This window comes from Bacillus timonensis (assembly GCF_004799755.1).
Lineage (GTDB): Bacteria > Bacillota > Bacilli > Bacillales > Bacillaceae_L > Ferdinandcohnia > Ferdinandcohnia timonensis_A.
The window spans coordinates 1-56,188 of record NZ_SLUB01000020.1; the positions used below are offsets into that span (position 1 = coordinate 1).

74 protein-coding genes, 1 rRNA gene and 1 other annotated feature (1 of these 76 cut by a window edge) are annotated in these 56,188 nt (G+C 39.3%); of the genes, 8 read left to right on the top strand and 67 right to left on the bottom strand.

Translation table 11 applies throughout. The features are described from left to right. A 16S ribosomal RNA gene (locus E1I69_RS12095) occupies window positions 1-171 on the bottom strand; the annotation flags it as partial. 280 nt (window positions 172-451) lie between these two features. Next, the gene (locus E1I69_RS12100) at window positions 452-682 is read right to left on the bottom strand and encodes a hypothetical protein (RefSeq protein WP_136379876.1); all 231 of its coding nucleotides are present in this window, start codon (window positions 680-682) and stop codon (window positions 452-454) included. A gap of 144 nt (window positions 683-826) precedes the next feature. Here E1I69_RS12100 and pdaB point away from each other — a divergent pair, with 144 nt between their 5' ends. Further along, complete coding sequence (gene pdaB / locus E1I69_RS12105; RefSeq protein WP_136379877.1) at window positions 827-1,591, top strand: polysaccharide deacetylase family sporulation protein PdaB; 765 nt, start codon at window positions 827-829, stop codon at window positions 1,589-1,591. A gap of 25 nt (window positions 1,592-1,616) precedes the next feature. Here pdaB and E1I69_RS12110 read toward each other — a convergent pair whose 3' ends face one another. Next, a complete protein-coding gene (locus E1I69_RS12110) occupies window positions 1,617-2,213 on the bottom strand; it encodes a KinB-signaling pathway activation protein (protein WP_136379878.1) in 597 nt (198 codons plus the stop codon). Window positions 2,214-2,361: 148 nt separating this feature from the next. Between E1I69_RS12110 and gerD the strand changes: the two genes are divergently transcribed. Then, on the top strand, window positions 2,362-2,958 hold the full coding sequence (gerD, locus tag E1I69_RS12115; RefSeq protein WP_136379879.1) for a spore germination lipoprotein GerD: 597 nt from the start codon (window positions 2,362-2,364) through the stop codon (window positions 2,956-2,958). Between the two features lie 48 nt (window positions 2,959-3,006). On the opposite strand, the gene E1I69_RS12120 is transcribed toward gerD, so the two are convergent. From E1I69_RS12120 to E1I69_RS12135, 4 genes are all read right to left on the bottom strand, one after another. Beyond that, complete coding sequence (locus E1I69_RS12120) at window positions 3,007-4,056, bottom strand: Mrp/NBP35 family ATP-binding protein (protein WP_136379880.1); 1,050 nt, start codon at window positions 4,054-4,056, stop codon at window positions 3,007-3,009. A 120-nt stretch (window positions 4,057-4,176) separates the two neighbouring features. Next, the gene (gene cwlD / locus E1I69_RS12125; protein WP_136379881.1) at window positions 4,177-4,890 is read right to left on the bottom strand and encodes an N-acetylmuramoyl-L-alanine amidase CwlD; all 714 of its coding nucleotides are present in this window, start codon (window positions 4,888-4,890) and stop codon (window positions 4,177-4,179) included. A 66-nt stretch (window positions 4,891-4,956) separates the two neighbouring features. Beyond that, window positions 4,957-5,400, bottom strand: a complete 444-nt coding sequence (locus E1I69_RS12130; protein WP_136379882.1) for a YbaK family protein — start codon at window positions 5,398-5,400, stop codon at window positions 4,957-4,959. 170 nt (window positions 5,401-5,570) lie between these two features. Next, window positions 5,571-5,801 carry a hypothetical protein gene (locus E1I69_RS12135; protein WP_136379883.1) on the bottom strand — a complete coding sequence of 77 codons (231 nt, stop codon included), beginning with the start codon at window positions 5,799-5,801 and terminating at the stop codon, window positions 5,571-5,573. A 242-nt stretch (window positions 5,802-6,043) separates the two neighbouring features. Between E1I69_RS12135 and E1I69_RS12140 the strand changes: the two genes are divergently transcribed. Genes E1I69_RS12140 through E1I69_RS12160 form a run of 5 tightly spaced genes read left to right on the top strand, consistent with a single transcriptional unit; the run spans window position 6,044 to window position 9,973 of the window. Further along, entirely contained in the window at window positions 6,044-6,763 is a 720-nt protein-coding gene (locus E1I69_RS12140) for an SDR family NAD(P)-dependent oxidoreductase (RefSeq protein WP_136379884.1), read from the top strand. A 2-nt stretch (window positions 6,764-6,765) separates the two neighbouring features. After that, window positions 6,766-7,794: an S-adenosylmethionine:tRNA ribosyltransferase-isomerase gene (locus tag E1I69_RS12145; RefSeq protein WP_136379885.1), complete on the top strand. Its 1,029-nt coding sequence runs from the start codon at window positions 6,766-6,768 to the stop codon at window positions 7,792-7,794. A 15-nt stretch (window positions 7,795-7,809) separates the two neighbouring features. Further along, window positions 7,810-8,169 (top strand): VOC family protein, encoded by a 360-nt coding sequence (locus E1I69_RS12150; RefSeq protein WP_136379886.1) that lies wholly within the window; start codon window positions 7,810-7,812, stop codon window positions 8,167-8,169. A 37-nt stretch (window positions 8,170-8,206) separates the two neighbouring features. Beyond that, on the top strand, window positions 8,207-9,325 hold the full coding sequence (locus E1I69_RS12155) for a GAF domain-containing sensor histidine kinase (RefSeq protein WP_136379887.1): 1,119 nt from the start codon (window positions 8,207-8,209) through the stop codon (window positions 9,323-9,325). Window positions 9,326-9,337: 12 nt separating this feature from the next. Further along, window positions 9,338-9,973: a response regulator gene (locus E1I69_RS12160; RefSeq protein ID WP_136379888.1), complete on the top strand. Its 636-nt coding sequence runs from the start codon at window positions 9,338-9,340 to the stop codon at window positions 9,971-9,973. Window positions 9,974-10,060: 87 nt separating this feature from the next. Here E1I69_RS12160 and fni read toward each other — a convergent pair whose 3' ends face one another. The 4 genes from fni to E1I69_RS12175 all read right to left on the bottom strand — a co-directional run bounded on the left by fni (window position 10,061) and on the right by E1I69_RS12175 (window position 13,846). Further along, window positions 10,061-11,089 carry a type 2 isopentenyl-diphosphate Delta-isomerase gene (gene fni, locus E1I69_RS12165; protein ID WP_136379889.1) on the bottom strand — a complete coding sequence of 343 codons (1,029 nt, stop codon included), beginning with the start codon at window positions 11,087-11,089 and terminating at the stop codon, window positions 10,061-10,063. A gap of 77 nt (window positions 11,090-11,166) precedes the next feature. Next, window positions 11,167-11,979 (bottom strand): squalene/phytoene synthase family protein, encoded by an 813-nt coding sequence (locus E1I69_RS12170; RefSeq protein ID WP_136379890.1) that lies wholly within the window; start codon window positions 11,977-11,979, stop codon window positions 11,167-11,169. A gap of 153 nt (window positions 11,980-12,132) precedes the next feature. Further along, window positions 12,133-12,288: a hypothetical protein gene (locus E1I69_RS24410; RefSeq protein ID WP_161974885.1), complete on the bottom strand. Its 156-nt coding sequence runs from the start codon at window positions 12,286-12,288 to the stop codon at window positions 12,133-12,135. A gap of 127 nt (window positions 12,289-12,415) precedes the next feature. Then, entirely contained in the window at window positions 12,416-13,846 is a 1,431-nt protein-coding gene (locus E1I69_RS12175; RefSeq protein WP_136379891.1) for a PTS transporter subunit EIIC, read from the bottom strand. A gap of 113 nt (window positions 13,847-13,959) precedes the next feature. Between E1I69_RS12175 and E1I69_RS12180 the strand changes: the two genes are divergently transcribed. Further along, the gene (locus E1I69_RS12180) at window positions 13,960-15,687 is read left to right on the top strand and encodes an amylo-alpha-1,6-glucosidase (protein ID WP_136379892.1); all 1,728 of its coding nucleotides are present in this window, start codon (window positions 13,960-13,962) and stop codon (window positions 15,685-15,687) included. Between the two features lie 39 nt (window positions 15,688-15,726). On the opposite strand, the gene E1I69_RS12185 is transcribed toward E1I69_RS12180, so the two are convergent. The 56 genes from E1I69_RS12185 to E1I69_RS12460 form a co-directional block, all read right to left on the bottom strand. Then, window positions 15,727-16,446, bottom strand: coding sequence for a UTRA domain-containing protein (locus tag E1I69_RS12185; protein ID WP_136379893.1), 720 nt, complete (start codon window positions 16,444-16,446; stop codon window positions 15,727-15,729). 296 nt (window positions 16,447-16,742) lie between these two features. Then, a complete protein-coding gene (rpsI, locus tag E1I69_RS12190) occupies window positions 16,743-17,135 on the bottom strand; it encodes a 30S ribosomal protein S9 (protein WP_136379894.1) in 393 nt (130 codons plus the stop codon). A 20-nt stretch (window positions 17,136-17,155) separates the two neighbouring features. Continuing rightward, a complete protein-coding gene (gene rplM, locus E1I69_RS12195) occupies window positions 17,156-17,593 on the bottom strand; it encodes a 50S ribosomal protein L13 (protein ID WP_136379895.1) in 438 nt (145 codons plus the stop codon). A 172-nt stretch (window positions 17,594-17,765) separates the two neighbouring features. Continuing rightward, complete coding sequence (gene truA / locus E1I69_RS12200; protein WP_136379896.1) at window positions 17,766-18,518, bottom strand: tRNA pseudouridine(38-40) synthase TruA; 753 nt, start codon at window positions 18,516-18,518, stop codon at window positions 17,766-17,768. Window positions 18,519-18,529: 11 nt separating this feature from the next. Beyond that, window positions 18,530-19,321 carry an energy-coupling factor transporter transmembrane component T family protein gene (locus E1I69_RS12205; protein WP_136379897.1) on the bottom strand — a complete coding sequence of 264 codons (792 nt, stop codon included), beginning with the start codon at window positions 19,319-19,321 and terminating at the stop codon, window positions 18,530-18,532. Beyond that, window positions 19,318-20,193: an energy-coupling factor ABC transporter ATP-binding protein gene (locus E1I69_RS12210; RefSeq protein ID WP_136379898.1), complete on the bottom strand. Its 876-nt coding sequence runs from the start codon at window positions 20,191-20,193 to the stop codon at window positions 19,318-19,320. Before E1I69_RS12210 ends, E1I69_RS12205 begins: the two co-directional genes overlap by 4 nt. Then, on the bottom strand, window positions 20,169-21,008 hold the full coding sequence (locus E1I69_RS12215; RefSeq protein ID WP_136379899.1) for an energy-coupling factor ABC transporter ATP-binding protein: 840 nt from the start codon (window positions 21,006-21,008) through the stop codon (window positions 20,169-20,171). The genes E1I69_RS12210 and E1I69_RS12215 overlap by 25 nt, the downstream gene beginning before the upstream one ends. A gap of 309 nt (window positions 21,009-21,317) precedes the next feature. Then, the gene (rplQ, locus tag E1I69_RS12220) at window positions 21,318-21,680 is read right to left on the bottom strand and encodes a 50S ribosomal protein L17 (RefSeq protein ID WP_116354123.1); all 363 of its coding nucleotides are present in this window, start codon (window positions 21,678-21,680) and stop codon (window positions 21,318-21,320) included. A 114-nt stretch (window positions 21,681-21,794) separates the two neighbouring features. Next, on the bottom strand, window positions 21,795-22,739 hold the full coding sequence (locus E1I69_RS12225) for a DNA-directed RNA polymerase subunit alpha (RefSeq protein WP_136379900.1): 945 nt from the start codon (window positions 22,737-22,739) through the stop codon (window positions 21,795-21,797). Between the two features lie 289 nt (window positions 22,740-23,028). Then, window positions 23,029-23,418 (bottom strand): 30S ribosomal protein S11, encoded by a 390-nt coding sequence (gene rpsK / locus E1I69_RS12230; RefSeq protein ID WP_099352759.1) that lies wholly within the window; start codon window positions 23,416-23,418, stop codon window positions 23,029-23,031. A gap of 19 nt (window positions 23,419-23,437) precedes the next feature. Next, entirely contained in the window at window positions 23,438-23,803 is a 366-nt protein-coding gene (rpsM, locus tag E1I69_RS12235; protein ID WP_010285107.1) for a 30S ribosomal protein S13, read from the bottom strand. Between the two features lie 23 nt (window positions 23,804-23,826). Beyond that, on the bottom strand, window positions 23,827-23,940 hold the full coding sequence (rpmJ, locus tag E1I69_RS12240) for a 50S ribosomal protein L36 (protein WP_003156543.1): 114 nt from the start codon (window positions 23,938-23,940) through the stop codon (window positions 23,827-23,829). A gap of 32 nt (window positions 23,941-23,972) precedes the next feature. Beyond that, on the bottom strand, window positions 23,973-24,191 hold the full coding sequence (gene infA / locus E1I69_RS12245) for a translation initiation factor IF-1 (protein WP_010285101.1): 219 nt from the start codon (window positions 24,189-24,191) through the stop codon (window positions 23,973-23,975). Between the two features lie 172 nt (window positions 24,192-24,363). Further along, entirely contained in the window at window positions 24,364-25,110 is a 747-nt protein-coding gene (gene map, locus E1I69_RS12250) for a type I methionyl aminopeptidase (RefSeq protein ID WP_136379901.1), read from the bottom strand. Next, window positions 25,111-25,761, bottom strand: a complete 651-nt coding sequence (locus E1I69_RS12255; RefSeq protein WP_136379902.1) for an adenylate kinase — start codon at window positions 25,759-25,761, stop codon at window positions 25,111-25,113. A gap of 58 nt (window positions 25,762-25,819) precedes the next feature. Beyond that, window positions 25,820-27,112 (bottom strand): preprotein translocase subunit SecY, encoded by a 1,293-nt coding sequence (secY, locus tag E1I69_RS12260; protein WP_136379903.1) that lies wholly within the window; start codon window positions 27,110-27,112, stop codon window positions 25,820-25,822. Then, complete coding sequence (rplO, locus tag E1I69_RS12265) at window positions 27,112-27,552, bottom strand: 50S ribosomal protein L15 (RefSeq protein WP_136379904.1); 441 nt, start codon at window positions 27,550-27,552, stop codon at window positions 27,112-27,114. The genes secY and rplO overlap by 1 nt, the downstream gene beginning before the upstream one ends. 32 nt (window positions 27,553-27,584) lie before the next feature. Then, window positions 27,585-27,767, bottom strand: a complete 183-nt coding sequence (gene rpmD, locus E1I69_RS12270; protein WP_010285086.1) for a 50S ribosomal protein L30 — start codon at window positions 27,765-27,767, stop codon at window positions 27,585-27,587. Window positions 27,768-27,780: 13 nt separating this feature from the next. Beyond that, the gene (gene rpsE, locus E1I69_RS12275) at window positions 27,781-28,281 is read right to left on the bottom strand and encodes a 30S ribosomal protein S5 (protein WP_116354129.1); all 501 of its coding nucleotides are present in this window, start codon (window positions 28,279-28,281) and stop codon (window positions 27,781-27,783) included. Window positions 28,282-28,303: 22 nt separating this feature from the next. Further along, the gene (rplR, locus tag E1I69_RS12280; RefSeq protein WP_010285081.1) at window positions 28,304-28,666 is read right to left on the bottom strand and encodes a 50S ribosomal protein L18; all 363 of its coding nucleotides are present in this window, start codon (window positions 28,664-28,666) and stop codon (window positions 28,304-28,306) included. A 32-nt stretch (window positions 28,667-28,698) separates the two neighbouring features. Next, window positions 28,699-29,235: a 50S ribosomal protein L6 gene (gene rplF / locus E1I69_RS12285; RefSeq protein ID WP_136379905.1), complete on the bottom strand. Its 537-nt coding sequence runs from the start codon at window positions 29,233-29,235 to the stop codon at window positions 28,699-28,701. A gap of 28 nt (window positions 29,236-29,263) precedes the next feature. Beyond that, the gene (rpsH, locus tag E1I69_RS12290) at window positions 29,264-29,662 is read right to left on the bottom strand and encodes a 30S ribosomal protein S8 (protein ID WP_099352750.1); all 399 of its coding nucleotides are present in this window, start codon (window positions 29,660-29,662) and stop codon (window positions 29,264-29,266) included. Between the two features lie 30 nt (window positions 29,663-29,692). Next, the gene (gene rpsN, locus E1I69_RS12295) at window positions 29,693-29,878 is read right to left on the bottom strand and encodes a 30S ribosomal protein S14 (RefSeq protein WP_010285078.1); all 186 of its coding nucleotides are present in this window, start codon (window positions 29,876-29,878) and stop codon (window positions 29,693-29,695) included. 13 nt (window positions 29,879-29,891) lie between these two features. Then, complete coding sequence (rplE, locus tag E1I69_RS12300) at window positions 29,892-30,431, bottom strand: 50S ribosomal protein L5 (protein ID WP_116354131.1); 540 nt, start codon at window positions 30,429-30,431, stop codon at window positions 29,892-29,894. 24 nt (window positions 30,432-30,455) lie between these two features. Next, window positions 30,456-30,767, bottom strand: coding sequence for a 50S ribosomal protein L24 (rplX, locus tag E1I69_RS12305; RefSeq protein ID WP_136379906.1), 312 nt, complete (start codon window positions 30,765-30,767; stop codon window positions 30,456-30,458). Window positions 30,768-30,804: 37 nt separating this feature from the next. Beyond that, window positions 30,805-31,173, bottom strand: a complete 369-nt coding sequence (rplN, locus tag E1I69_RS12310) for a 50S ribosomal protein L14 (RefSeq protein ID WP_136379907.1) — start codon at window positions 31,171-31,173, stop codon at window positions 30,805-30,807. 46 nt (window positions 31,174-31,219) lie between these two features. Then, a complete protein-coding gene (gene rpsQ, locus E1I69_RS12315; protein WP_116354134.1) occupies window positions 31,220-31,483 on the bottom strand; it encodes a 30S ribosomal protein S17 in 264 nt (87 codons plus the stop codon). Between the two features lie 28 nt (window positions 31,484-31,511). Next, window positions 31,512-31,709: a 50S ribosomal protein L29 gene (gene rpmC, locus E1I69_RS12320; RefSeq protein WP_010285065.1), complete on the bottom strand. Its 198-nt coding sequence runs from the start codon at window positions 31,707-31,709 to the stop codon at window positions 31,512-31,514. Then, a complete protein-coding gene (gene rplP / locus E1I69_RS12325; protein WP_136379908.1) occupies window positions 31,699-32,133 on the bottom strand; it encodes a 50S ribosomal protein L16 in 435 nt (144 codons plus the stop codon). The genes rpmC and rplP overlap by 11 nt, the downstream gene beginning before the upstream one ends. 1 nt (window position 32,134) lies before the next feature. After that, complete coding sequence (rpsC, locus tag E1I69_RS12330) at window positions 32,135-32,791, bottom strand: 30S ribosomal protein S3 (RefSeq protein ID WP_136379909.1); 657 nt, start codon at window positions 32,789-32,791, stop codon at window positions 32,135-32,137. 3 nt (window positions 32,792-32,794) lie between these two features. Then, window positions 32,795-33,136, bottom strand: a complete 342-nt coding sequence (gene rplV, locus E1I69_RS12335; RefSeq protein ID WP_116354137.1) for a 50S ribosomal protein L22 — start codon at window positions 33,134-33,136, stop codon at window positions 32,795-32,797. Between the two features lie 17 nt (window positions 33,137-33,153). Then, the gene (gene rpsS / locus E1I69_RS12340; protein WP_136379910.1) at window positions 33,154-33,432 is read right to left on the bottom strand and encodes a 30S ribosomal protein S19; all 279 of its coding nucleotides are present in this window, start codon (window positions 33,430-33,432) and stop codon (window positions 33,154-33,156) included. Between the two features lie 57 nt (window positions 33,433-33,489). Further along, window positions 33,490-34,320, bottom strand: coding sequence for a 50S ribosomal protein L2 (rplB, locus tag E1I69_RS12345; protein WP_136379911.1), 831 nt, complete (start codon window positions 34,318-34,320; stop codon window positions 33,490-33,492). Window positions 34,321-34,346: 26 nt separating this feature from the next. After that, the gene (rplW, locus tag E1I69_RS12350; RefSeq protein ID WP_136379912.1) at window positions 34,347-34,634 is read right to left on the bottom strand and encodes a 50S ribosomal protein L23; all 288 of its coding nucleotides are present in this window, start codon (window positions 34,632-34,634) and stop codon (window positions 34,347-34,349) included. Next, window positions 34,634-35,257: a 50S ribosomal protein L4 gene (gene rplD / locus E1I69_RS12355; RefSeq protein WP_136379913.1), complete on the bottom strand. Its 624-nt coding sequence runs from the start codon at window positions 35,255-35,257 to the stop codon at window positions 34,634-34,636. The genes rplW and rplD overlap by 1 nt, the downstream gene beginning before the upstream one ends. A gap of 24 nt (window positions 35,258-35,281) precedes the next feature. Next, window positions 35,282-35,911, bottom strand: coding sequence for a 50S ribosomal protein L3 (gene rplC / locus E1I69_RS12360; protein WP_136379914.1), 630 nt, complete (start codon window positions 35,909-35,911; stop codon window positions 35,282-35,284). 44 nt (window positions 35,912-35,955) lie between these two features. Beyond that, a complete protein-coding gene (gene rpsJ / locus E1I69_RS12365; protein WP_003348621.1) occupies window positions 35,956-36,264 on the bottom strand; it encodes a 30S ribosomal protein S10 in 309 nt (102 codons plus the stop codon). A gap of 371 nt (window positions 36,265-36,635) precedes the next feature. Beyond that, window positions 36,636-37,826: an elongation factor Tu gene (tuf, locus tag E1I69_RS12370; protein WP_136379915.1), complete on the bottom strand. Its 1,191-nt coding sequence runs from the start codon at window positions 37,824-37,826 to the stop codon at window positions 36,636-36,638. 120 nt (window positions 37,827-37,946) lie between these two features. Next, window positions 37,947-40,025, bottom strand: a complete 2,079-nt coding sequence (gene fusA / locus E1I69_RS12375) for an elongation factor G (RefSeq protein ID WP_136379916.1) — start codon at window positions 40,023-40,025, stop codon at window positions 37,947-37,949. An 82-nt stretch (window positions 40,026-40,107) separates the two neighbouring features. Next, complete coding sequence (rpsG, locus tag E1I69_RS12380; RefSeq protein ID WP_010285031.1) at window positions 40,108-40,578, bottom strand: 30S ribosomal protein S7; 471 nt, start codon at window positions 40,576-40,578, stop codon at window positions 40,108-40,110. Between the two features lie 38 nt (window positions 40,579-40,616). Continuing rightward, entirely contained in the window at window positions 40,617-41,039 is a 423-nt protein-coding gene (gene rpsL, locus E1I69_RS12385; RefSeq protein ID WP_136379917.1) for a 30S ribosomal protein S12, read from the bottom strand. Between the two features lie 103 nt (window positions 41,040-41,142). Further along, window positions 41,143-41,391, bottom strand: a complete 249-nt coding sequence (locus E1I69_RS12390; protein WP_136379918.1) for a 50S ribosomal protein L7ae-like protein — start codon at window positions 41,389-41,391, stop codon at window positions 41,143-41,145. 141 nt (window positions 41,392-41,532) lie between these two features. Beyond that, window positions 41,533-45,126: a DNA-directed RNA polymerase subunit beta' gene (gene rpoC / locus E1I69_RS12395; RefSeq protein ID WP_136379919.1), complete on the bottom strand. Its 3,594-nt coding sequence runs from the start codon at window positions 45,124-45,126 to the stop codon at window positions 41,533-41,535. A gap of 58 nt (window positions 45,127-45,184) precedes the next feature. Next, window positions 45,185-48,754 (bottom strand): DNA-directed RNA polymerase subunit beta, encoded by a 3,570-nt coding sequence (gene rpoB / locus E1I69_RS12400; RefSeq protein ID WP_136379920.1) that lies wholly within the window; start codon window positions 48,752-48,754, stop codon window positions 45,185-45,187. A 445-nt stretch (window positions 48,755-49,199) separates the two neighbouring features. After that, entirely contained in the window at window positions 49,200-49,805 is a 606-nt protein-coding gene (locus E1I69_RS12405; RefSeq protein WP_136379921.1) for a class I SAM-dependent methyltransferase, read from the bottom strand. A 117-nt stretch (window positions 49,806-49,922) separates the two neighbouring features. After that, window positions 49,923-50,285: a 50S ribosomal protein L7/L12 gene (gene rplL / locus E1I69_RS12410; RefSeq protein WP_136379922.1), complete on the bottom strand. Its 363-nt coding sequence runs from the start codon at window positions 50,283-50,285 to the stop codon at window positions 49,923-49,925. A 64-nt stretch (window positions 50,286-50,349) separates the two neighbouring features. Further along, on the bottom strand, window positions 50,350-50,850 hold the full coding sequence (gene rplJ / locus E1I69_RS12415) for a 50S ribosomal protein L10 (RefSeq protein WP_136379923.1): 501 nt from the start codon (window positions 50,848-50,850) through the stop codon (window positions 50,350-50,352). Between the two features lie 76 nt (window positions 50,851-50,926). Continuing rightward, window positions 50,927-51,053: a sequence feature (ribosomal protein L10 leader region), on the bottom strand. A gap of 62 nt (window positions 51,054-51,115) precedes the next feature. Then, on the bottom strand, window positions 51,116-51,805 hold the full coding sequence (gene rplA, locus E1I69_RS12420) for a 50S ribosomal protein L1 (RefSeq protein ID WP_136379924.1): 690 nt from the start codon (window positions 51,803-51,805) through the stop codon (window positions 51,116-51,118). A gap of 158 nt (window positions 51,806-51,963) precedes the next feature. Beyond that, window positions 51,964-52,389, bottom strand: a complete 426-nt coding sequence (gene rplK / locus E1I69_RS12425; protein WP_010285014.1) for a 50S ribosomal protein L11 — start codon at window positions 52,387-52,389, stop codon at window positions 51,964-51,966. 296 nt (window positions 52,390-52,685) lie between these two features. Further along, window positions 52,686-53,219, bottom strand: coding sequence for a transcription termination/antitermination protein NusG (nusG, locus tag E1I69_RS12430; RefSeq protein ID WP_136379925.1), 534 nt, complete (start codon window positions 53,217-53,219; stop codon window positions 52,686-52,688). Window positions 53,220-53,466: 247 nt separating this feature from the next. Continuing rightward, window positions 53,467-53,649 (bottom strand): preprotein translocase subunit SecE, encoded by a 183-nt coding sequence (gene secE, locus E1I69_RS12435; protein WP_116354154.1) that lies wholly within the window; start codon window positions 53,647-53,649, stop codon window positions 53,467-53,469. Window positions 53,650-53,686: 37 nt separating this feature from the next. Further along, window positions 53,687-53,833, bottom strand: a complete 147-nt coding sequence (gene rpmG, locus E1I69_RS12440) for a 50S ribosomal protein L33 (RefSeq protein ID WP_010284985.1) — start codon at window positions 53,831-53,833, stop codon at window positions 53,687-53,689. Window positions 53,834-53,966: 133 nt separating this feature from the next. Beyond that, window positions 53,967-54,620 (bottom strand): RNA polymerase sporulation sigma factor SigH, encoded by a 654-nt coding sequence (gene sigH / locus E1I69_RS12445; protein ID WP_058000110.1) that lies wholly within the window; start codon window positions 54,618-54,620, stop codon window positions 53,967-53,969. Between the two features lie 118 nt (window positions 54,621-54,738). Beyond that, window positions 54,739-55,248: an NYN domain-containing protein gene (locus E1I69_RS12450; RefSeq protein ID WP_136379926.1), complete on the bottom strand. Its 510-nt coding sequence runs from the start codon at window positions 55,246-55,248 to the stop codon at window positions 54,739-54,741. A gap of 3 nt (window positions 55,249-55,251) precedes the next feature. Further along, complete coding sequence (gene rlmB / locus E1I69_RS12455; protein WP_136379927.1) at window positions 55,252-55,995, bottom strand: 23S rRNA (guanosine(2251)-2'-O)-methyltransferase RlmB; 744 nt, start codon at window positions 55,993-55,995, stop codon at window positions 55,252-55,254. Between the two features lie 17 nt (window positions 55,996-56,012). Beyond that, window positions 56,013-56,188, bottom strand: the final stretch of a protein-coding gene (locus E1I69_RS12460; RefSeq protein WP_165439161.1) for a Mini-ribonuclease 3. The gene runs 229 nt beyond the window's last position; 176 of the gene's 405 nt are visible here — the last part of the coding sequence; its start codon lies beyond the right edge, outside the window — the gene reads right to left on this strand; the stop codon is at window positions 56,013-56,015.

Consider the following 56,188-nt stretch of genomic DNA (forward strand, 5'->3'; position numbering starts at 1 on the left):
TATTAGCTCCGGTTTCCCGAAGTTATCCCAGTCTTACAGGCAGGTTGCCCACGTGTTACTCACCCGTCCGCCGCTAACCTTTGGGAGCAAGCTCCCTCAGGTTCGCTCGACTTGCATGTATTAGGCACGCCGCCAGCGTTCATCCTGAGCCAGGATCAAACTCTCCAATAAGAGTATTGATTGCTCAATATTTTTAAAAAATAGAATTAACGTTGACGCTTGTATTGTGTTCAGTTTTCAAAGAACTTTTTTGGATAATCGCTCAGAGGCGACTTTATTAATATAACATGCTGACAAATTGAAGTCAACATTTTTTTAAAACATTTTTTAAAAATCAATCATCGTCATCGACGACGTTTATTAATATATCATCATCTAAAACGAGTGTCAATAATCTATTTTATATTATTTAAAGAGGATCATATCGCCTTAATATAATCCTCCACTTCATTCATCCTTTTTTACTATTTACCTTCTTTGAACGAATATACCTGCTACAATCCGATGGATCGGCAATTCTTTTAAATAAACGAAATAAGATCTGATATCTTTCTTCCATTGCTCTTTTTACGATATGGTCAATCCTTGCATCGCCCACATCAAATAGGATTTCGTCCATTTCTCTTTTTAGTAGGTACTCTAATTCTTTAACTTCCTTCTGATCAACTAATAATCCAATCATAGTTTCACCTCAAGTATAATGTAATTCTAATTATTACCAGAATTAGTTATTTTATGAATCATTTTCCCTTAGAGTTTTACACATACAAATGCAGTGACAAGCATATTATTTTTACAGAAGATGTATTGGACAAGGAGGATAAAAATGAATTTTTTCTACATCCTGAGTAGCAAAAGGATTAAACAAGCCTTAATTATTCTTTTCGCTTCCTTATTTACAGCCAGTATTTTTTATATAGAAAAGGGCAATATTTCTCCTGTTTTTTCAACAGAAAATGGTCCACGGGTGATCTACACAGGAGAAAAGAGCGAAAAGACAGTTGCACTTACTTTTAATATTAGTTGGGGAGATACAAAGGCACTCCCGATTATCGACACCTTAAAAAAGGAAGGGGTCAAGAATGCAACATTCTTTCTTTCCGCTTCTTGGGCTGAGCGTCACCCACAGATCGTAGAACGAATTGTGAAGGATGGACATCAAATTGGCGTCAAGGGATATGATTATAAAAACTATACAGAATTAGAGGATGCACAGATTAAAAAGGATATTTATAAGGCTCAGGATGCATTTAAAAAAATGGGGGTCAAAACCGTTTCATTCGCTCGAACACCTGACGGAAATTTCGATTCTAGAGTTGTTAAGGTATTAGACTCTCTTGGATATACCCTTATTCATTGGAGCATAGATTCAAATGATTGGAATAATCCTGGTGTCGCAATAATAACTAGCAATGTTTTAGATAAGGTAAAAGGCGGAGATATCATTTTATTCCACGCTTCAGACTCAGCCAAACAAACAGCTGACGCTCTTCCAGGTGTCTTAAAAGGAATCAAATCAAAAGGTCTCTCATTTGTGACGGTAAGTGATATGCTAAATAACGCTGATGTAAAAAGTGAAGTAGTTGAATAAGAAGTAAAAAAGCTGATCCATTGGATCAGCTTTTTTGGTTTGTTATTTTTGGCAGGATTAAAAGTTGATAGGCGTTGCAAATTAATAGTGGATAAATCATTAAATACAACCAACTTGTATCATTCACCCGAATTGCAGGCATCCATTCAATCACAGACACAACAAACATAAAGAAAACTGCTGGAATAAACGCCTTGTTATTTGTTTGTTTACTTTTAAAATATGCAATGATTAATGCAAATACTAACATCAAAATCGGAATCCATACATATGACGAAATGGTTTCGCTCTCTGTTGCAAACACTTTAAAACGGAAATAAATTAAATCAAAGAAAACAAAAGCAATTAACACAATCTGCGCTGGTGCCCATGCCCCTTTGAATAATCCACGTCCAAAACGGTGTACAGTCAGATAAGCAAAGAAGCCCATTTGGCTAATAATACTAAAAATAAATCCAGCACCAATAAACCAAAATATGACTAGAAGGATTTCAATGACATCAGCTGCTAAGAATAATTCTTTATATTCACTCCATTTAACGGCAAATCCAAAAAAGATTGTGCTAATCGCACCTACTAGTAAGGTAGAAAGAAATAACCTTACCCAATTTCGACTTTTCACGACAAAATCCCCCACTCTGTATATTCAAATATGATTGTACCAAAACAGAGGGGATGAATGCCAGTTTCTCACCATGTAATACGTGAATATTTTCTTACAAAAAAAGCATATTAACAAGTAAGGATCCCTTATGAAAGGAGCTTTAAGAATGAAAAAAAGGATGTCGCTCCTCCTCATTTTTAGTTTGTTATTGGCTATTGTGGGGTGCGCCCCAGCAAATGTTGAACAAAATCGAATGGATTATGAAGAAACGAAGAAGATGGTTGTCGATATATTAAAAACAGATGATGGTAAAAAAGCGATAGAGGAACTCATGCGGGATGAAAAGTTGAAGCAGCACCTCGTCATGGATCAAGTTGTCGTAAAAGATGCCATCCAGGAAACCCTTACCTCTGACAATGGGGTTGAATTTTGGAAAAAGACATTCGAGGATACAAAGTTTGTAGAAGAATACGCAAAAAGTATGAAAACGGAGCACGAAAAGCTCATTAAAGACTTAATGAAGGATCCGGATTATCAAAAAATGGTGATGGATATCTTAAAAAATCCTGAAATGGAACAACAATTCACAGATGTTGTTAAAAGTCAGGAATTTAGAAAGCATCTTCAAACAGTTATCAGTGAAACACTTGAGAGTCCGTTATACAAAGCGAAGATTGAAGATATTCTTATAAAAGCTGCAGAAGATATGGAAAAACAGGAAAAAGCAAAAAAGGATGAAGGCCAAGGAAGCGGTAATAGCTAATTCATCAATAGATTAAAGACCCTCCAAATATTTTGGAGGGTCTTTTGATTAGATTGCGTCAATGACTCGTTTCGCAATTTCATTATAGATTTTTCCGGTTGGATGATCTTCGTCATAAACAGATGGGGCAAAGTCATCGTCATTCCAATCGGGTTGTCCTAATGGAATTTTACCTAATAAAGATGTTTGAAGCTCTTCTGTAAGCTTCTCTCCACCACCCTTACCAAATACATATTCCTTTTCACCAGTTACCTTGCTTTCAAAATAAGACATATTCTCAATTACACCTAGAATTTCGTGCTCTGTACGAAGTGCCATTGCACCCGCTCTGGCTGCTACAAAAGCAGCAGTTGGATGTGGTGTTGTGACAATAATTTCTTTACAATGTGGAAGCATCGTATGAACATCTAATGCTACATCGCCTGTACCTGGTGGTAAGTCAAGAACTAAGTAATCAAGGTCTCCCCATTCAACTTCATTAAAGAAATTATTCAACATTTTTCCAAGCATAGGACCACGCCAGATAACCGGTGAATTGTCTTCTACAAAGAAGCCCATTGATATCACTTTTACGCCTTTTCTTTCGACAGGAATAATTTTTTCACCTCGAACGACAGGGCGCTTTGTAATTCCCATCATGTCTGGAACACTGAATCCATAGATATCTGCATCAATGATTCCAACCTTTTTTCCCAGTCTAGCTAATGATATGGCTAAGTTTACAGAAACAGTTGATTTACCAACTCCTCCCTTACCACTTGCAACTGCGATAAAGGTCGTTTGATTTACCGGGGATAATAAAGGAGCTGATTCCCCTGCAGTTTCAGTCTTGAATTTCGCTAGTTCCTCTGGTGATAGGTCAGTAAAGCGAAGACCTACAGACTCTGCTCCCGCTTGTTTTAATGCATTTACAATTGTGGTTTGAAGCTGAAGTTGCTCACCTGTACCAGTTTTAGATAGGGCAATTTTTACACTTACATGTTTCTTTTCTTCTTTTATTTTAATCTCTTGGACTGCATTCGTCTCTTCAAATGTTCTATGTAAGAATGGATCTTGCAATTGATGTAATACTTCTCTTACTTGTTGTTCAGTTAACATTAAAACACCACCTAAATTCTGTATTCGGTTTCACTCCTTTCTCATTATACCATACCTGTCCGAATTTACAGTGTGAGGAGTGTCATAGCATATCAAAAAATACACGAAAATACCCACCTCTTATTCAGGTGGGTTTGATTCATTGGAGAAATATCGGTTGATTCCGGTATAGATGGAGGCTGCGACCTTATCTTGGTAGTCATCTTTTATTAATAGGTTTTTTTCCTCTGGATTTGAAAGGAACCCTACTTCTACTAGTGCACCAGGTTTCTTTGCACTTTTTAATAAGTATACACCATTGATCGCTTTTGCTTGTCGTGTTGTATTTCCGAGATTGTTTCGAAGCTCATCTTGAATAAATTTAGCTACCTCTTCGTTTTCCTTGAAGGTACTAAAGTAAAAGGTTTGCGCCCCTCTCCACCTTGGTGCAGGGATGGCATTTAAGTGAATACTTATAAATAAATCCGCATCTGATTCATTAATGATTTGAACGCGTTTCTTCAAATCCTCTGTTTTTCGTCGGCTAAGCCCTTTTGTACCGTCCTCCGCTAAATCTGTATCTTCTTCCCGTAGCATTTGGACAAGCGCACCTTGCTGCTGTAGGTAATCGCGAAGTTTATAGGATATTTCTAGAGCAATGTCCTTTTCTTGGATGTCACCGCTTTGTGCTCCCCCATCAGGTCCACCATGACCAGGATCTATAATGATAAATTTGCCCGATAAGGGTAAACTCCATGGGTCCCACACATCTTTATCCATATATCGATATTGTATAAATATAAATAAAACAACAGTTCCTAAAAGGATACCCGTAATTTTTAATTTCTTATTCATCATTTCCCTCCTGCATGTCCCTACATTAACTATATGGGACAAGGAGAGTATATATGATTAAAAAATCTAATGCAATTTTAGCCGGTATCTTTTTTCACCCTTTTGAAATCCTTCTGTCCACCAATACGTCACATAGTACTCACATGAATAGTAAAGAGACTCATTCACAAAACCTTGGTCGCCAATATGGCCCCAGTAGCAGATGAACTCATATAACGCATCAATCAGGTTCTTTTCAAATCTATAGCATCGCATTCTCACTTCTTCTACAGATTCACCGTAGTAACCAAATTTGCTATATTTCGCACCTAACAGGTATGCTTCGATGGCAACATCAATGCATCCTTCTTCAATCGCACTACCCAGTATGGAGCTCATTCTAAAAAAACTGCTAAAGTTATCCGTGACGCTCTTTTTAAGTTCCTCTAACGAAAGCTCACGAAGCATTTTTCGTTCATACTTGATTTGCTTCTCTTTCCGCTTTTCCTTGAAGGTTGTAATAACGTTCATACAATAAGAACCCCCTTTGTCGATAGTTTCCTACTGCATCTTCGTAAACATGCGCCGAACACAAACTACCTCCATTGCCAAATAAAAGTATGTATACATGAAGGCATGATTTTGCCATTCATCAAAATTACGAAAAAGGCTCTCAATCCGCTGATTGAGAGCCAACTTCTCTATATATCCGATGTCTTTAGGTTTTCTGACGTTTTAGGTAATGAATTTTCTTTATGTTTCCCAACTAACCTTGCTACCTGCCAGCCAATGACCATGTTTACGACACCCATAATCAAAAATAATAAGTAATCACCAATCGGTTCAGGAAGTAAGAGATCTACGATTAACCACATTCCTGCCGACGAAGCCCCAATGAAAGCACCGAGCACTGATTTTTGGATACGACTCATTTTCCACCCACCCCTTTAAGTTTGTTACAACACCTACATTCATCATATGTGGGTGAATTGCTCGAAATAACTTGAATTTTGGCGGAAGGTTGTCCAATATTCACAGCTATCTTGTAAATTCATTTCCTTTAGTTTTTTGATTCTCATCCAAAAGTTGTAGATAAAATTCAAGCTTAGTCCCGAAGAGGAATCTCCTAGTTGCCGGTATGCTTAATTCATAAAGAAGATAAGGAGAGATTACGATGATGAAGAACAAAGTTGTCATGATTACTGGGGCATCTAAAGGATTAGGAAAAGCATTGACACTCGCTTTTGCCAAAAAAGGGGCAAAATTGGCAATCTGTGCAAGGAATGAAGAAAACTTATTAAATATAAAACAGGAAGCTGAAAAATTAGGGGCAACGGTTCTTGCGGTAACCGCTGATGTTGCAAAGACGAGAGATGTGGAACGGTTTGTGGCTCTAGCTGAAGAGAAATATGGGAAAATTGATATTTTGATTAATAACGCCTCCATGTTAGGACCTAGTCCAATGCCTTTATTACTCGATTACCCCGAAGAAGAATTTATGGAGGTCTTAAGGGTAAATGCATTATCTCCGTTTTTAGTGACAAGAAGAGTTGTTGTTGGGATGCTTCAACGTAATCAAGGCTCCATTATCAATGTTACTTCAGAGGCCGGTCATATTGGTTATGCCGGCTGGGGGGCATACGGCATATCAAAGTTTGCAGTTGAAGGTCTTACCGAAACATGGGCAGACGAATTAAGTGAGACTGGTGTTCGGATCAATATGGTTGATCCCGGAGAAATGGATACAGAAATGCACCAATTGGCTGTTCCAGATTGTGAGTACCCTTTAGCCAAACCAGAAGATGTGGTCTATATTTTTTTATACCTTGCTTCTGATCAAGCTAAAGGGATTAACGGAAAACGATTTTCAGCTCAAGCGCATGAGGAGGTATAAGAATGGTAGCAAAAGCCTTAGATTTTTACCTTCCAAGTCAACTGAATGCTTCACACCCTCCTGAAAAGCGAGGGATTAGAAGAGACCATGTCCGAATGATGGTGCTTAATCGAAGTTCCGGTAACATCGAACATGACCAGTTTTTTCATTTACCACATTATCTCGAGCCAGGAGATTTAGTCATTTTAAATAACAGCCGCACCATCCCTGCTGTTTTACATGCCAAATGGTATAGAAACAAGGTTCAATTGACCACAAAGACTGAAATCAGACTGGCCAGACGGCGTGAGGATGATATATGGGAGACACTCATTGTTGAAAGTCGTGTAAAGATTGGTGATCAATTCATTTTTTCGCCTGAACTAACAGCGACAGTCATTGGTGTTAAAAAGAACTCCCCTTTAAAATTGTTGAAATTTACTAAAAAGGGATCTGACCTCTTAAATATCATATATGCACTTGGAGAGCCGGTTCGATATGAATATATTGATCACCCTTGGTCGTTAGACTATTACCAAACGGTTTTTGCTAGTCAGCCCGGTTCAGTAGAAATGCCCTCAGCAGGGAGGGCATTCAGCTGGGAACTTCTTTTCACGTTAATGAGGAAGGGAATTCAGGTCGATTTTATTCAACTCCATACAGGTCTAAGTTACTTGCTTGATGATCAGTGGCATCAGTCACCGGAAGAGAACGAAGAAGAATACCACATTTCTGAAAAGACCATGCAACGAACACTTGAAACAAAAGCAGCTGGAAAGAAAGTTATTGCGGTTGGAACGACTGTGGTGAGAGCTCTTGAGAGCGCAGAAAAACTTGGTCACCTTTCAGGGGTAACTAATTTATACATTCATCGCGAGTTTCCTATGAAAATAGCCGATGGAATCATTACCGGATTCCATGAGCCACAGGCGAGTCATCTTGATATGTTGTCAGCGTTTATTGCTGAACATCATCTTCTTCGGGCATACGACCAAGCAATTGACGCCAAATATTTATGGCATGAATTCGGAGACATGAATCTGATTATCTGATTGGGAGGCAATGCAATGAGAATTCATCATTACGGTCTAGAAGTAAGGAATCTTGAGGATTCTGTCACTTTTTATAAAGATGATTTAGGTTTTACGGAAGAGACACGTTTTGTGTTTATGGAAGAAGAAATCGTTTTTTTAACCCTTGGTGAGATTAGATTAGAGTTAATCGCTAGTCATACGCTAAATACTCATATCTGTTTTGAAGTGAGTAATCTTGATAGCATCATGCCTTCACTTACGAGTCTTCGAAAAGTCGAAGGCCCCTATCAATTCGATAATGGTTGGCAGACAGTCTTTTTTGAAGGACCTAGTAAAGAAATACTTGAGTTTTTACAGATTATAAAAAATCAAAAGTCGGAAAATTTGAAATAGGCTATAATAGAAGCAGAAAATATAGTGGAGGGAAGTCATGTCTGCCCAAGATAGTTTTGAAGAAATTAGCATTTTAAAGGAAATAGCTGAACTGTTAAATGAAGGAACAGACACAAATACCGTTCTATCATGCGTTTTGAATCAGTTACTCCAAGTAACGGGACTACAAACTGGTTGGATATTTTTAATAGATGAGCATGGTAAGCACCGTCTTGTGGCTGACGAGGCACTCCCACCTGCACTCGCAAGTAACCAAAAGCGACGGATGTGCAATGGCACCTGCTGGTGTATAAATAAATACAATAACCAACAACTGAATAAGGCCACCAATATTATTGAGTGTAAAAGAATTGAAGATGCCCTAAATGAAAAAGCTGGTGAAACATGTGGCTTAACGCATCACGCCACTGTCCCGCTCCGTGCTGGACAGGAACGATTTGGGATCTTGAATGTGGGAGCCCCTCATAAAACTCATTTTGAAAAAAATGAGCTTGCCTTACTTGAAGCCGTGGCCTATCAAATCGGAACTGCGTTGAAACGGATCAAACTGACTCAACGCGAGCAAGACACCGCACTTGTGGCTGAACGAAATCGGTTAGCTCGGGATCTTCATGACTCAGTTAATCAACTCCTTTTTTCCCTAAGCCTTACTGCTAGGGCTGGTGTAGAAATGACTAATAGCGCCGATGTTATACAGACGTTCACTTATATACAAGATATGGCTCAAGAGGCTCTTGGAGAAATGAGAGCCTTGATCTGGCAACTGCGGCCTGCCGGTCTAGAAAATGGACTTGTTAGTGCCTTACGAAGCTATGCTGAAATGCTTGGTCTATCTATTCATACAACGGTGACAGGTGCTGCAACTATTCCTGGAAAGGTAGAAGAAGCGCTTTGGCGCATCGGGCAGGAAGCGTTGGCGAATTGTAAAAAACATTCACAAACCACTGAAGTCACTTTGCATTTTCAGGCTTCTGAAGCTGAAGTGAAAATGACGATAAAGGATACAGGCTGCGGATTCCATTATGAAGAAGACCGTGAAATCCCGTCACTAGGATTAAGAAACATGAAAACACGGACTGATAGCTTGAATGGGACCTTTCTTTTAAAAAGTAAACCTGGAAGTGGGACAGAAATAGAAATACACATTCCGTTTTAGGGGGATTATGTAGTGAGTATAAAAATAGTAGTCGTTGATGACCATCACGTTGTCAGACGGGGCCTTGTCTTTTTTCTTCGAACACAAAAAGGCTTTGAAATTGTTGGAGAAGCAGCGAACGGAATTGAAGCGGTTGAATTGGTAAAGTCTTTAAAACCAGATCTCGTCTTAATGGACTTAGTGATGCCAGAAATGGACGGCATCGAAGCAACAAGAATCATCAAAAAGGAAATACCTAAAATAAGAATTATGATGCTTACCAGCTTTTCGGATCAAGACCATGTCATCCCCGCTCTAGAAGCAGGTGCTTCCGGCTATCAATTAAAAGACATTGAACCTGATGATCTTGTCACATCCATCAAAAAGATAATGAGCGGTGAAAACCAGCTCCATCCAAAAGCAACTTCACACCTGCTGGCCAATTTAAATAAAAGTCAGGTAAAAAACGCATTAGAAGAATTAACAAATCGAGAGTTAGATGTGTTAAAAGAAATTGCCAAAGGAAAAAGCAACAAGGAAATCGCTAGTTCCCTATACATCACTGAAAAAACAGTTAAAACACATGTTTCAAATCTTTTGGGCAAGCTTGATTTGACTGACCGTACACAAGCCGCTCTTTATGCCGTAAAAAATAAATTAGTAGACTAGAAGCGGATGTGGAAGGTGCTGCATCCGCCTTTACCTATAAAAAAAGACCCCACCCAATCGGTTAAGAGTCTCTCGATCATCAAATTATTATAGTTTCTTCAAGCGCGGGGTGTTCTTCAGCTCATGGATGGTCAACGCCCCGATTCCGAACAGCGTCATACGAAGTTCCATTTCTCGGATTTCCATCACTTCAAGGACATCTTCTGCACTCTGTGTTGCCTCTTTTAGGATGGACCGTCCAAATCCAACGAGGTCGGCGCCCAGTCCAATAGCCTTGGCTGCGTCTAACCCGGTCATGATTCCTCCACTAGCAATCAGCGGACATTCTCCATTTCGTTCGCGAACCAACCTAATCGATTCTGACGTTGGAATCCCCCATTCACTGAATGCCTCAGCAGCAATCCGCTTGATTCGGTCTTTAGCACGGAACTTTTCCACCTGACTCCAAGAAGTGCCTCCCGCACCAGCGACATCAATAAACGAAACTCCTGCATTCATTAATCGATTCGCTGTCTGGCCATCAATACCCCATCCAACTTCCTTGACTCCGATAGGAACCTCAAATGTACTGCAAAGTTGTTCAATTTTCTTAAGTAATCCTTTAAAATTTGTATCTCCCTTTTCCTGAATCACTTCCTGAATACTGTTCAAATGAAGAACGAGCATGTCCGCTTCGGTCAATTCGATAATCTTTCTACATTCGTCAACACCAAATCCGTAATTGAACTGCACAGCACCTAAGTTCGCAATGATCGGAACATTTGGTGCATATTTTCTCACCAAGAAAGAGGAAGAATGCCCGTCGTTGTCGAGCAGTGCACGAGTGGAACCTAACGCAAGCGCCCAACCCCGTTCCTGTGCAGCTACAGCTAAATTTCGGTTAATTGTCTCAGCAAAAGCTGTCCCACCCGTCATGGAGCTGATGAGAAACGGTGTTTTACATTCATAGCCGAGGAATCCTGTATCAATGGAGATTTCGTCAAAATCAATTTCGGGGAGCGCATTGTGGACAAACGTAAATGTCTCTAATCCAGTTGTAATCGATTCCCCGGTTACCTTTTCATTCAACGTGATTTTTATATGTTGTGACTTTCTTTGCTCAATTGAGTTGGACATCACCAACACCTGCCCTTTTATCAAAATTCGTAAAGGACGGCAGATTCCTGCATCTTGAACCCCTGTTTTTACAAGAATTAGTTTGTTTGCACTTCTTCCACCGTTTCTTCTACTTCCGTGCGCGACATTTTTTCACGCCCCTCTTTTAATGCTTTTAACGTTTTATGGGCTAAGGCAAGAGGTAGACGACAGAATAAGATAATGCTTCTCTTATTAAGAGATTTCATATATTCATCTGCCTTAGTTAGATTTTCTTCAGCATATTTAAATAGTTCCGCCCGATTCCATCCATCAGGAACAAAGCTGACTCCACGTTCATCCAAATCTTCCTTCTGATTGCGCAAAATATTTACAGCCTGAAGTCCGCGTCCATAACCAATAGCAAGATCTCGATCTGTTTTTTCTTCTCCATAGAGCTCCCATAGATCTGACAGCATAACCCCAACAAGACCTGCAACGTAATATGTATAGTCATCCAAATCTTCACGTGTACGAATATTCCAATTAGCCTTTGCCCATTTAGCCATACCAGATGCCATTTCATATGCAGCGTTCATGAGGATTGGCAAGGCATCCTTAGGACAAGCTTGTAGCCATTCTTCCAAGCGAAGCGACACTTCGGGTAGTTGTTCTTTAGTCGTTCCTAGTATTCTTAAATATTCTTCGTTATCAAATGGACGTTTACATAATTCGCCTACTTGCATTAAAATTGTATATTTTATTTCATTGTCTATTTCTTCATGATCCTCAATTTCATCAATTGCTCGAAATACTAAATAAGCAGATGCAACCGAGTATTTTAACTCCTTCTGCAAAAAGGTAATCGGAATATAAAAAGTACGACTTGTCTCTTTTAACATTCGCATTGCATCTTTAGGAAACCCACTCATTGTTCCTTACCTCCCATATCAAACCATCCATACTCAACATCGTAACTCATTGAGGCATTATAAAACAAACAAAACATCGGATGTACACCTTAGAAATCACTCGTCTGTTATGTTTCAAAAACATTCAGATAAAACAACTTCGAAAAAACCTTATTATGCTAACAGGATTTCTCTTTTAACATTCATTATACCTAACATTAGACCCATTGCGCGAATGAAAGAACTTCCAACTGAAACCATGATTTGAGCTGCACCCCAATATTGGACCCGCGTAAGGACTTTTATTCCATTGCTCACTATCTTTAGCAATCATAAAAAAACCCCCAACCAAAAGGTTGAGAGTCTTCAATAATCCTCAAATTAACGTTTTGAGAACTAAGGTGCACGACGAGCGCCTTTATAACTAATTTTTCTATTTCTCGTAAAAAGGCCTTATCTATTTATTTTCAACAGCTTTCCCAGCCTTAAAAATATTACTTTTAAATAACCCAAATGTTAATGTAACGGTAATGATAAAAGTGATTGCCATTCCAATAAAATAGAAGCTCCAATGTTCCGGATAAACAGAAAGGAAAGATAGAACTCCTCCCACTCCAACTGAGGTAGCTTTCACCCCTTGAGCCGCTAGATAGGCACTTCCAATTGCACTTCCTATCATAACCGCTATGAAAGGATATCTAAATCGGAGATTGATTCCGTAAATCGCTGGTTCAGTAACCCCAAGCCATGCGGATAAGGTTGCAGTGAGTGACACACCTTTTAATTTTTTGTTTTGTTTCAGAATGAAGAACATAGTCAGCGCAGCAGCACCTTGAGCCAGTGTAACTGTTTCCCCGATTGGCCATAAAGTAACATAGCCAAGTGTACCGGCCATTTGCAGATTTACCCCTAAGAAAATGTGGTGCATGCCCGTAATAACAAGCGGACCTGAAATAAATCCATATACGCCTCCAGCAAACGCAGGTGATACTTCAAACAGATAAAGAATACCGTTAGTAATCCAATTCGAACCGGTCATCGTAATTGGCCCGATAAAACCGAATGTTAAAAGACCAGCGAAAACAAGTGCTAGCGGTGCCACAAATATCATTTGTAAATTATCTGGAATAACACGTTTCAAATGCTTCTCTGACCAAACTAAAATCCATGTAGCAAAAATAACAGGAAGGACTTGCCCTTGATAACCTATTTTGGCAATGTCCCAGCCAAATAGACTCCAGTATTCAACTTCACCTGGATTCTCCGCATATGCATAAGCTGACATTAATGAGGGATGTACTAATAATAGCCCCAACACAATCCCTAATAGCGGACTTCCACCAAATTTCCTAGCAGCAGACCATGCGATAAGCACAGGCAGGAAAGTAAATGCTGTATTAGCAATGACATTAATGAATTCCGCAAACCCCGTCCAACCGGTATAAACATCTAACAGGGATTTTTCGTCGTAGAAAATACCAGGGTTTGCAAGCATATTATTTAATCCCAATAGAAGACCTGCGGCAACAATTGCTGGAAGAATCGGAATAAAGATGTCTGCCAAGACCCGGACACCTCTTTGAAAGATGTTTCCCTTTTTCGCTGTAATCTGCTTCATTTCATCCTTACTTACCTCTACTGCACCTGTCTGTTTTACAAACTCATTGTAAACTTTCTCTACAAGTCCAGGACCAATGATGATTTGGAACTGTCCATTCACCGAGAACGTCCCTTTCACCAGTTCATTTTCCTCTAATGCCTCTTTATTGACTTGACTTTCATCTTCTAATACTAAACGCAGTCTTGTCACGCAGTGCGTTGCATTACTGACGTTTTCAGACCCACCGATATTTTTTATAATATTGGATACTTGATCTTTAGTAGCCATGCGTTAACCTCCATTTATCTAATCGCTTACACAAATTTCTAACTTGTTTAAACAAGTTAATTATAGTACAGTATATTTTGTTGTCAATATAAATTTAAAGAGGAGTGTTCACTTTGGATATACGGGTCACGCCTATGAGTCATTACGGTTCTTATATGGCAGTCACATACCAAGAGAGCCAAAGCCCTGAGAAAAATGGACTTTATATAAATTCAGTAAAAGGAAAATCTAAGCATCATCAAAATGCTCTTAAAATCATCCCAACAATAAATGGGGCTCCTGTTGGGTACACCTATGAAGCCGATGAATTTAAGATTGCCCTGACATTTGATGGTGGTAAAATCTTTTTATGCTTTGAAGATGCTGAAAGAATTTTTGTACAAGGCCAAGGAGAAAATGTTGGTCTAACTTTGGATACTCAACCAATCTTCAACTTCGAATATAACTATCTTTTAGGAAACACCGGCGAAGAATATTGCATTGTTAACAGCTACAAGAATCTAACTAAATACATGGTCTTTGCACCACAGGGATCAGTTATTCTTCAACAAAACGTATTTATGGATACGACAGGTAGCACAAACAAAGCTGATAATCTTTCAAGTATCCAAATCACTTCAACTGGAGAGTCCAACGAATTCCTATGTGTCATTGAAGACATTCCTACGAACGGAGCCGTTCCGGAAAAAAGAGAATATAAGTTTGAAGATGCATTAAATAAGAGCACGAATCATTTTCTAAATTTCTTATCTAAGCACCCTATTGTTCCAAAAAGATTTCAACAAACTCTAAGAGAAGCTGCTTATCTAAATTGGACGTGTATAGTAAATGAACAAGGGTTGTTAAAAAGAAAAGCCATGTATATGTCAAATGCAAATTTCCCAGGTGTTTGGAGCTGGGATAATGCCTTTAATGCTTTAGCACTCGCAGGTGTTGATGATGACCTTGCATGGGATCAAATTCAATTATTATTCGACTATCAGGACGACAAAGGCCAAATCCCTGGTTCTATAAGTGATTCCACCATCCGCTGGAATTTCTCCAAGCCACCTGTACAAGGATTTTTTGTATTAAAGATGATGGAAAAAATGACATTGACTACTGAACAATTAGAAAAAATATATATTCAGATCCAGAGACATGTAGAATTTTATCTCCGATACAAAGATTTCAATGGTGACGGAATTTGCGAATACCATCACGGAAATGATTCTGGACAGGACAACAGCACGGTGTTCAAAAATGCAGACATCATCGATTCACCAGATTTAACGGCTTTCTTGATTAAATCGATGGATATGCTAGCTGTTGTAGCAGAAAAACTCGAGAGAGATCAAGATAAGAAATATTGGGAGGAACAATCCAAAAAATATACACAGAAATTTTGCGACTATTTTCTGGTTGAGGACCTCCCAGTCGCTCGATATACAAGAGACGGAAAAGTAATTAAAAGCGAAGGAATCCTGCCTTTAATATCAATTATCTTGGCAAATAAACTTCCTGAAGCGACTAAAAAGAAAATCATCAATGTTCTAAAAAGTGAAAAGTATTTAACGAAGTGGGGAATTGCATCAGAAGCCATTGACAGTCCTTATTATGAGGAGGATGCATACTGGAGAGGACCAATTTGGGCTCCTACCACTCTACTCTTTGTAGAGGCATTTGAAGAATGTGGAGAACAAGAATTAGCAAATGAAATAACGAAGAAGTTTCTTGAACTATGTAAGATTGGTGGATTTGCAGAAAACTTTCATGCTGAGACAGGAAAAGGATTAAGAGACCTTGCTCATACGTGGACGTCTAGCGTATTTATCCATCTAGCATCAAAACTAGCCAATTAACGAAAAAAGTGTGCGAGAGCTTTATCTCGTACACTTTTCTTATTTTCGTTGCGTTTGGTCGAAGAACACAAAGTTACTTGGAGTATGCCTGGAAATGGTATATTCAAACATCACACCATTCGCATTAAAAACATGACTGGTAACAACAACCACACTATTAAATCCATCTAGATTTAAATATTTGTCATCCATCTCGTTTGTTCTTTCAACCACCATTTTTCGTTTTGCAGTGACAGCTCGTTGGTCCAGCTCTCTATCTAAGAATTCATAAATTGAATCCTCTGCTATTTCCAACGTTAATCCTTTCGCAATATCTTTTCTAAAATAGTTGTAGTCCATGATAACCGGATTTCCTTCTAAATAACGGACACGCTTAAGGTGATACACTTCAACACCCATTGGAAACCTCGTATGCTCATGAAGGTTTTGATCTACTACCAATTCCTCAAAGACAATCACTTCCGTCCGATGCTTTTTATGGTTTCGGATAGCAAACTCCTTAAACGTTTCTGTCTCTCCAAACATATATTCATTTTTTCCAAAGTCCTGATAAATAACGCGGACACCTTTCCCCTGTTTGGTTTGAACATATCCATCGTCCACAAGATTTCCGATTGCTCTTCGTAAAGTGTTTCTTGAGCACCCATACTTTTTAACCAAAGTGTTCTCTGAAGGAAGGAATTGTTGATAATGGTATACATTTTGCTCAATTTTCATTTTTAAATCTTCATATATTTTTTCGTACTTAATACCTGACATAGCAGCCTCCTACACCCTACCAGCCTCTATAAAAAATAAAACATAGATAAGAAGTTACTCATCTCAAATCCACTTCTATACCTGGCTTTACTTGAAACATAACAACTACAAATATCGTAATATCTCTACATTAATCCTTGTTTCAAGTATATCATTAAACTTAATGCAATAATTTTCTCTCGTTAAATAATTTAAGTCAATTTATTTGAAAAATTTCACGGCAAATAAAACAGGCTACCTCATCAAAGATGAAATAGCCTGTAAACGTTGATATATCAAGTTTTCCAAGAAAAAAATTAACGTTTTGAGAACTGAGGTGCTCTACGTGCGCCTTTAAGACCGTATTTCTTACGTTCTTTCATACGAGCGTCACGAGTTAATAGTCCAGCTGATTTTAAAGATGGACGGAATTCAGGATCAGCTTGTAGTAACGCACGAGCGATACCGTGGCGGATAGCGCCAGCTTGACCTGTGTAACCACCACCGTTTACGTTAACAAGAACGTCATAACGTCCTACAGTTTCAGTAGCAGCAAGAGGTTGTTTTACAACTTCTCTTAAAGCTTCAAATGGAATATATTCTGCAATGTCACGACCGTTGATTACGATGCGTCCGTCGCCAGGAACTAGACGTACACGTGCAACAGAGCTCTTACGACGACCAGTGCCATAATATTGTACCTGTGCCAAATTAATACCCTCCTTAATAATTAACCGCGAAGTTCGTAAACTTCAGGTTGTTGAGCTTGATGTGGATGTTCGCTTCCAGCATAAACGTGCAATTTTTTAAACATTTGACGACCAAGTGAACCTTTTGGAAGCATTCCTTTAATCGCAAGTTCAAGCATTTTTGTTGGATAGTTTGTGCGCATTTCTAATGCAGTTCTTGATTTTAATCCGCCTGGGAATTGGCTGTGACGGTAGTAAATTTTATCGTTTAATTTATTACCAGTTAATTCGATTTTTTCAGCATTGATAATGATCACATTATCACCAGTGTCAACATGTGGTGTGAAAGTTGGTTTGTGTTTTCCACGAAGTAGTGTTGCAACTTCAGTTGATAAACGACCTAAAGTTTTACCTGCAGCATCTACAACATACCATTTACGCTCTATATTATTAGCATTAGCCATAAATGTTGTACGCATGAGTTTCCCTCCTAATTTTACTAACGTTTCATATTGTATTTAATCACGATTAAAGTTCCGGGGCTTTAACGTGGGGTTTAAATATCATACCTAAAATATAATATAACTTTCAGGGTGTAATGTCAAGGAAATGTTACACCAGGATTAGTTGTTATGGCATTTTTTTATTTTCCTATTCCTGCCATCCCTCATAATATACCTGATATAGGTATAATCCGTGACCTGGAGCAGTCTTTCCTGCTAGTGAACGGTCTTTTCCAGCCAAAATAGACGTCATCATCTTTGCCTCTTTTTGCCCACTTCCAACCTCTAGTAAAGTCCCAACAATGATTCTTACCATATTATACAAAAAACCATTTCCAATGAACGACAGAATGAGTTCATTGTCTTGCTTTTCCATTTTAATTAGGTAAATGGTTCGAACCTTATCCTGCACTTCTGTCTTTGACGCACAAAAACTCGTAAAATCATGTGTTCCCACCAGAAGTGCTGCAGCTTCTTTCATCGCGTTAAGATTAAGTGGATAGGGATAATGATGAGTATATTGACGTTTAAAAACGCAAGGCTCTTCACTCATCCACAATCGATATCGGTATTCCTTCGCCTTCACATCAAAACGTGCGTGAAACTCAGGGTCGACGATTTCCACCGAACGTACGCGAATGTCATCAGGGAGCAATGAATTCAAAGCCTTCTTCCACCCTTCGACAGGAATGGATAAAGGAGAATCAAAATGAACAACCTGTCCAAGAGCGTGAACAGTTGCATCCGTTCGACCTGATGCTACAATTTTAATATGTTCCCCTTTATGCATGTTCTGTAACGCATGTTCTAAATCCGATTGAACGGTTCGTTTATTCGGTTGTACTTGGTATCCTGAAAACTGGGTTCCATCATACGATATGATGCACTTGTACCGTCTCATCTTTTCCCTCGTTATCCACGTAATAAAAATAATACTGCTGCCGTTACGAATAGCAACACAAGCATTAAAGTATCAAGACCACGCCACTGTAATAGACGCAGCTTGGTCCGTCCTTCCCCTCCACGATAGCCTCTTGCTTCCATGGCGATTGCGAGTTCCTCTGCTCGTTTAAAGGAACTAATAAACAATGGTATCAATAAAGGAACAACTGCCTTCATGCGATCCTTAATTGGACCACTCGTAAATTCGACACCCCTTGCAGCCTGTGCCTTCATAATCTTCTCAGTTTCTTGCATCAATGTCGGAATAAATCGAAGTGAAATCGACATCATTAGCGCAAGTTCATGTGTGGGTAGACCCACTTTTTTAAAGGGTGCTAATAAACTTTCCATACCATCAGTAATCTCAATTGGCGTACTTGTTAATGTTAATATGGTGGTCATAATAATTAAAAATAATAGCCGTAATGAGATAAAAATCCCCTGTCTCACGCCACCCTCATACACTTCAAGCCAACCAAAATCAAATAAGAGGTCTCCTTCTTTTGTTAAAAAGATATGAAGAATAAATGTAAATAGGATCACCCATAAAATTGGTTTTAACCCTGACAGAATATAGCGTATCGGAACCTTTGTTAATAACACAATCGTCAATGTGTAAGTCCCTAATAGCGCGTAGGTAAGAACTGAATTAGCGATAAAAACAATACACACATAAAAGAATATTAATAATAGCTTTGCCCTAGGATCCATTCGATGAAGGGGGGAGTTACCTGGAATATAGCGACCTATTATGATATTCATTGACGGGTCCCCTCCCCTTTAATTGCTTCCCCGACATAACGGACAATTTCATCTACTGATAGACTAGCATCGCGCGGGATACTGATTCCTAATTTCTCTTCAAGTAACCCTTTGAGTCTGACTGCTTCAGGAACGTCCAATCCGAGATGCAGAACCTGTTCAGGGTTTGAGAAAATCTCAACAGGACTCCCTTGAAATTTAATCGTTCCTTTTTCCATCACAAGAATCTGATCAGCATAACGTGAAGCATCTTCCATACTATGGGTTACGAGAATGGTTGTAAGACCGCGTTCTTTATGGAGTTTATAAAACATCTCCATAATTTCAAGACGACCTCGTGGATCGAGTCCTGCAGTAGGTTCGTCCAAAACGAGTACCTGAGGGTTCATAGCCAGGATTCCAGCAATTGCAACACGTCTCATTTGACCGCCGCTTAGATCAAACGGAGATTTTGTTAGATATTCCTCAGAAAGACCTACCATCTTGATTGTCTGCTTTGCTCTTTCCTTTGCTTCTTCTTCTGGCACACCAAAATTTAAGGGCCCAAAACAAATGTCCTTTTCGACTGTTTCCTCAAACAACTGGTGTTCAGGGAATTGAAAGACGACTCCAACATTCTTTCGAAGAGGCTTAAGATTTTTTTCTTTTTGTTTTGCGGTGATTGTACGGTCACCAATCGTGATTGAGCCAGAAGTAGGTTGTAGGAGACCATTTAAATGCTGCAAAATAGTCGACTTCCCGGAACCTGTATGACCTATTACCGCCGTGTATGACCCAGATTTTATTTTCGCATTCACATCATATAACGCTAGTCTTTCAAAAGGTGAACGAATCTGATAGCGATGCTCTAGTTTTTCGATTGTAATGTCCATAACTCATTCACCAAGCCTTCTTCTGTTATATGATTCTTAGAAAGAGGAACACCGATAGCTCGTAGTTTTTTAGATACCTTTACGGAAAATGGCAAATCTAACCCAATTTCTACTAGCTTTTCATCTAAAGCAAAAATTTCCTCCGGCTTCCCTTCTGCAAATAATTGCCCCTGGTTCATGACGATGATTCGATCGGCCCTTGCGGCTTCCTCTAAATCGTGGGTAATTGACATAACCGTGATTTGGCTTTCACTTTTGATTTCCCTTATTGTTTCTAAAACCTCTGTTCGTCCGATAGGGTCCAACATCGAAGTTGCTTCATCTAAAATGATTAAATCGGGCTGAACAGCAAGAACACCCGCAATTGCTACCCTTTGCTTTTGTCCACCCGAGAGCTGATGTGGTTCATGCTCAAGAAACTCTCGCATTTTTACCAGATCAATCACTCTTTCTATTCTCGATACCATCGTTTCGCGAAGAATTCCGTTGTTTTCCATACCAAAGGCAATATCATCTTTTACAGTAGTACCAACAAATTGGTTGTCCGGGTTCTGAAACACCATGCCGATTTTTCTTCGAATATCCCAGATAGTCTCTTCGTTTAGCTGTACACCCTCTATCGTTACACTTCCCGATTGCGGTAACAATAATCCATTTAGGATTCGAGCTAATGTAGATTTCCCAGATCCATTATGACCTACAATCGCAAGCCATTCTCCTTTTCGAACAGAGAATGATAGATTTTCCAATGCGAGTTTTGTATTCTCTGCATATTTATAGCTTATCTGATCAACAACTAAAAGGTTTCCACTCATTCTCATCCCTCACTAAAATCAAATGCTCTTTGCATTTGCGCAAGTACTGAATAAAATTATTTCCATAGAAATAAAATCTTTTCTCATCTCAACTTACTACCTTCCAAATTATTCGTTTCTACCTTATCTGTCAAGGGAATAAGAAGCGTTATTCCAATATTCAGGAGAAGTTTGTTTATATTGTGTGTATTCATAAGGAGAGCAAAATGCTATTTGTAGATAATTCTATCTTTTTTGAAAAATAATGAACATAAAATAAAAAGGGCTTAGACCAGTTTAAAAAACTGTCCCGCCCTATAAAAATAAGAATTATACTAATTCAATGATAACCATTGGTGCACCGTCACCACGACGAGGTCCAAGTTTCATGATACGAGTGTATCCACCTTGGCGCTCTTCATAACGAGTTGCGATGTCACTGAATAATTTTTGAAGCGCATCTTGACCAGACTCTTCGTTTGCTACTTCGTTACGGATGTAAGATGCAGCTTGACGACGAGCGTGCAGGTCTCCACGCTTACCTAATGTAATCATTTTTTCTACAACTGATTTTAATTCCTTCGCACGAGCTTCAGTTGTTTCGATACGCTCGTTGATAATTAAGTCAGTAGTAAGGTCACGTAATAACGCCTTACGTTGCGCGCTTGTACGTCCTAATTTTTGGTATGACATGAGGTATTCCCTCCTTTGTTGAATTATTATGAAAGATAAAGCATTAGATAACTAGGCTCTTGTAACAAGTATGACAATACGTAATGAAAAAGATTGCCTCTAATTCAAAGCGATTCAATCATCTTTACGTAAGCCTAAACCAAGCTCTTCTAGTTTAGCCTTAACTTCTTCTAAAGATTTACGACCAAGGTTACGTACCTTCATCATATCTTCTTCAGTTTTATGAGCAAGCTCTTGAACCGTATTGATTCCTGCTCTCTTTAAGCAGTTATATGAACGAACTGAGAGATCCAATTCTTCAATTGTCATCTCGAGGACTTTCTCTTTCTGATCCTCTTCTTTTTCAACCATAATTTCTGCATTTTGAGCTTCATCCGTTAATCCTACAAAAATATTTAAATGTTCTGTTAGGATTTTCGCACCTAGTGCAATCGCTTCTTTCGGACCAGTACTGCCGTCTGTCCAAACATCAAAAGTCAGTTTGTCAAAGTTCGCGACCTGTCCAACACGTGTCTTTTCCACTTGGTAATTAACACGTGAAACTGGAGTATAGATTGAATCAATCGGAATTACACCGATTGGTCGATCTTCACGCTTGTTTGCATCAGCTGGAGTATATCCTCGTCCACGCTTCGCAGTAAATCTCACACGAAAATGTGCGTCCTTAGCAAGTGTTGCAATGTGTAGATCTGGATTTAAGATTTCAACATCACTGTCATGTGTGATATCAGAAGCTTTTACCGGACCTTCACCTTGAACATCTATCTCAAGAGTCTTCTCTTCATCAGAGTAGATTTTAAGAGCTAATTTCTTCACATTTAAGATAATAGATGTTACATCTTCGACGACGCCTTCAATTGTTGAAAATTCATGCAGTACCCCATCTATTTGGATAGACGTTACAGCGGCACCAGGAAGAGAAGATAATAGGATACGACGTAAGGAGTTACCCAAAGTAGTTCCATATCCACGCTCAAGTGGCTCGACGACGAATTTACCGTATTTGGCATCTTCGCTGATTTCAACCGTTTCGATTTTTGGTTTTTCAATTTCGATCATTTATAAACCCTCCTTCAAAACGTCGAAACCTCGGCTAGACCATGATCAATGACGTCTAACCGAAATTCCCAAAAGTTAAGTTCCCTATCTGTGCACAACAACAACTCAATTCATTCTGTAAAGAACTTATAAACAAAACATGGCGATTCGTAAAATTGATCTCACTCACGCCTTTGTTACACTTATAAGAATAAAAAAGTTTATCAAAACCCATTAATCCATTATAGCCTTGGATCATAAATCTTATACAGAAAAAGATGAAATACGTCTTGTCGTATTTGAATGAATGTTACACACGACGACGTTTTGGTGGGCGACATCCGTTATGTGGTACTGGAGTAACATCTTTAATAGCTGTAACTTCAAGACCAGCAGCCTGAAGAGCACGAATTGCAGCTTCACGTCCTGCGCCAGGGCCTTTTACAGTTACTTCAAGAGTTCTCATACCATGCTCCATTGAAGCTTTTGCAGCTGTTTCAGCAGCCATTTGGGCAGCAAATGGAGTAGATTTACGTGAACCTTTGAAACCAAGTGCACCAGCACTTGACCAAGAGATTGCATTTCCGTGTGCATCTGTAATTGTTACGATCGTATTGTTGAATGTTGAACGGATGTGTGCAACACCAGATTCAATATTCTTTTTTACACGACGTTTACGAGTATTCGTTTTACGTGCCATTTATCCATTACCTCCCTTACTATTTTTTCTTGTTTGCTACAGTACGACGAGGTCCCTTACGTGTACGAGCGTTATTTTTTGTATTTTGGCCTCTTACAGGTAATCCACGACGATGACGTAGACCACGGTAAGAACCGATTTCGATTAAACGTTTGATGTTAAGTGAAACTTCACGACGAAGGTCACCTTCTACTTTATAACGGTCAACGATATCACGAATCTTGTTTAATTCGTCTTCAGTTAGATCACGAACTCGTGTATCTTCAGAGACACCAGCTTCTGCTAGAATTTTTTGTGCAGTTGGACGTCCAATTCCGAAAATATATGTTAAAGATATAACCACACGTTTTTCACGTGGAATATCAACACCAGCAATACGTGCCATATAGACGTACACCTCCTTATTTATTAGCCTTGTTTTTGTTTATGTTTTGGGTTTTCACAAATTACCATTACTTTACCTTTTCTACGAATAACCTTACATTTTTCGCAGATAGGTTTAACTGATGGTCTCACTTTCATTTTTCAAACCTCCTTGATAGTTCGGAGCGCATTTATTTAAAACGGTACGTAATCCTACCGCGAGTCAAGTCATATGGTGATAATTCAACCGTAACCTTGTCTCCAGGTAAAATACGAATAAAGTGCATGCGAATTTTACCAGAAACATGAGCCAAAACAGTATGACCATTCTCTAATTCAACTTTAAACATTGCATTAGGTAATGTCTCTGCAACAGTACCTTCAACTTCAATTACATCATCTTTCGCCATTGGAATTGTTCTCCCTTCTTCAAATCAGTAACTTGCTCATTGACAAACATCGATACACACTAATCATCCTATACGTTTGCCATCGACCAGTTTTATTAATACTGCTCTGAACTTCCGGAGATACGTAATCAAAAATTAGATGAATGTTATTCTAATGAATAGGGTTTGTGCCTTACAATTTTGTTAAGATCTCATACCCTGTTTCTGTAATAGCAATCGTATGTTCAAAATGCGCACACGTTTTGCCATCGACTGTTACAACAGTCCAGTTATCTGCTAACGTATTCACGTATCGACTACCTGCATTTACCATCGGTTCAACGGCAAGTACCATTCCTGGTTTTAAAAGAGGTCCTTTATTTGGAGGACCATAATGTGGAATTTGTGGCTCCTCATGTAATTCTTTGCCTACACCGTGACCTACATATTCCCGAACAATCGAAAAGTCATGGGTCTCGACATAAACTTGGATTGCATGAGAAATATTTGAAAGACGCACACCAGGTTTTGCTTCTTCTAATCCTTGATAAAGAGCATTCTTCGTCACTTCAAGAAGTTTTTGATTTTCAAGTGAAATCGCACCTACCGGATAAGTCCAAGCTGAGTCACCATGATAACCATTGTGCTTTGCTCCGATATCGATACTAATAATATCTCCATCTTGTAAGACACGATCACCAGGTATACCATGTACCAGCTCTTCATTAACAGAAGTGCAGATACTACCGCGAAAACCATTATACCCTTTAAAAGAAGGAATTGCATCATATCCACGAATAAACTTTTCAGCAATTGTATCCAGTTCTTTCGTTGAAATCCCTGGAGTAATATATTTTTGTAATTCTTGGTGTGTCAATGCCACGATTTTACCAGCTTCGCGCATTATTTCAATCTCTCTTGGTGACTTGCAGATAATCATCTACTTTAATCCCCCAAGGAGCTCCTCTACATCACCAAAAACTTTGTTAATTTCTTGTTGTCCATCAATATTGCGAAGATAGCCTTTTTCTTGATAAAAGTCAAGAAGTGGCTTTGATTGCTCGATATTCACTTGCAAACGAGTTCCAACTGTTTCCGCATTGTCATCAGCACGTTGATAAAGCTCTCCACCACATTTATCGCATGTCCCTTCCTGGCTAGGCGGGTTGAATACTAGGTGGTAAGTAGCTCCACAGTCCTTACAAATTCGACGACCAGTTAATCTCTCAAGTAAAATAGCAGAATCGACTTCGATGTTAATAACAAAGTCAATCTTTTTCTCGAGATCAGTAAGGATTGCCTCAAGCGCTTCTGCTTGTGGAACTGTACGTGGGAATCCGTCAAGTAAAAATCCTTGGTTGCAATCGTCCTTGCTTAATCGTTCACGGACAATTCCGATCGTAACTTCATCAGGAACAAGCTCACCTTTATCCATAAAGGATTTTGCTTGAAGTCCTAGTTCTGTTCCATCTTTTATTGCAGCACGGAACATATCTCCTGTTGAGATATGAGGGATATTGTACTTTTCTACTATTTTTTCGGCTTGAGTACCTTTACCTGCACCCGGTAGCCCCATTAATACTAAGTTCAAGTGATTTGCCCCCTCTAACCTCTTTCTTAGAGGTGCTGGGAAAAAACCTTCCCAGACCTTATTTGATAAATCCTTTATAATGACGTTTTACAAGCTGACTTTCAAGCTGCTTCATTGTCTCAAGTGCAACACCAATAACGATGAGCAAGCTAGTTCCACCAATTTGTGCAGACTGCGGTAAATTCGCAAATTTTATAAAGAATACAGGAAGAACAGAAATAGCTGCTAAGAAAATAGAACCAACAAAAGTTAAACGATACAGAATTTTTGTTACATATTCTTGCGTGTTTCTTCCTGGGCGAATCCCTGGAATGTAGCCGCCTTGCTTTTTCAAATTATCTGCCATTTGCTCAGGATTAACTTGAACAAATGTGTAGAAATATGTGAACGCAATGATTAGCGCGATATATATAATCATCCCAACAGGCTGGGAATAATCAAAATATTTTTGTATCCATTCAGTTACCGCATTAGGACCAAAAAACGATGCAATCGTTGGTGGTGTGATAATGAAGGAAACTGCAAAGATTACAGGAATAACACCAGCCGCATTTACTTTTAACGGTAAATGAGTGGAGTGTCCTCCAACCGGGCTATTAGCAGCTAACCGCTTTGCATATTGAATTGGAATTTTTCGTAAAGCTTGTTGTACAAATATTACACCTACAACAACAGCTATAACAGCAATTAACAATAAAACAACAGTAATGATGCTTAGGAATAGCTGATCCCCTGCATCTTCAAATTGTTGAATATAAATTTGATTTACAGCTGTAGGAATACCGGCAACAATACCAGCGAAAATGATAATCGAAATTCCGTTTCCAACGCCCTTCGCTGTAATCTGTTCACCTAACCACATTAAAAATGCAGTACCAGCAGTTAACACAACAGCGATTAATAGGTACGTTCCAATACTTGGATTTTCGATTAACATACCATTTGACATATTGTTAAAGCCGTATGACATACCTAATGCTTGGATAAATCCGAGCACGATCGTTCCATAGCGAGTAAACTGTGCTAATTTACGACGTCCAACTTCACCTTGCTTGGACCATTCCGTAAACTTAGGAACAACGTCCATTTGCAACAACTGTATGATAATTGAAGCAGTGATGTATGGCATGATACCCATCGCAAGGATTGAGAAGTTAAACAATGCTCCACCACCAAATGTATTTAAAAGGCCAAACGCTGTATTGCTATCAGATGCTCTTAAAACGTCGGCATTGACATTTGGTACTGGAATAAAGGTGCCGATTCGAAATACTACTAACATAAGTAAGGTGAATATAATTTTGTTTCTTATATCACCAACGCGCATAAAATTGGAGATTGTTTGAAACATTAAATCACCTCAGTTTTTCCGCCAGCAGCTTCAATCGCTTGTTGAGCAGTAGAGGAGAATTTGTGAGCTCTAACTGTTAGCTTTTTATCAAGAGAACCTTTTCCAAGGATCTTAATTCCGGCATTCAGTTTACTTACAACACCAGATTCAATTAAAAGTTCAGGTGTTACTTCTGTTCCGTCTTCAAAACGATTTAATGTTTCTAAATTAACAATTGCAAAGTCTTTGCGATTGATGTTTGTGAAACCACGCTTTGGTAGACGTTGGAATAAAGGCATTTGACCACCTTCAAAACCAGGACGTACACCGCCACCTGAACGTGAGTTTTGACCTTTATGACCTCTACCAGCAGTTTTACCATTACCTGAACCAGTTCCGCGTCCAACACGATTACGTGTTTTACGAGAGCCTTCAGTTGCTTGTAATTCATGAAGTTTCATTTGGGCACCTCCTTATTTCAGAAAAAATTCAATTATTGTTCTTTAACCGTAACTAGGTGAGCAACTTTATTAATCATACCGCGAATCGCAGCATTATCATCATGAACAACAGTTTGATGTAATTTTTTCAATCCAAGAGTACGAACAGTTACACGTTGGTCTTCAGGACGTCCAATGACACTGCGAGTGAGGGTGATTTCTAATTTCTTTGACATTGTGTTTTCCCTCCTATCCTAACAGTTCTTCTACTGATTTACCACGTAACTTAGCTACTTCTTCAGCACGCTTTAATTGACTTAAACCTTCAATTGTAGCACGAATCATATTTACTGGAGTGTTTGTTCCTAAAGATTTAGAAAGGATATCACCGACACCAGCAAGTTCTAATACCGCACGAACTGGTCCACCGGCGATAACTCCAGTACCTTCAGACGCAGGTTTTAGTAATACTTCTCCTGCTCCAAATTGACCAACTACTTGGTGAGGAATTGTTGTTCCAACCATTGGTACAGAGATTAGGTTCTTTTTAGCATCTTCAATTGCTTTACGGATTGCATCTGGAACTTCTTGTGCTTTACCAGTTCCAAAACCAACGTGTCCGTTCTTATCACCAACTACTACCAATGCTGCAAAGCGGAAACGACGTCCACCTTTTACAACCTTAGCAACACGGTTAACGGTAACTACGCGTTCTTCAAGTTCTAATTTATTTGGATCAATGCGACGCATCTATAATGTCCCTCCTTTTTTATTAAAATTGTAATCCAGCTTCACGAGCAGCTTCTGCTAATGCTTTTACACGTCCGTGATATAGGTAACCTCCGCGGTCGAATACTACCTCTTTGATTCCTTTTTCGATACCACGCTTAGCAACTAGTTCGCCAACCTTTGTTGCTGCATCTACGTTACCAGAACCTTCAACAGATAGTTCTTTATCTAATGTAGAAGCACTTGCGATTGTTACTGAGTTCACATCATCGATTAATTGAGCGTAAATGTGTTTGTTTGAACGGAACACATTTAGGCGAGGACGAGTAGCAGTTCCTGAAACACGAGAACGAACACGAGCATGTCTTTTTCTACGAACTGCATTTTTATCCTGTTTCGTAATCATTTACGTCTCTCCTTTCTTTTACCTAAAAAGGCTTACTTCGCAGTTTTACCTTCTTTACGACGAACAAATTCACCTTCGTAGCGAATACCTTTTCCTTTATAAGGCTCAGGCGGACGTACACCACGAATATTAGCAGCTAACGCTCCAACACGTTCTTTATCGATACCTTTAACAACAATCTTAGTGTTAGATGGAACATCGATTTCAACGCCAGTCTCAGGAACGATTTCTACTGGATGAGAGTAACCAACGTTTAATACAAGCTTATTTCCAGCTTTTTGAGCACGGTATCCGACCCCGATAAGCTCTAAGCCTCTTTCGAAACCTTTAGAAACACCTTCAACCATGTTTCCAAGTAGACTACGTGTTGTACCGTGAAGAGCACGGTGTTCTTTATTATCAGTTGGACGAACAACGTTGATCACGTTGTCTTCAACATTGATTTGCATATCAGGATGGAAAGCACGAGTTAATTCGCCTTTTGGTCCTTTAACAGTAACAGTATTACCATTGAAACTTACAGTAACACCAGATGGTAATTCGATTGGTTTTTTACCAATACGTGACATGTACTACACCTCCATTCTTATCAAGCTATTACCAAACGTAAGCTAATACTTCTCCGCCGGCTTGCTTTTGACGAGCTTCTTTATCAGTTAATACACCTTGTGAAGTTGAAACGATCGCGATACCTAGACCGTTTAACACACGTGGTACTTCGTTAGATTTTGCATAAACACGTAGACCAGGCTTACTAATACGCTTAAGACCAGTAATTACGCGCTCATTGTTTGCACCGTATTTTAAGAAAATACGAATGATACCTTGTTTGTCATCCTCAATATATTCAACGTCACGAACGAAACCTTCACGCTTTAAAATTTCAGCGATTTCCCTTTTAATGTTTGATGCAGGGATTTCAAGCTTCTCATGACGAACCATGTTCGCATTACGGATGCGAGTAAGCATATCTGCAATTGGATCTGTCATCACCATAGTATTTTTACCTCCTTCCCAATTCGGGGTTTACCAACTTGCTTTTTTTACACCAGGAATTTGACCCTTATAAGCTAGTTCACGGAAACAAATACGGCATAATTTAAATTTACGTAATACAGAGTGTGGACGGCCGCAACGTTCGCAACGTGTGTACTCTTGTACTTTAAATTTCTGTGTGCGTTTTTGTTTCGCAATCATTGATTTTTTAGCCACGTTTTCGCCTCCTTTACTTTTGGAACGGCATACCGAATGCTGTTAATAACTCACGAGCTTCTTCGTCAGTATTTGCAGTAGTTACGATAACGATATCCATACCACGAACTTTACTTACTTTATCGTAATCAATTTCAGGGAAAATTAATTGTTCTTTTACACCTAAAGTGTAGTTTCCACGACCATCAAATGATTTCTTTGATACTCCACGGAAGTCACGTACACGTGGTAGTGAGATAGAAACAAGCTTATCTAAGAAATCGTACATACGCTCTCCGCGTAGTGTAACTTTCGCACCGATAGGCATTCCTTCACGAAGACGGAATCCAGCAATTGATTTCTTAGCTTTAGTAACAACTGGCTTTTGACCACTAAGAGCAGCTAATTCTTCCACAGCGTTGTCTAATACTTTAGAGTTTTGAACTGCGTCACCAACACCCATGTTGATCACGATTTTTTCTACTTTTGGAACCTGCATAACAGACTTATAGTTAAACTTGCTCATTAGAGCAGGTGTAATTTCTTTTTGAAATTTTTCTTTTAGGCGGTTCATGTAAGTACCTCCTTTCTTTATTTACTATTTATCTAAAACTTCACCGGATTTTTTTGCTACACGTACCTTTTTGCCATTAACTTCTGTATAACCAACACGTGTTGGAGTACCAGATTTAGGATCTAATGGCATTACATTTGATACATGAATAGGTGCCTCTTGGCTAATGATACCACCTTGTGGATTCGCTTGAGACGGTTTTGAGTGTTTCTTTACAATATTAACGCCTTCTACAATGACACGATCCTTCTTTGGAAAGCTTTCAAGGATTACACCTTGTTTACCTTTATCTTTCCCTGAAATGACCTGTACCTTGTCACCCTTTTTTACATGCATCTAGTTCGCACCTCCTTAAAGGCCAATCGATTTCGAATTATAATACTTCTGGAGCTAGTGAAACAATTTTCATAAAGTTACTATCACGTAATTCACGTGCTACTGGACCGAAGATACGAGTTCCACGTGGACTCTTGTCGTCACGGATAATAACACAAGCATTTTCATCAAAACGGATGTAAGTTCCGTCATTACGACGTACACCACGTTTCGTACGTACGACTACAGCTTTAACAACATCGCCTTTTTTAACAACGCCACCTGGTGTTGCTTGTTTTACTGTACATACGATAACATCACCAATGCTTGCTGTTTTACGACCAGAACCACCTAATACTTTAATAGTTAGTACCTCACGTGCTCCTGAGTTGTCAGCAACTTTCAAACGAGTTTCTTGTTGAATCATTCATGAAACCTCCCTTCGGACTATTGATTGATCCGAACAAAATATATTAGATAATAACTGCTTTTTCTACTACTTCAACAAGACGGAAGCGTTTAGTAGCAGATAATGGGCGAGTCTCCATAATTTTTACGATGTCGCCGATTTTAGCAACATTGTTTTCATCATGTGCTTTAAATTTCTTTGAATACTTTACGCGTTTACCGTAAAGAGAATGTTTTTTATAAGTTTCTACAAGAACAGTAACTGTTTTATCCATTTTGTCAGATACAACACGTCCTTGGTAGACCTTACGTTGGTTACGTTCACTCACTATCGTAGACCTCCTTCCTGGTTATCGATTATTTACGACCGATTTCTCTTTCGCGGACTACTGTTTTCATACGAGCGATCGATTTACGAACTTCACGAATACGTGCAGTATTCTCAAGTTGACCAGTAGCTAGTTGAAAGCGAAGGTTAAATAACTCTTCTTTTAATGATTTTACTTTTTGTTCAATTTCGGCAGTGGTAAGGTCACGGATTTCATTAGCTTTCATTTGATTCACCACCAATTTCTTCACGTTTAACAAATTTTGTTTTAACTGGTAGCTTATGAGCTGCTAGGCGTAGTGCTTCACGAGCAATCTCCTCAGAAACACCAGCAATTTCAAATAATACTTTTCCGGGTTTAACTACTGCTACCCATCCTTCAGGAGCACCTTTACCGGAACCCATACGTACCTCTAAAGGTTTTGCTGTATATGGCTTAGATGGGAAAATTTTAATCCAAACTTTACCGCCACGTTTCATATAACGTGTCATTGCGATACGAGCAGCTTCGATTTGACGGTTTGTAATCCAAGAAGCTTCTTGGGCCTGTAAACCGAATTCACCGAAATGTACTTCAGTACCACCTTTTGCTTGACCACGCATTTTTCCACGGTGTTCTCTGCGGTATTTCACACGTTTTGGTAATAACATATTATTTTCCTCCTTCCTCAGTTTTCTTCTTCGTAGGAAGGACCTCTCCACGATAGATCCAAACTTTTACACCAATTTTTCCGTAAGTTGTATCAGCTTCAGCAGTACCGTAATCAATGTCTGCACGAAGAGTGTGAAGTGGAACTGTTCCTTCACTATAGTGTTCTGCACGAGCAATATCCGCTCCGCCTAAACGACCAGAAGTTTGTGTTTTAATACCTTGTGCTCCAGCACGCATTGTGCGTTGGATAGCTTGTTTTTGTGCACGACGGAAAGAAACACGGTTTTCTAATTGACGAGCGATGTTTTCAGCTACTAGAGTTGCATCAAGATCAGCTCTTTTAATTTCAAGGATGTTGATGTGTACTCTCTTACCTGTTAATTGGTTTAATGCTTTGCGAAGCGCTTCAACTTCTGTACCACCTTTACCAATAACCATACCAGGTTTAGCAGTATGAACAGTAACGTTGATACGATTTGCAGCACGTTCAATTTCAACTTTAGAAACAGAAGCATCACTTAAACGTTTTGCGATATATTCGCGAACTTTAAGGTCTTCGTGTAATAAATCTGCATAATCTTTGCCTGCGTACCATTTTGACTCCCAGTCACGAATGATGCCGACACGCATTCCAATTGGATTAACTTTTTGACCCACTACTTATCCCTCCTTCTTTTCTGATACCACGATTGTAATGTGGCTAGTACGTTTGTTAATCTGACTTGCACGTCCCATAGCTCTTGGACGGAATCTTTTTAATGTTGGACCTTCATTTACATATGCTTCAGTAATAACTAGGTTATTAGCGTCCATTTCGTAGTTATGCTCTGCATTCGCAATCGCAGAATTTAATACCTTTTCTACAATAGGAGAAGCAGCTTTAGGTGTATGACGTAGGATTGCGATTGCTTCACCTACTTGCTTGCCTCGAATTAAATCTGCTACTAAACGAACTTTACGAGGAGCAATACGAACTGTTCTCGCAACAGCTTTAGCTTGCATAGATAATCCTCCTCTCATTAGCGTCTTGTTTTCTTATCGTCACTTGCGTGGCCTTTGTAAGTACGAGTTGGTGCAAATTCACCAAGTTTGTGACCTACCATATCTTCAGTAACGTAAACTGGTACATGCTTACGACCATCATATACCGCAATTGTATTACCGATGAATTGAGGGAAAATCGTTGAACGACGTGACCAAGTTTTAATAACTTGTTTCTTCTCAGATCCGTTTTGATTTTCAACCTTTTTCATTAAGTGATCATCTACAAAAGGTCCTTTTTTCAAACTGCGTCCCATAAGTGAACCTCCCTTCGTGATTGGCCTACGGTTCCAATGAACCGTAGCACAACCCCGTTATTTTTTACGACGACGTACGATAAATTTATCTGATTTGTTTTTCTTCTTACGAGTTTTCGCACCAAGAGTAGGTTTACCCCATGGAGTCATAGGAGACTTACGTCCGATAGGTGCTTTACCTTCACCACCACCGTGTGGGTGATCGTTAGGGTTCATAACAGATCCACGAACTGTCGGGCGTTTACCTAACCAACGTGAACGACCTGCTTTACCAATGTTAACTAGTTCATGTTGTTCGTTACCTACTTGACCTACAGTAGCGCGGCATGTAGCAAGAATCATGCGTACCTCACCAGAATTCAAACGAACAAGAACGTATTTACCTTCTTTACCAAGCACTTGTGCAGAAGTACCAGCTGAACGAACTAATTGTCCACCTTTACCAGGTTTTAATTCGATGTTGTGTACTACTGTACCTACTGGGATGTTTGCTAATGGAAGTGCATTACCTGTTTTAATGTCAGCTTCAGGTCCTGAAACTACCTCCATACCCACTTTTAGGTTTTTTGGAGCAATAATGTAACGTTTTTCTCCATCTGCATAGTTGATTAATGCAATGTTTGCTGAACGGTTTGGATCGTATTCGATCGTAGCAACGCGTCCTGGTATACCATCTTTTTCACGTTTGAAGTCGATTATACGGTATTGACGCTTATGTCCGCCAGCTTGATGACGTACTGTTATTTTACCTTGGTTATTACGACCAGCTTTTTTGTTTAAAGGTGCAAGTAATGATTTCTCTGGTCTGTCCGTAGTGATTTCTGCGAAATCTAATGTAGTCATTCCACGACGACCGTTAGAGGTTGGTTTGTAATGTTTAATCGCCATCTCTATTTCCCTCCTTCTCTATAAAATTATACTTCAAAGAATTCGATTTCTTTGCTGTCTTCTGTTAATTTAACGATAGCTTTTCTGCGACGATTTGTATATCCACTGTAACGTCCTACACGCTTGAACTTACCTTTGTAGTTCATGATGTTAACTTTTTCAACTTTAACGCCGAAAATTTGCTCAATCGCATCCTTAACTTCGGTTTTGTTTGATTTAACATCAACATCAAATGTGTATTTTTTTTCAGCCATTAGGTCTGATGAACGTTCAGTAATAACAGGGCTCTTAATAATATCACGAGGATCTTTCATTATGCGAGCACCTCCTCTACTTTTTCCACCGCAGCTTTAGTAATCACAAGCTTATCATGGTTAAGAACATCAAGAACACTTACTCCATTTGCAGCAACAACTGTTACTCCAGGAATATTACGAGCTGAAAGTTCTACTGCTTCATTAACATCTGCAGTTACGATTAACGCTTTGCGTTCTACGTTTAATCCTTTCAGTACCGCAACCATGTCTTTAGTTTTAGGAGCTTCTAATACTAGATTGTCTAATACTAGAATGTTTTCCTCTAATACCTTAGTAGATAATGCTGATTTGATTGCTAAACGGCGTACTTTTTTAGGTAATTTGTAACTGTAGCTTCTTGGAGTTGGACCAAATACTGTTCCACCACCACGCCATTGAGGTGAGCGAATTGAACCTTGACGAGCACGACCAGTACCCTTTTGACGCCATGGTTTACGTCCTCCGCCTGCTACTTCAGAACGAATCTTTGTTTTGTGAGTCCCTTGACGCAGGGAAGCTCTTTGCATGATTACTGCATCGAATAAAACTTGTTGATTTGGTTCAACACCGAATACAGAATCGTTTAATTCGATTTCTCCAACAGCTGAACCAGTTTGGTTATACAATGATACTTTAGGCATTCAAATATCCTCCTTTCCTAGTAATTATTTTGCTTTAACAGCTCTCTTAACTGTAACAACAGATTTTCTCGCACCAGGTACATTACCTTTTACTAGAAGAAGATTACGTTCTGTATCTACTTTCACGATCTCTAAGTTTTGTACTGTGATACGGTCTCCACCCATACGACCAGGTAGAAGTTTGTTTTTGAATACACGGTTTGGAGCTACAGGTCCCATTGAACCAGGACGACGGTGATAGCGAGAACCGTGAGACATTGGTCCGCGAGATTGTCCGTGGCGCTTAATCGCACCTTGGAATCCTTTACCTTTTGAAATTCCTGTTACATCTACGATATCTCCTTCAGCGAAGATATCAACTTTGACTTCCTGACCAACTTCAAACTCATCTAAGTTAACTCCGCGTAATTCGCGAACGAAGCGCTTAGGTGCAGTGTTTGCTTTTGTTGCATGACCCTTTTCAGGTTTGTTTGAGAGTTTTTCTCTTTTGTCATCGAAACCGATTTGAACAGCTTCATATCCGTCAGTTTCAACTGATTTCTTTTGAAGAACTACGTTCGGAGCAGCTTCGATTACAGTTACAGGAACAAGTTCACCGTTACCTACGAATACTTGAGTCATACCAATTTTTCTTCCTAAGATTCCTTTGGTCATTAGTCACACCTCCTATAATATTTACGATTTATTTCATTTTAAAATTAAAGTTTGATTTCAATGTCAACACCAGATGGTAAATCTAAACGCATTAATGAATCAACAGTTTGTGGTGTTGGGTTAATGATGTCGATTAAGCGCTTGTGTGTACGCATTTCAAATTGTTCACGAGAATCTTTGTACTTGTGAACAGCACGAAGAATCGTATAAACAGACTTCTCAGTTGGAAGTGGGATTGGACCAGAAACTGCCGCCCCAGAACGTTTTGCTGTCTCTACGATTTTTTCTGCAGATTGATCAAGAATTCTATGATCATAAGCTTTTAAACGAATACGAATTTTTTGTTTTGCCATTATTTTCCCTCCTTTTTCGCCTACTTTTAAAATAGACCTTCTCCGTGGAAATTTCCTTACACTCGCCATGGCAAAGCGGCCGGGTGTATCAGCAACCTTCCACATCATCGCAGTCAAAGACCAACATTGTCTATTATATAAAAAACTAATACGAAATGCAACATAAATCTTTATTTTATGCATGTCTTTCGCACTTTTTCAATTATACACACCATGGAAGGACTTTTCAACTATAGCTCCATATTATTTAAGCGTAAGATTTTGGAAACAAGTTTATCTGAAACTTTCCGATGTTTCCCTTCTATATATATAGAAGAATTAGTACAAAAAAACAGGCGGATCATCCGCCTGTTTTTGAAGACCTATTGTTATTACTCAGTGATTGTAGCAACAACGCCAGCGCCTACAGTACGTCCACCTTCACGAATTGAGAACTTAGTTCCATCTTCGATTGCAACTGGAGCGATTAGTTCAACAGTCATTTCGATGTTGTCACCAGGCATAACCATTTCAACACCTTCAGGAAGTTGAATGATTCCAGTTACGTCAGTTGTACGGAAGTAGAACTGTGGGCGGTAGTTTGAGAAGAATGGAGTGTGACGTCCACCTTCTTCTTTTGATAAAACGTAAACTTCAGCTTTGAACTTTGTGTGTGGCTTGATTGTACCTGGCTTTGCAAGTACTTGTCCACGTTGAATTTCTTCACGAGAAACTCCACGAAGTAGTGCACCAATGTTGTCACCAGCTTCAGCATAGTCAAGAAGCTTACGGAACATTTCAACACCTGTTACAGTAGTTGATTTTGGCTCTTCAATTAAACCGATGATTTCAACTACATCACCAACTTTAACTTGTCCACGCTCAACACGTCCTGTAGCAACAGTACCACGACCAGTGATTGAGAATACATCCTCAACTGGCATCATGAATGGCTTTTCAGTGTCACGCTCTGGAGTTGGAACGTATTCGTCAACAGCAGCCATTAATTCAATGATTTTTTCTTCCCACTCAGCTTCTCCTTCAAGAGCTTTAAGAGCAGAACCTTTGATTACTGGTACATCGTCACCAGGGAAGTCGTATTCAGAAAGAAGGTCACGTACTTCCATTTCTACTAATTCTAATAATTCTTCGTCGTCTACCATGTCACATTTGTTCATGAATACAACAAGGTAAGGAACACCTACTTGACGAGAAAGAAGGATGTGCTCACGAGTTTGTGGCATTGGGCCGTCAGCAGCAGATACTACTAAGATCCCGCCGTCCATTTGAGCAGCACCAGTGATCATGTTCTTAACGTAGTCAGCGTGTCCTGGGCAGTCAACGTGTGCATAGTGACGGTTGTCAGTTTCGTACTCAACGTGTGAAGTTGAGATAGTAATTCCACGTTCACGCTCTTCTGGCGCACCATCAATTTGGTCATAACCCATTGCTGCACCTTTTCCGCTTCTTTTAGCAAGAACAGTAGTGATAGCAGCTGTTAAAGTAGTTTTACCATGGTCAACGTGTCCAATTGTACCAATATTAGCATGTGGTTTCGAACGGTCAAATTTCTCTTTTCCCATTTGAAAAGCCTCCTTAAGTATTTGTTATTTTAATAGTAAGTATGATATCCCGAAAGCGGAGTTGCCTCCACTTTCAAGGCCTACATAAGTAGTTATACTTGATGTACAGGTGAAAATCAATTATTCACCTTTATTTTTTTTGATAATTTCTTCAGAAATTGATTTTGGTACTTCTTCGTAGTGATCAAAGTGCATTGTAAATACTCCACGTCCTTGTGTGTTAGAACGTAAAGAAGTAGCATAACCAAACATTTCAGATAGTGGAACCATAGCACGTACTACCTGTGCGTTACCACGAGCTTCCATACCCTCAACGCGTCCACGACGAGAAGTAATACCACCCATAATGTCGCCTAAGTATTCTTCAGGCATAACAACTTCAACCCTCATTACAGGCTCAAGGATAACTGGTTGACATTTTGAAGCAGCGTTTTTAAGTGCCATCGAAGCAGCAATCTTAAACGCCATTTCACTAGAGTCAACATCATGGTAAGAACCATCGAAAAGTCTAGCTTTAATGTCTACTAATGGATAACCTGCTAGAACCCCTCTTTCAAGAGCGTCTTCTAGACCAGCCTGGACAGCAGGGATGTATTCACGAGGCACTACGCCACCAACAATCCCATTTTCAAATTCGAAGCCTTTTCCTTCTTCGTTTGGTGAGAATTCGATCCAAACGTGTCCGTATTGTCCGCGTCCACCTGATTGACGAGCGAATTTACCTTCAACCTGTGCAGATTGACGGAAAGTTTCACGGTACGCAACTTGTGGAGCACCAACATTTGCTTCTACTTTGAATTCACGCTTCATACGATCCACTAGGACGTCTAAGTGTAACTCACCCATACCAGCAATGATCGTTTGACCTGTTTCTTGATCAGTATGCGCTCTGAATGTTGGATCTTCCTCTTGAAGCTTTTGTAAAGCTGTAGACATTTTGTCTTGGTCAGCTTTCGATTTAGGCTCAACAGAAAGTTGAATAACTGGCTCTGGGAATGTCATGGATTCAAGAATTACATTATCCTTTTCATCACATAACGTATCACCAGTTGTAGTATCTTTCAATCCTACAGCTGCAGCGATGTCACCAGCAAATACAGATGAAATTTCCTGGCGGTGGTTCGCGTGCATTTGAAGGATACGTCCAATACGCTCACGCTTTCCTTTAGTTGAGTTTTTCACGTATGATCCAGAGTTTAATGTACCAGAATACACACGGAAGAATGTTAACTTACCAACAAAAGGATCGGTCATTACTTTGAACGCAAGTGCTGAGAATGGCTCACTGTCGTCTGAATGACGTTCAATTTCTTCACCTGTATCAGCATCATGACCTTGAATAGATGCTACATCAGTTGGTGCTGGAAGGTAGTCGATAACAGCATCAAGTACTTTTTGAACACCTTTATTCTTAAATGCAGTTCCACACAATACTGGGTAGAATTCTACCTTTAGTGTCGCTACACGAATAGCTGAACGTAATTCCTCGTTAGAGATTTCTTCTCCACCAAGGTATCTTTCCATCAAGTCTTCATCTAATTCCGCTACTGCTTCTACAAGCTTTTCGCGGTATTCGTTTGCTTGGTCTTGATATTCTTCTGGAATCTCTCCTACTTCGATATCAGTACCTAAGTCATTACCATAGAAAGTTGCATTCATTTCAACAAGGTCAATGATACCTGTGAATTGATCTTCTGCACCAATCGGTAGTTGGATAGGGTGTGCATTCGCTTGTAGACGCTCACGAAGTGTGCCAACAGAATATAAGAAGTCAGCACCGATCTTGTCCATTTTGTTTACGAATACAATACGTGGAACTCCATAAGTTGTAGCCTGTCTCCAAACTGTTTCAGTTTGTGGCTCAACTCCTGACTGAGCATCAAGAACGGTTACTGCACCATCAAGTACACGAAGTGAACGTTCAACCTCAACTGTGAAGTCTACGTGCCCTGGTGTGTCAATGATGTTAACGCGGTGTTCCTTCCATGATGCTGTTGTAGCAGCAGATGTAATGGTGATTCCACGTTCTTGTTCTTGCTCCATCCAGTCCATTTGAGACGCACCTTCATGAGTTTCACCAAGTTTGTGAATTTTACCTGTGTAATAAAGGATACGCTCAGTGGTTGTTGTCTTACCAGCATCGATGTGAGCCATGATACCGATATTACGAGTCTTTTCTAAGGAGAACTCTCTTGCCATTTGGGTCTTTCTCCTTCCTATGTGTAAGTATAATTTTTATTGTAGTAATGGCTCTGTTAATCTACTTAACAGAGCTCTTATTTTACCAACGGTAGTGAGCAAATGCTTTGTTCGCTTCCGCCATTTTGTGTGTATCTTCACGTTTCTTAACTGATGCACCAGAGTTATTAGCTGCATCAAGGATTTCGTTAGCTAAACGCTCTTCCATCGTTTTTTCACCACGAAGACGAGCATAGTTTACTAACCAACGTAAACCTAAAGTAGTACGACGGTCTGGGCGAACTTCAACAGGAACTTGATAGTTTGCACCACCTACACGACGTGCTCTTACTTCTAGTACAGGCATGATGTTTTTTAGTGCTTGTTCAAACACTTCCATTGCATCCTTACCTGAACGTTGTTGAACTAAATCAAACGCGTTATATAGAATCGCTTGTGATTTACCTCTTTTTCCATCAACCATCATTTTGTTGATTAAACGAGTTACAAGCTTTGAATTATAAATCGGATCTGGTAATACATCTCTTTTAGCAACAGGTCCTTTACGAGGCATTGATATTTCCTCCTTTCAGTCTTAAATATGTTAGTCTATTATTTCTTTGCTGCTTTTGGTTTCTTGGTACCGTATTTAGAACGGCTTTGCGCACGGTTATTAACACCAGCAGTATCAAGCGCACCACGAACGATGTGATAACGTACCCCTGGTAAGTCCTTAACACGTCCACCACGAATTAGTACAACACTGTGCTCTTGTAAGTTGTGACCAATCCCTGGGATATAAGCAGTAACCTCAATTCCGTTAGTTAAACGTACACGCGCATACTTACGTAATGCAGAGTTCGGTTTCTTCGGAGTCATTGTACCAACACGAGTACAAACACCACGCTTTTGAGGTGAAGTAGTGTTAGTTTGTGACTTTTTGAAGCTGTTATAACCTTTATTTAATGCTGGAGAGTCGGACTTTTGAACTTTAGTTTCACGACCCTTACGAATTAATTGGTTAATTGTAGGCATTATTTTTTCCTCCCTTCTTGATTCGTCAAGACCACATATCCAGGTGGTTCATTTTTTTACAAAAAACAAAGTCTTTGTAGATGTATCTCCACAAAAACAGTTTTTAATTAATAATCGCCACAGTAGAAGCTCCTACTTCGATTCCACAAGCTTTCCCAAGCTTCTTCATCGAATCTACCTTTGTTATTGGAATTTGTTGTTCCTCAGCTAATTGTAATACTTTATTGATTACACGCCGATCTGCATCTTCTGCCACAACAATTTCCGATACCATATCGGTTTGTAATGCTTTTACTGTTTGCTTTGTACCAATGATAATCTTCTTTGCCTGTGATACTTTTTCATAAGACATATAATATATCCTCCAAAGTAACAGGTTTAAGGAGCACCTTAGATATATTAACACCCTAAGAGAAGGATGTCAACTGCAAGTAAACAAAAATTATTTTGCTCACAGTGGACATCCAATATCTTAGATATGCTCTTCTAACCTTTATTCAACACCAACTGGGTCTTCTTGCTCTACAACTACAGGTTCTGCTCGTCGGTAACGAGTCATACCTGTACCTGCAGGAACAAGTTTACCAATAATTACATTCTCTTTTAATCCTAGTAACTCATCGCGTTTACCTTTAATTGCAGCATCAGTTAAAACACGTGTTGTCTCTTGGAATGAAGCAGCGGATAGGAACGAATCAGTTTCTAGTGATGCTTTTGTAATACCAAGAAGCACTGGTCTACCTGTAGCAGGTGCTTTACCTTCCAGTAGAACCTTCGTGTTTGCATCAGTGAACTGATGTATATCAAGTAGTGAACCTGGTAATACATCTGTGTCACCCGCATCAATGACTCTAACCTTACGAAGCATTTGTCTTACCATTACTTCGACGTGTTTATCACCGATTTCAACACCCTGCATACGATAAACTTTTTGAACTTCTTTTAAGAGGTATTCTTGGACAGCAGACGTACTTGTTACCTTTAGTAATTCTTTCGGATCAACTGAACCTTCCGTTAGTACCTGACCACTTTCAACTTGCTCTCCTTCAGCGACTTTCAAACGAGCACTATAAGGCGCAGTGTAAGAACGTGATTCTACTTCTCCTTGAATTACAATCTCTTGCTGTCTATCTTTTACTTCATTAATGGACGTTACAACACCGGCAATTTCTGTAATCACAGCTTGACCTTTTGGATTTCTCGCCTCAAATAGTTCTTGAATACGAGGTAAACCTTGAGTAATATCGTCTCCAGCAACCCCACCAGTGTGGAACGTACGCATTGTAAGCTGTGTACCTGGTTCACCGATTGATTGAGCAGCGATAATACCAACTGCTTCACCAACCTCAACTTCTGATCCTGTTGCTAGATTTCGTCCATAACATTTTTTACATACGCCATGGCGTGTATTACATGTAAATGCAGAACGAATGGTAACTTCCTCAACACCAGCATCAACAATTGCTTTAGCGATATCTTCTGTAATTAATTCGTTTTCTGCTACTAATACTTCATTCGTTTCAGGATGAACCACTTTCTTTCTTGCGTAACGGCCGTTTAAACGTTCATCAAGAGGTTCGATGATTTCTGTTCCCTCTTTTAACGCGCCCACAAGCAAGCCACGATCTGTACCACAGTCATCCTCACGTACAATTACGTCCTGAGCAACGTCAACTAAACGTCTTGTTAAGTAACCAGAGTCAGCTGTCTTCAAGGCTGTATCCGCAAGTCCTTTACGCGCACCGTGAGTAGAAATGAAGTATTCTAACACTGTTAAACCTTCACGGAAGCTAGATTTAATCGGAAGTTCAATGATACGTCCAGCCGGGTTGGCCATTAGTCCACGCATACCAGCTAACTGTGTAAAGTTGGATGCATTACCACGGGCACCAGAGTCACTCATCATGAAGATTGGGTTGCGCTTATCAAGTGAAGCCATTAGCTTACCTTGAATTGTATCTTTTGCAGCACTCCAAATCGAAATAACACGATCATAACGCTCATCTTCCGTGATTAAACCGCGTCTAAATTGTTTTAGAACATTATCAACCTTCGCCTGTGCCTGCGCTAAGATTTCTTCTTTTTCAGCTAAAACAACAATGTCAGCCACACCAACGGTAATACCTGCTTTTGTTGAGTGCTTAAATCCAAGATCCTTCATGCGATCAAGCATTTTTGAGGTTTCAGTAATTTTAAACCGCTTGAAGACTTCAGCAATAATATTACCGAGAATCTTCTTCTTGAATGGTTCAATTTGCTCCTGACTTTGGATAAGTTCTTTAACATTTGCACCTTTAGGTATGAAATACTTTTCAGGTGTTTTCACTTCTAGGTTTGTTTTTGTAGGCTCATTAATATATGGGAACGATTTAGGAAGAATCTCGTTAAAAATTAATTTACCTACTGTTGTCATAAGCAACATATTATTTTGTTCTTCAGTAAATGTTTCGTTATTTAGTGAACCAGCATGTACCGCAACCCTTGTATGGTAGTGCACATAACCATTTTGATACGCAAGAATAGCTTCGTTTGTATCCTTAAAGACCATTCCTTCTCCAACTGCTCCTGGACGTTCCATCGTTAGGTAATAGTTACCCAATACCATGTCCTGTGATGGCGTAACAACTGGTTTTCCATCTTTCGGGTTAAGGATATTTTGAGCTGCCAGCATTAATAATCTCGCTTCAGCCTGTGCTTCAGCAGAAAGTGGTACGTGAACCGCCATTTGGTCACCGTCAAAGTCTGCGTTGTAAGCAGTACATACGAGTGGGTGAAGACGAATTGCACGCCCTTCGACTAATGTTGGTTCGAATGCCTGAATCCCTAAACGGTGTAATGTAGGTGCACGGTTTAAGAGAACCGGATGCTCCTTAATAACAGATTCGAGGACATCCCAAACCTCTGGCTGCACACGTTCGATTTTACGCTTTGCACTCTTTATATTATGAGCAAGCCCTTTTTCAACAAGCTCCTTCATTACAAACGGTTTGAATAATTCCAATGCCATTTCCTTCGGTAATCCACATTGGTACATCTTAAGATTCGGTCCTACAACGATAACGGAACGACCAGAGTAGTCAACACGTTTACCTAATAAGTTTTGACGGAAACGACCTTGTTTACCTTTTAACATATGTGAAAGTGATTTTAATGGACGATTACCAGGACCCGTAACCGGTCTTCCTCGACGTCCATTATCAATCAACGCATCAACCGCTTCTTGAAGCATACGTTTTTCGTTCTGAACGATAATGCTTGGAGCACCTAGATCTAAAAGGCGTTTTAAGCGATTGTTACGGTTAATCACACGACGATATAAATCATTTAAATCGGATGTTGCAAAACGACCGCCATCCAGCTGAACCATTGGTCGTAGTTCAGGGGGAATAACTGGTAGTACATCAAGGATCATCCATGAAGGCTCATTTCCGGAGTTGCGGAATGCCTCTAGTACCTCAAGTCGCTTAATTGCACGAGTTCTTCTTTGTCCTTGGGAAGTTTTTAATTCTTCTTTCAGGCCATCAACTTCTTTTTCTAGATCAATATCTAGAAGAAGCTTTTTAATCGCTTCAGCACCCATCGCAGCATGGAATGTGTTTCCGTATTTTTCACGGTACGCGCGATATTCCTTTTCAGAAAGCAATTGCTTTTTATCTAAAGGAGTATCTCCTGTTTCTGTTACTACATAGGATGCAAAATAGATAACTTCTTCAAGAGCCCGAGGGGACATGTCTAAGACAAGTCCCATTCGGCTTGGAATTCCTTTAAAGTACCAAATATGTGATACAGGTGCAGCAAGTTCAATATGTCCCATACGTTCACGACGAACTTTTGCACGAGTTACTTCAACGCCGCATCGGTCACAAACGACACCTTTGTAGCGAACACGCTTGTATTTACCACAGTGACATTCCCAGTCCTTTTGAGGACCAAAGATTCGTTCACAGAATAAACCATCTTTTTCTGGCTTTAATGTACGATAGTTAATTGTTTCAGGCTTCTTCACTTCACCGAAAGACCACGAACGGATTTTGTCGGGTGAAGCGAGACCAATGCTCATGTATTCAAAATTATTAACATCTAGCAAGGGGCCTACCTCCCTTTCGATCTACAGGATTACCCTAATTGACCTTTGCTTGTTAACTCTATTCCTTAACAACTGCGTTCTTTTCTAGTTCTGAATCAATTTTTTGGTCAGAATCAAGAGATATTCCCTCTGATTGACTCGCTTCTTCATCTTCTTCTAAATCACGCATTTCTATCTCTTCTTCATCACCGGAAAGGATCTTCACATCTAAACCAAGTGATTGAAGTTCTTTGATTAATACTTTAAATGATTCAGGGACACCAGGTTCTGGTACATTTTCACCCTTAACAATCGCTTCGTAAGTCTTCACACGACCAACAACATCGTCTGATTTGACTGTTAGAATTTCTTGTAGTGTATATGCAGCACCATAAGCTTCAAGCGCCCAAACTTCCATTTCACCGAAACGTTGTCCTCCGAATTGTGCTTTACCTCCAAGAGGCTGTTGCGTAACAAGAGAATAAGGTCCAGTTGAACGAGCATGGAGTTTGTCGTCAACCATGTGTGCTAATTTAATCATATACATCACACCAACAGATACACGATTGTCAAACGGTTCTCCCGTTCTTCCATCATATAATACCGTTTTCGCATCACGAGACATTCCAGCTTCTTCTAGAGTATCCCAAACATCATTTTCAGTCGCACCATCAAATACTGGGGTAGCAACATGAATGCCAAGTTGTCTAGCAGCCATACCTAAGTGTAACTCTAGTACCTGACCGATGTTCATACGTGAAGGAACCCCTAATGGGTTTAACATGATATCAATCGGCGTTCCATCTGGAAGGAATGGCATATCCTCTTCAGGAAGAATTCTTGAAATTACCCCTTTGTTTCCGTGACGACCAGCCATTTTATCGCCTTCGTGAATTTTACGTTTTTGAACAATGTAAACACGAACAAGCTGGTTAACTCCTGGTGGTAATTCATCCCCGTCTTCACGGTTGAATACTTTTACATCAAGGACAATCCCTTCTCCACCATGTGGTACACGAAGAGAAGTATCACGAACCTCACGTGCTTTTTCACCGAAAATCGCATGTAAAAGTCGTTCTTCAGCTGTAAGTTCAGTAACCCCTTTAGGTGTAACCTTACCTACAAGTAAATCGCCATCTTTTACTTCTGCACCAATTCGGATGATTCCACGCTCATCAAGATTACGTAACGCATCTTCCCCAACGTTCGGAATATCACGTGTGATTTCTTCAGGTCCCAATTTTGTATCACGGGATTCTGATTCATATTCTTCAATATGGATAGAAGTATACACATCATCTTTTACAAGTCTTTCACTCATAATGATGGCATCTTCATAGTTATAACCATCCCAAGTCATGAAACCAACTAGAACGTTGCGCCCTAGAGCTAGTTCACCCTTTTCCATCGAAGGACCGTCTGCAAGGATTTCTCCTTTAACAACTTCGTCACCTTCTGTAACAATTGGACGTTGGTTATAACATGTACCTTGGTTAGAACGAATAAATTTAAGAAGACGGTATTTATCAAGGTCACCTTTTACCTTCTGACCATCCACTTCTGCATAACGACGTACCCAAATTTGTTTTGCTTCAACACGTTCAACAATTCCAGGGTGTTTACAAATAACGGCCGCACCCGAGTCCTTACCAGATACATATTCCATACCAGTACCAACAAGCGGAGCTTCTGGTTGCATTAATGGAACTGCTTGACGTTGCATGTTCGCACCCATTAGAGCACGGTTGGAGTCATCATTTTCTAAGAACGGTATACAAGCTGTCGCTGCAGATACAACTTGTTTCGGTGATACGTCCATGTAGTCAATTCGGTCACGGTGAACAACTGTGTTTTCACCCTTGAAACGAGCAACTACATCTTCATCTAAAAATTCACCATCATCACTTAAACGAGAATTCGCCTGAGCAGTAACATAATTATCCTCTTCGTCTGCTGTTAAGTAATCGATTCGGTCTGTTACTTTACCAGTCTCAGGATCCACTCTTCGATATGGAGTTTCGATAAATCCAAATCGATTCACTTTTGCATAGGATGATAATGAGTTGATTAGTCCGATATTTGGACCTTCTGGAGTTTCAATCGGACACATACGACCATAGTGTGAATAGTGAACGTCACGCACTTCAAATCCTGCACGTTCACGCGTTAGTCCACCAGGTCCTAATGCTGATAGTCTTCGTTTATGCGTTAATTCTGCTAATGGATTCGTTTGATCCATGAACTGCGATAGCTGTGAGCTACCAAAGAATTCTTTAATAGACGCAATCACTGGACGAATATTGATAAGTTGCTGTGGAGTAATGGTGTTCGTATCTTGAATTGACATTCTCTCACGAACAACACGTTCCATTCTGGATAAACCGATTCGGAATTGGTTTTGCAATAACTCACCAACAGAACGTAAACGTCGGTTACCTAAATGGTCAATATCATCTGTATCTCCAACTTGATGTAACAGGTTAAAGAAATAACTGATAGAAGAAAGAATATCCGCTTGTGTAATATTCTTAACGCCTTCTTCAATATAGGCATTACCTATCACGTTAATGACTTGTTCGCCATCCGGATCATTTGGCGCGTAAATTTTAATAGATTGAAGGGTAATTTCTTCATCAATCACGCCGCCTGATGGTTGAAGTGATTTAAAGCCAATACCATTCTCTAAGTACGGAATAATACGATCTAGCGTTCTGCGATCAAGAAGAGTATCCTTTTCTACGATGATTTCACCTGTCTCAGGATCAACAAGTGTTTCCGCTAAACGTTGGTTAAACAAACGATTCTTAATATGAAGTTTTTTATTTATCTTGTAACGACCTACACTTGCTAAGTCGTAACGCTTCGGATCAAAAAAGCGTGATTCTAATAAACTTTTTGCGTTTTCTACTGTCGGTGGTTCTCCTGGACGCAGACGCTCATATATTTCTAGTAATGCCTTTTCTGTGCTTTCTGTGTTGTCCTTCTCAAGTGTGTTACGTAAATATTCATTCTCACCGAATAAATCGATGATTTCTTGATCAGAGCCAAACCCAAGCGCGCGCAAAAGAACTGTTACCGGTAGTTTTCGAGTACGATCAATACGAACGTAAACAACATCCTTCGCATCTGTTTCGTATTCTAACCATGCACCGCGGTTTGGTATTACCGTTGCAGTAAAGCCTCGTTTTCCATTCTTATCAACTTTACCACTGAAATAAACACTTGGCGAACGAACCAATTGAGAAACAATTACACGTTCTGCACCATTGATAACGAATGTACCCGTTTCTGTCATGAGTGGGAAGTCACCCATAAATACATCTTGATCTTTTACTTCACCAGTTTCTTTGTTGATCAAACGCACCTTGACTCTAAGTGGCGCTGAATACGTAACATCTCTTTCCTTTGATTCTTCTACGGAATACTTTGGCTCACCTAAACTGTAATCAATGAACTCTAGAGATAGGTTACCTGTAAAATCTTCAATTGGGGAAATATCCTGGAACATCTCCCTAAGACCCTCATCAAGAAACCACTGATAAGAAGAGGTTTGAATCTCAATAAGATTTGGTAATTCTAAAACTTCACTAATACGAGCATAACTTCTTCGTTGGCGGTGTCGTCCATACTGAACTAGTTGACCTATCAACCCATTCACCCCTCATATCAAGCGTTATTAATCTTGCTAAATTATAAATACTTACTAATTATTAAAGTCTATCTTTGAACTAAAAATAATTAATAAGAATGTTAACCACAAATCAAAATGATAGGACACAAAATGCAGCCTATCAATTTCTAAATCACTTCGACTTTTCATGCCTACATGCATCATTTTTGTTTATGTACAATGTTTTTAACTTCTTATAAAACACCCTTTTTATAGACAAAAAGAAAAAGGGTTTCTACTAAGAAAACCACACTTTCAAAAACAAACTATTGATTTTATTAGTTTTTCCATACATACTATATTTATACATATATTTAATTTTTTAGTTATACATGGAAAAATTACATATCGGCATTATATAATGCTACCACACGAGTTTTGAGCAGTCAACATGTTTTTGTTTTTGTCAAGCAAATTTTTTAAGCTAACTAGCGCGTACTGCTTTAATGATATGGTAGCCTTTTTTTCTTTCCACGATCTCTACCTCATCAAAAACGGACTCAAGCTTCTCAATCGCAGAAGGAGCACCTTGTTTCTTTTGGATGACAACCCAGAGTTCTCCTCCAGGGACTAGATACCGATAACTCTCTTCCAAAATGTGGTGAACCACTTTTTTTCCTGCACGAATTGGCGGGTTGGAAATGATCGCAGCAAAACCTCGTTTTTCTACATCTGCAAACAAATCACTTTGGTGAATGTCCACGTTGGAAATTTTATTCGCTTCTGCGTTCTTTTTCGCAAGCTCGATCGCACGCTCATTCACATCAATCATTTCAACTGAACGTTCATTATGTACTTTTGCTAGCGCAAGACCAATCGGTCCATACCCACAACCAACATCTAAAAACGGACCATCAACTTCAGGAGCACGGAATTCCTCTATTAATAGCCTAGACCCAAAGTCAACCTCACTTTTTGAAAAAACACCGCTATCGCTTGTAAAAGAAAACGTATGTCCTCTTAAAACAAAGTCCTGAGTTTTTCGATTGCTTGATACCGTGGGTTTGCTAGTATAATAATGTTCGGTCATTTATGTATCTCCCAACATAAGAGTATATGTACAGTATACCCATCTCATTCCAAAAACAATATTAGTTTAAAAAAAGCTCGCTTTCATAGCGAGCTTTTTTCTTACGTTCATTAGTTATTACTTAACTTCTACGCCAGCTCCAACTTCTTCAAGTTTAGCTTTAACTTCTTCAGCTTCCTCTTTAGAAACGCCTTCTTTGATTGCCTTTGGAGTGTTGTCAACAAGTTCTTTAGCTTCTTTTAAGCCAAGTCCAGTGATTTCACGTACAACTTTGATAACTTTGATTTTTTGTGCACCAGCGTCTGCTAATACAACATCAAATTCAGTTTGCTCAGCAGCAGCTTCTGCACCGCCACCAGCAGCTACAGCTACAGGAGCAGCAGCAGTTACACCAAATTCTTCTTCAATTGCTTTTACTAGGTCATTTAGTTCTAAAACAGTCATATTTTTAACTGCTTCAATGATTTGTTCTTTAGTCATTAGAAAATCCTCCTTAATTAATTATCCTATTTGTAATTCGAATTGCGTGTTTGTATTACTACAATTAAGCACCTTGCTCTTCTTTTTGATCCGCAACTGCTTTAGTAGCAAGTGCAAGATTGCGAATTGGAGCTTGAAGTACGCTAAGCAACATAGAAAGTAAACCTTCGCGTGATGGTAGATCAGCAAGAGCTTTAACTTCTTCAAGAGTTGCAATGTTTCCTTCGATTACACCCGCTTTAATTTCTAATGCTTCATGCTTTTTCGCAAAATCATTAAGAATTTTAGCAGGAGCAACTACATCTTCATTACTGAAGGCAATTGCGTTTGGTCCTGTTAATGCATCATTTAATCCAGCAAGTTCAGCTTGTTCCGCAGCACGACGAGTTAAAGTGTTTTTGTACACTTTGAATTCAATGCCTGCGTCACGAAGTTGTTTACGTAGCTCTGTTACTTCTGCAACAGATAGACCACGATAATCTACAACTACAGTTGATTTACTTGCACGTAATTTGTCTGCAATTTCAGTCACGATTTGTTTCTTTTGTTCTACTGCATGACTCATTCTTCTACACCTCCTGTGAGTAATTTCGCAACACTTGAAACCGTTCGGTGTTAGAGTGCGTTCGAATCGAACACGTATACAGATTAAAAAACCTCTATGTCATAGACATAGAGGTAGTATTGATCAAGTTTATATACTACACCTCGGTAGGAAATTAAGCTTTTAAAAGCCCCTACTGTCTACGGTACAAATGCTATTCATTTATTAACAACAAAATTTATTATATGAAATGCTTTCGTAAAAGTCAATATCCACTTATTTCTAATTAGAATGAAGAAGCGTCAACTTTCACGCCAGGCCCCATAGTAGTTGATACAGCAATATTTCTCATGTATGTTCCTTTTGCTGCAGATGGTTTAACCTTAAGCATAGTTTCATAAATTGTAGTGAAGTTCTCAATTAGTTTTTGGTCATCGAATGAAACCTTACCAATTGGAACATGAATGTTCGAAGACTTATCAATGCGGTATTCAACTTTACCAGCTTTGATTTCATTTACTGCTTTTGTTACGTCAAAAGTAACAGTTCCTGTTTTAGGGTTCGGCATTAAACCTTTAGGTCCTAATACACGTCCAAGTTTACCAACTTCACCCATCATGTCAGGAGTAGCTACGATTACATCAAAATCAAACCAACCTTGAGTGATTTTAGTGATGTACTCGCTATCGCCAACATAATCAGCTCCAGCAGCTTCTGCTTCTTTTGCTTTTTCACCTTTAGCGAAAACTAAAACACGTTGAGTTTTACCAGTGCCGTTTGGTAGAACAACTGCACCACGAATTTGTTGGTCAGCTTTCTTAGGGTCCACTCCTAAACGGAATGCAACTTCAACTGTTGCATCAAATTTAGCTGTATTTGTTTTCTTTACTAATTCAATTGCTTCTGCAACTGAGTAAGTTTTTGCACGGTCTACTAATTTAGCAGCTTCAACGTACTTTTTACCTCTTTTTGCCATTATAACTTCCTCCTCGATTGTGGTTTTAACGGAATAACCTCCCACGCCCGCAATCAGCATCAAGTATCTTCATGCTGATGCTAGACAGAACAAAGGTTGCGAACGAAAGAAATGAGATGTTCCATCCGCAACCCCTTTGAACATGCAACAAATAGGAATTAGTCTTCGATAACAATTCCCATGCTACGAGCAGTACCTTCAACCATACGCATTGCAGATTCAACGTTCGCCGCATTTAAATCAGGCATTTTTGTTTCTGCAATCTCGCGTACTTTATCACGCTTAACTGTTGCAACTTTATTACGGTTAGGTTCACCTGAACCAGACTCAATACCAGCCGCTTTCTTTAAAAGAACCGCAGCAGGAGGAGTTTTTGTAATAAATGTAAATGAACGATCTTCATAAACTGTGATTACAACAGGAATAATTAAACCAGCTTGTTCTGCTGTACGTGCATTGAACTCCTTACAGAATCCCATGATGTTAACACCTGCTTGACCTAATGCTGGTCCAACTGGTGGTGCTGGGTTTGCTTTCCCCGCTGGAATTTGTAATTTAACCTCTTTAATTACTTTTTTAGCCACGAGACACACCTCCTTAAAGTCCGTGATGTGGTAATAGGGGTTTACCCTCCCACTCATCTATTCTTTACCTATCAATAAAGAACTTTATCATAGCCAGTCTCTATATTTAGAGACATACTGACCTATGCAATATTACCACTTTTCATTTGCAATATCAAGTTTTTCTTAAACTTTTTTGTCTAGCCTCAGCGCCTAGCCCCTCGAGGTCATAAGCCAAATCACTCCAGAAATCAGGATTTCCTGCGTGATTCGTCTTATGCTTGTCGGGGCTGTTCAAGGCGCTTCGGCATTTCGTTCTAGATTTTTTCAATTTGTGTAAAGTCTAACTCAACTGGTGTTTCGCGACCAAACATATTAACAAGAACTTTTACCTTTTGCTTGTCTACATCCAGATCTTCAATTGCACCAGTGAAATTTGTAAATGGACCTTCTTTGACACGAACTGTTTCTTTTAATTCGAAATCAACTTCCATTGGTCTTTCATCCATCCCCATTCTCTTAAGGATGAACGTTACTTCTTCTGGCAAAAGTGGTGTTGGTTTTGAACCGGAACCAGCTGAACCAACAAACCCTGTAACACCAGGTGTATTACGTACGACATACCATGAATCATCGGTCATAATTAATTCGACTAATACATAACCTGGAAATACTTTCTTTTTAATAATTTTCTTTTTACCGTTCTTAATATCTGTCTCTTCGTCTTCTGGTACAATAACACGAAAAATTTTATCTTGCATGCCCATTGACTCAACACGTTTTTCCAAATTTGCTTTTACTTTATTTTCGTACCCTGAATACGTATGAACAACATACCAATTCTTTTCCATAAGTTAGGACTACTTGTCCTTCCCTCCCTTTGTGCAATCAAGTTCCTTATTCCTATTTTGTAGACTCGGCCAATGAAATATGTTAGGAAGCTAGTTTTCCTCATTCATGTTTCAAATAGTTGAATAACCTAGGCTTAAACATAGTTTTGACAATTAATTTTTTTGCAATTAAAAAAACCCGTACCCGGGCTTTTTCGTAAAAGATTCTTTATTCTCTATCCATCATTATACCATGAGTATACAGTGTTTATTCAAGTACTAAACGAATTAATTCGGAAATTCCTAGGTCAATCACAGCAAAAAACACAGATACAAAGATTACAGTTGTTAATGTAACAATTGTATAGCGTGTAAGTTCCTTTCTTTTTGGCCAGCTTGTTTTCTTCATTTCTCGAACTACTTCACGAAAAAACTTGGTTATGCGCTTCATCCATGTAACCTCCAACTTTATCAACACTGTCTGCGATCTATTTCGTTTCACGATGATTCGTGTGAGAATTGCAAGTCTTACAAAACTTCTTCATTTCAAGTCGTTCAGCTGAAGTGCTATTCTTCATAGTGGAGTAATTTCTACTCCCACATTCCACACAGGCTAAAATTACTTTTTTTCGCATTTTATCACCTACCATGTAAAATGCTACTTGCATCCTATTTTATGAAAAAAGTCTCAATTTCCTTAAAAATGTAACATAGCCTTGATTTGTATGTCAATACTAGCCCCTACCTGTAAATAATGGTTGAAACGGATTATAACTTAATTTCTTGAATTTCTAAATACCGTTCTAACTTACGCTTTACACGCTGGAGTGCATTATCGATTGACTTTACATGCCGGTTTAAATCCTCTGATATCTCCTGATAGGATCTTCCGTCCAAATATAAGGACAATACCTTCCGTTCCAAATCACTTAAAAGCTCTGCCATTTTTAATTCAATGTCATCAAACTTTTCCCTGTTGATGATTAATTCCTCAGGATCGAGAATCTTTGCTCCTGATATGACATCCATTAATGTACGGTCAGATTCTTCATCATATATCGGCTTGTCCAACGAAACATAAGAGTTTAGAGGAATATGCTTTTGTCTAGTTGCTGTTTTAATCGCAGTGATAATTTGACGTGTAATACATAGCTCCGCAAACGCTTTAAACGAAGAAAGCTTGTCCTCCTTAAAGTCACGTATCGCTTTATATAACCCGATCATACCTTCCTGAACAATATCCTCACGATCCGCCCCAATTAAAAAATAGGATCTGGCTTTTGCACGTACAAAATTTTTATACTTATTGATTAAATAGTCCAAAGCCTCACTTTCTCCAGCATGGACCAATTCCACGACTTCCTCATCCTCTAGTCGGTCATAATATAACCTGTTGCCATAATCATCGAAGCTTGAACTCACACCGATCCCTCCGACCTACCTTAGAAGTTGTTTCCTACCAAAATTCGTAAAACATAATGTTCATAAAATTCTTTATCTAGAAATATTATACAGGAGTGCTTTTCCAAGCGTCAACCGCTCATCGCTGTCCACGACGCCATTTTTCAAAAATTTCTGCCACTTCGTCGGAAAGTGGAATTTTTGAAACACTTTTTTCTTGATAGGTTTTCTTTACATCCTTTTTAATTCCGGATTCCACGACTTCCATTTCGGTTAATAATTCCCTTGCTGATTTCCGTAAGGCCCCTTGTCCGAAAATTTGCCATTGCTCTGTATAATCCGAGGTGGCTACGTGGATTTGCGTTTTGATATTGTTTAATTGTTGAGCAAGCTTTTCGATTCGTTCATCGGCCGTTTCATTTTCACGAGTAAAAATGACTTCTACTTTTCGGCTTTTCATTTTGGTTTCAATTCCCGGTACGAGGTGTGCATCAAAAACGACAATCACCTTATATCCTGTATACGCCTGATATTCAGCCATCTTTTCAATTAATAAATCACGCGCCGCAGAAAAATCCTTGGTTTTAAGAACACGTAATTCTGGCCATGCACCAATAATGTTGTAGCCATCTACCAGCAGGATATCCATGTTTTATTCTCCTAACGGATTCCGCTTACGATATACCTCATACATTAATAGACTTGCTGCAACTGAAGCATTTAAAGAGGTTACTTTCCCTTGCATCGGTAGTCTTAACAGAAAATCGCATTTTTCCTTTACAAGGCGTCCCATGCCTTTACCTTCACTGCCAATAACCAAGCCAATTGACATTTTACCATCGATATTTCGATAATCCTCTTTTCCTTTCGCATCTGTTCCAACAATCCATACACCACGGTCCTTTAACTCATCAATCGTTCTCGCTAAATTTGTTACACGCGCAACTGGTATATATTCAATTGCTCCCGTTGAAGCCTTCGCTACGGTTGCGGTTAATCCAACTGCTCTTCTCTTCGGGATTATTACCCCATGTGCTCCAACTGCATCTGCCGTACGAAGAATGGAACCAAGATTATGTGGATCTTCTAATTCATCCAACAGAATGATAAATGGTGCTTCATTTCGTTTCTCTGCTAAAGCGAGAATATCATCCACCTCAGCATACTCATACGCAGCTACCTGCGCGACAACTCCTTGGTGATTCCCTTCAACCATTTGGTCAATCTTCTTTTTCGGAACAAATTGAACCATGACATTTCCTTCCTTTGCAAGAGAAGTAATCAGGTTCATTTGACCTCTATTCGAGCCTTCTGCTATCCAAATTTTATTGATATCCCGCTCTGACTTTAACGCTTCAATAACGGGGTTCTTCCCAATAATATAATCACTCGCCACTTCTTTTTCCTCCTTTCTTAAGATTCAATGATTCGAAACGCCTCTTCAATAATAGAATGGATTCTCTCTTCGTCATTTTGTAAAAAATGATAACCTAGTAAAGCTTCAAATGCAGTACTGTATCGGTATGTCTGGACATCTGTATTTTTGGGGACGGTTCCACTCTTCGCATTGCGGCCCCTTCTAATGACTC

Coding starts and splice junctions, on each gene's coding strand:
- rplJ (WP_136379923.1), bottom strand. CDS start 50,850: ATGAGTCATGCAGTAGAACAAAAGAAACAAATCGTGACTGAAATTGCA.
- secE (WP_116354154.1), bottom strand. CDS start 53,649: ATGAAGCGCATAACCAAGTTTTTTCGTGAAGTAGTTCGAGAAATGAAG.
- E1I69_RS12175 (WP_136379891.1), bottom strand. CDS start 13,846: ATGGCTACTAAAGATCAAGTATCCAATATTATAAAAAATATCGGTGGG.
- rplE (WP_116354131.1), bottom strand. CDS start 30,431: ATGAACCGCCTAAAAGAAAAATTTCAAAAAGAAATTACACCTGCTCTA.
- rplP (WP_136379908.1), bottom strand. CDS start 32,133: ATGTTATTACCAAAACGTGTGAAATACCGCAGAGAACACCGTGGAAAA.
- rplA (WP_136379924.1), bottom strand. CDS start 51,805: ATGGCAAAAAGAGGTAAAAAGTACGTTGAAGCTGCTAAATTAGTAGAC.
- pdaB (WP_136379877.1), top strand. CDS start 827: ATGAATTTTTTCTACATCCTGAGTAGCAAAAGGATTAAACAAGCCTTA.
- rplB (WP_136379911.1), bottom strand. CDS start 34,320: ATGGCGATTAAACATTACAAACCAACCTCTAACGGTCGTCGTGGAATG.
- E1I69_RS12225 (WP_136379900.1), bottom strand. CDS start 22,739: ATGATCGAAATTGAAAAACCAAAAATCGAAACGGTTGAAATCAGCGAA.
- rplC (WP_136379914.1), bottom strand. CDS start 35,911: ATGACCAAAGGAATCTTAGGAAGAAAAATTGGTATGACTCAAGTATTC.
- rplR (WP_010285081.1), bottom strand. CDS start 28,666: ATGATTACGAAACAGGATAAAAATGCAGTTCGTAGAAAAAGACATGCT.
- rpmJ (WP_003156543.1), bottom strand. CDS start 23,940: ATGAAAGTGAGACCATCAGTTAAACCTATCTGCGAAAAATGTAAGGTT.
- nusG (WP_136379925.1), bottom strand. CDS start 53,219: ATGGAAAAGAATTGGTATGTTGTTCATACGTATTCAGGGTACGAAAAT.
- E1I69_RS12170 (WP_136379890.1), bottom strand. CDS start 11,979: ATGAGTGGGTTTCCTAAAGATGCAATGCGAATGTTAAAAGAGACAAGT.
- rpsL (WP_136379917.1), bottom strand. CDS start 41,039: ATGCCTACAATTAACCAATTAATTCGTAAGGGTCGTGAAACTAAAGTT.
- E1I69_RS12185 (WP_136379893.1), bottom strand. CDS start 16,446: ATGTCAGGTATTAAGTACGAAAAAATATATGAAGATTTAAAAATGAAA.
- rplN (WP_136379907.1), bottom strand. CDS start 31,173: ATGATTCAACAAGAAACTCGTTTGAAAGTTGCTGACAACTCAGGAGCA.
- E1I69_RS12390 (WP_136379918.1), bottom strand. CDS start 41,391: ATGTCTTATGAAAAAGTATCACAGGCAAAGAAGATTATCATTGGTACA.
- E1I69_RS12150 (WP_136379886.1), top strand. CDS start 7,810: ATGAGAATTCATCATTACGGTCTAGAAGTAAGGAATCTTGAGGATTCT.
- rpsE (WP_116354129.1), bottom strand. CDS start 28,281: ATGCGTCGCATTGATCCAAATAAATTAGAACTTGAAGAACGCGTAGTT.
- rplD (WP_136379913.1), bottom strand. CDS start 35,257: ATGCCTAAAGTATCATTGTATAACCAAACTGGTTCAGCTGTTGGAGAA.
- E1I69_RS12450 (WP_136379926.1), bottom strand. CDS start 55,248: ATGGATATCCTGCTGGTAGATGGCTACAACATTATTGGTGCATGGCCA.
- E1I69_RS12210 (WP_136379898.1), bottom strand. CDS start 20,193: ATGGACATTACAATCGAAAAACTAGAGCATCGCTATCAGATTCGTTCA.
- rpmD (WP_010285086.1), bottom strand. CDS start 27,767: ATGTCAAAGAAATTAGAAATCACCCTCACTCGCAGTGTCATTGGACGT.
- rpsK (WP_099352759.1), bottom strand. CDS start 23,418: ATGGCACGTAAAACGAATACTCGTAAACGTCGTGTAAAAAAGAATATT.
- rplM (WP_136379895.1), bottom strand. CDS start 17,593: ATGCGTACAACATTTATGGCTAATGCTAATAATATAGAGCGTAAATGG.
- rplV (WP_116354137.1), bottom strand. CDS start 33,136: ATGCAAGCTAAAGCTGTTGCGAGAACAGTTCGTATTGCTCCTCGTAAA.
- rpsG (WP_010285031.1), bottom strand. CDS start 40,578: ATGCCTCGTAAAGGACCTGTTGCTAAAAGAGATGTATTACCAGATCCG.
- rplO (WP_136379904.1), bottom strand. CDS start 27,552: ATGAAACTTCATGAATTACAAGCAACTGAAGGCTCTCGTAAAACACGT.
- E1I69_RS12205 (WP_136379897.1), bottom strand. CDS start 19,321: ATGAATATCATAATAGGTCGCTATATTCCAGGTAACTCCCCCCTTCAT.
- tuf (WP_136379915.1), bottom strand. CDS start 37,826: ATGGGAAAAGAGAAATTTGACCGTTCGAAACCACATGCTAATATTGGT.
- E1I69_RS12100 (WP_136379876.1), bottom strand. CDS start 682: ATGATTGGATTATTAGTTGATCAGAAGGAAGTTAAAGAATTAGAGTAC.
- rplX (WP_136379906.1), bottom strand. CDS start 30,767: ATGCATGTAAAAAAGGGTGACAAGGTACAGGTCATTTCAGGGAAAGAT.
- rpsS (WP_136379910.1), bottom strand. CDS start 33,432: ATGGGACGCAGTTTGAAAAAAGGACCTTTTGTAGATGATCACTTAATG.
- truA (WP_136379896.1), bottom strand. CDS start 18,518: ATGAGACGGTACAAGTGCATCATATCGTATGATGGAACCCAGTTTTCA.
- infA (WP_010285101.1), bottom strand. CDS start 24,191: ATGGCGAAAGATGATGTAATTGAAGTTGAAGGTACTGTTGCAGAGACA.
- secY (WP_136379903.1), bottom strand. CDS start 27,112: ATGTTTCAAACAATCTCCAATTTTATGCGCGTTGGTGATATAAGAAAC.
- rpmC (WP_010285065.1), bottom strand. CDS start 31,709: ATGAAAGCTAATGAAATCCGTGACCTTACCACTGCCGAAATTGAACAA.
- rpmG (WP_010284985.1), bottom strand. CDS start 53,833: ATGCGAAAAAAAGTAATTTTAGCCTGTGTGGAATGTGGGAGTAGAAAT.
- fni (WP_136379889.1), bottom strand. CDS start 11,089: ATGTCCAACTCAATTGAGCAAAGAAAGTCACAACATATAAAAATCACG.
- rpsJ (WP_003348621.1), bottom strand. CDS start 36,264: ATGGCAAAACAAAAAATTCGTATTCGTTTAAAAGCTTATGATCATAGA.
- fusA (WP_136379916.1), bottom strand. CDS start 40,025: ATGGCAAGAGAGTTCTCCTTAGAAAAGACTCGTAATATCGGTATCATG.
- rpsH (WP_099352750.1), bottom strand. CDS start 29,662: ATGGTGATGACAGATCCAATTGCAGATATGCTTACTCGCATCCGTAAT.
- cwlD (WP_136379881.1), bottom strand. CDS start 4,890: ATGAATAAGAAATTAAAAATTACGGGTATCCTTTTAGGAACTGTTGTT.
- E1I69_RS12140 (WP_136379884.1), top strand. CDS start 6,044: ATGATGAAGAACAAAGTTGTCATGATTACTGGGGCATCTAAAGGATTA.
- map (WP_136379901.1), bottom strand. CDS start 25,110: ATGATTATCTGCAAGTCACCAAGAGAGATTGAAATAATGCGCGAAGCT.
- E1I69_RS12155 (WP_136379887.1), top strand. CDS start 8,207: ATGTCTGCCCAAGATAGTTTTGAAGAAATTAGCATTTTAAAGGAAATA.
- E1I69_RS12405 (WP_136379921.1), bottom strand. CDS start 49,805: ATGACCGAACATTATTATACTAGCAAACCCACGGTATCAAGCAATCGA.
- E1I69_RS12130 (WP_136379882.1), bottom strand. CDS start 5,400: ATGAACGTTATTACAACCTTCAAGGAAAAGCGGAAAGAGAAGCAAATC.
- rplQ (WP_116354123.1), bottom strand. CDS start 21,680: ATGTCATACCAAAAATTAGGACGTACAAGCGCGCAACGTAAGGCGTTA.
- gerD (WP_136379879.1), top strand. CDS start 2,362: ATGAAAAAAAGGATGTCGCTCCTCCTCATTTTTAGTTTGTTATTGGCT.
- E1I69_RS12135 (WP_136379883.1), bottom strand. CDS start 5,801: ATGAGTCGTATCCAAAAATCAGTGCTCGGTGCTTTCATTGGGGCTTCG.
- rplL (WP_136379922.1), bottom strand. CDS start 50,285: ATGACTAAAGAACAAATCATTGAAGCAGTTAAAAATATGACTGTTTTA.
- E1I69_RS12145 (WP_136379885.1), top strand. CDS start 6,766: ATGGTAGCAAAAGCCTTAGATTTTTACCTTCCAAGTCAACTGAATGCT.
- rpsM (WP_010285107.1), bottom strand. CDS start 23,803: ATGGCACGTATTGCTGGTGTTGATATTCCACGTGAAAAACGTGTGGTT.
- rplF (WP_136379905.1), bottom strand. CDS start 29,235: ATGTCACGTATTGGTAAAAAACCAATCGAATTACCATCTGGTGTTACT.
- E1I69_RS12215 (WP_136379899.1), bottom strand. CDS start 21,008: ATGAGTGGAAACCTTTTAGTTGTTGATCAGATAAGCTATAAATATGCA.
- E1I69_RS12120 (WP_136379880.1), bottom strand. CDS start 4,056: ATGTTAACTGAACAACAAGTAAGAGAAGTATTACATCAATTGCAAGAT.
- rplW (WP_136379912.1), bottom strand. CDS start 34,634: ATGAAAGATCCTCGTGATATTATTAAGAGCCCTGTTATTACTGAACGT.